Origin of the sequence: Deinococcus humi, from assembly GCF_014201875.1 — a bacterium.
Taxonomy (GTDB): Bacteria; Deinococcota; Deinococci; order Deinococcales; family Deinococcaceae; genus Deinococcus; species Deinococcus humi.
Genome location: NZ_JACHFL010000007.1, coordinates 1 through 57671, shown reverse-complemented (window position 1 = coordinate 57671; position 57671 = coordinate 1). Strand labels below are relative to the sequence as shown.

Below are 57671 nucleotides of genomic sequence, written 5' to 3'. Positions count from 1 at the left end.
TCGTCCGGCTGAGGTTGTCCGTTCAGGAAGAAGGTGACTGGACCCCAGTCCGAGATCAGCAATGCCTGATGGGTGGACAGCGGACTGACCCCCAGTACACCCAACCGTTCATTTTTGACCTCGTAGCCGTGACAGTACGGGCAGTGGAGGGCGGTGACGCCCCAACGCTCCGCCAGGCCGGAAATGTCCGGAAGAAGATCCACCACGCCATAGGCCAGCAGCAGCTTCCTGGCGTGTAGCGGCCCGCCCGTTTCCGTGGTCACGCTAAAGCCGCCGTCCTCCCGGCTGGCCGTGATGGCCCGCGTGTCCCGGAAAGTGACATTTGGGTACCGGGTGAGGTCCGCGCGAGCCTGCGCGATCATCTGGCGCGGGGGTTGACCGTCCTGCCCGAAGAAGCCATGCGAGTGAGCGGCGAAGCGATTCCGCGGCCGGTTGCTGTCAATGATGCAGACTGGGCGGCCACTGCGGGCGATCTGCATCGCACCGGACAACCCCGCATAGCTTCCGCCGATGACTATGGCGTCAAAGTGAGTTTCAAATGACATGAGGATTTCCCTTATGGGTGCTGGCATGAACCTTGAGGCGGTGACTGAAGTCGGTGGAGAGGGCGGCAAGGGTGAGGGTGTCAAGCTGCGCGGTAATCAGAGCTTCGGCCTCCTGAAAGGCGTCGTTCAGGGCCAGATTGACAGCCTGCTCGATCAGGCAGGTGGGCGTCTCGCAACGGTTGCCCACCGCAAACAGCCGGGGAGAGCCGAGCGCCCGGTACACGTCCAGGACCGTGGTCTGCGTGGGATCACAACTCAGCCGCCATCCACCCCCGTGACCTTTCTCGGAAGTCACCAGTTCAGCGTCGCGCAGTCCGGCCATCGTCCGGCGTACGACGACAGGATTGGAATTCATGGCGATGGCCAGCTTCTCGGAGGGTATGGCGTCCTTGGCGTCCATCAGGTGGAGGAGCAGGTGAAGCACACTTGATAATCGGCTGTCTAAATTCATGACACATCAACAGTTGCATGATGTGGCCGGGTGTGTCAAGTAGGGCCTTGCTCTTCTGGCTTGATGCAAATGCAAAGGCGACGACGAGTTTAAAGAGGCTGGGGTAGGCCCAAGTGTGGCTGAACTGCGAAGGACTATCCTCTCCGCATCCAGAGGCAGACCTGGAAATATTGAGCCGTTAAGCGCCATATGGCTGGCCCTCCAGGCAAGCCATGGGCCGCAGGCGGCCATATTCCTGCCTCGTGCGCCTTTATAAAAAGATGAGGTGCTGCCGGATATTTGCACCGATTCGCTCGGCACCTCTTGGGAGACGCTCCCGATACGCCCCGTGCTTGACATCCACGATGACGTTTAAAAGATGACATGGTTCTCTGCTACAGGCGGGTGGTGCAATGTCATTAACGTGCCCGGCAGCAGGAGCGCAGGCAACTCAGCTTCAGGCGACGTTGATGGCTGGAACACATAGGAAAGAGGCCAGGAACAAAGAATGCGTCCTGACCTCTTGAAACTGTGGTGGTGGGTGGTGGGACTCGAACCCTCCAGTGGCCGACAGGAACCCACTCGCGCGCCCATTGATAGAGGGGTGGGCAGCTCTCCCCTGATCTGCTGAACATACTGTTCATGCTGGGAGGGGTCCTGAACCCCGCACCTGCCAGATCGCGTCAGATGATGCCCCATCACTGTCAGCTCTTGGTGTGCTGCATGTAAAGGAGAAATGACGGCTCGATACCTCACTGCTTCAGGGTTTCCATTGGTGCTGGCTCGTCGAGGGACTGGTGTGCTGTCACGCAAGGCCGGACAGCAGGTGCCTCTTGGGGAGATGACGGCATCCCCGTCTCCTGGTGGAGTTCCACCAATTGCGCTCAGGTTTATATTGCTTTGCGCGCGTCAGGGAGGGCTGGCTCACCCTGATCGATCTGAAGCCCTCCCACCATCGCTGTCGGGTCACCAATCTCGAGTACATTCGGACAACTGCGCCACCGCTTTCCATTGAGTGTCGGGATGTTCAAGAACCAATGCACTTGCACGTCCCAAAGGACGATCACGAAATTCTGCGCGAACAGTGCTTCAAAACTCGACTTCCCATTTTAAAACTCCGCCGGAATTTCCGCTGCTGGCAGCCTTAGGACTGACATAGACTTTCCGGGTTCTCAATCATCCTCAATCTGATCTCTGGCCCTGGCCTGACGGCGGGGACGAACACCAGCGAAACCTCGGCCTGCCAGACGCTTCCCAAAGGAAAGGACAAATGAACGAAACCCCTGATCGCCCTGAGGCAGACGAAGAGAAACGAGAGACCAAACGGACTTCTCCAGAAATTTGTGACGAGGTGAGTGTCACCAGACACACCCTGAGCGTCAACGGCAGAACCCTGAACTACACGGCCACGGCTGGCACGATGGTGCTCCTTGAAGAAAAGCACGCCAAGGAGGGTGAATTTGAAGGGAACAGGAACCGGGCCCGCATCTTCTTCGTGGCCTACGCTCTGGACCATGAGGAAGCAGCCACCCGCCCGGTTACTTTTGCCTATAACGGGGGGCCGGGAAGCCCGTCTCTGTGGCTGCATCTCGGCCTGCTGGGGCCGCGCCGGGTGGTGATGGGTGACGCGGGTCAACTGACCGGGCCGCCCTATGGGCTCACCGACAACGAATTCACCCTGCTGACCGACACCGACCTTGTCTTCATCGATCCGGTCAGTACCGGGTACTCCCGCGTGATTGAAGGGGAGAACCCGGGTGACTTTCATGGCTTCCAGAAAGACATTGAGTCGGTGGGTGACTTCATCCGCCTGTGGACGACGCGCGCGGGACGCTGGCTCAGCCCTAAATTCCTGATCGGCGAGAGTTACGGCACGCTGCGTTCTGCCGGTCTAAGCGGTTACCTGCAGGAGCGTCACGGCATGTTCCTGAGTGGTTTGATGCTGATCAGCGCCATTCTGGACTACGCCACAGTGGACACCACCCCAGGTCACGACCTGGCTTACGTGACCCATCTGCCCACCCAGACGGCCACAGCCTGGTACCACGACAAACTCGAGGAGCGCAGACCCCTGGAGACGGCGCTGCGAGAGGCGGAGGCGTTCGCGGACAACGAGTATGCTTCCGCCCTGCATCTGGGTGCCCGTCTGGCACCTGACGCCCGTCGCCGGATCGCCCAGCAGTACGCCCGGCTGACTGGCCTGAGCGAGGAATTCGTCCTGAGTCATGACCTGCGCGTTCCGCTGGCACGCTTCTGCAAGGAGTTGTTGCGGGACCGCGGGCGGACCGTTGGCCGTCTCGACAGCCGTTTCACCGGTATTGATCGGGAGAGGGGCGGTAGCAGCACGGATTACGATCCCAGTTACGCGGCCATCGTGGGCCCCTACACGGCAGCCCTGAACCATTACGTCCGTCAGGAACTGGGCTTTGAATCTGATCTGGCGTACGAGGTCCTGTCAGGGCGCACGCATCCCTGGAGCAACAAGGAGTTCGAGAACCGTCATGTGCGGGTGTCGGACACCATGCGGAGCGCCATGCATCAGAATCCCCACCTGAAAGTGATGGTGGCTGCCGGCTACTATGACTTCGCCACGCCGTACTGGGCGATGCGGCACACTTTTGACCACCTCCAGCTTGATCCCGGTCTCCAGAGCAACATCCGGGAGGCATTCTACGAAGCGGGCCACATGATGTACGTCCATCTCCCGAGCCTGGAACAGCAGCACCAGGATTTGAGTGCCTTCATCGACTGGGCGAAGGCCTGAGCCCGACCCAGCATCCACCGCTGGCGAACACGGTTGAAAGACCTGGTCAGTTCACACGGTCATGGTGGTCCGCAGGGGAGACGGTGGCGACACGGTTTCCCCTAGAGCACTGACGCCCACACCTGGGACGGCCTCACCGTTTTCGGCTCACGGTCCTGAAGGGAGTTGAAGAGACTCGAGCGACACTCCTCAGCGCTCAGGGGCGTCGTGCCAGCTCAACGGCAGCCTCCAGGGACATGGCCCGGCCAAGGCGCCTGCTGTCTTCGGCCTCCGTCTCTCGCAAACTGGCCCTGGCCTCGTGCGCCCATCCATCGAGCCCCAGACTGTGCACGGAAATGTGGAGGGTTTCGAGCAAGACTTCCGCAGCCGCGTTGAGTTGCACGCATTTTGCGGGCTGCCCTTCGGCCAGGGCCAATTTCCCAAACTCGATCAACGCAGCGGCAATGGTTCGCCTGCGTCCGAGTTGCCAGTACAATTCCAGCGCTTCGGTCAGCAGCGTCCGCCCGGTTGAAAGTTCACCGCGGCCGATGTGGAGGTCCGCAAGATTGAACAGCGAATTGGCAATGCCCTGGCGGTCTCCCAGTTCGCGTTTGATGACCAGGCTCTGCTCGGTCAGCCGCTGGTAGTCGGCAAGATCATCCATCGTATTGCCGAGATTGGACAGGGCGTAGGCGATGCCCTGCCGGTCCCCCAGCTGCTCCTTGAGCGCCAGGCTCTCGGTGAACAGCTGTCGCGCGCGGGCCATGTCGCCGTTCCTGGCCCAGACGATGCCCAGATCATTGAGGGTGGTGGACAGGCCCCACAGCGCTCCGCTGTCACGCTGGAGGGCTTGTGCCTCTTCCAAGAGGACCTGTGCCCGCTCCGTTTCGCCAAGTTCCCGGTGGGTCAGCCCCAGACCGTGAAGGGCCTGCGCCTGGAGCGGCCCGAACCCGGCATCTTGCGCCAGCGTCAGGGCTTGTGTCAGCCAGCTCAGGCTCTGGGCGTAGAGCCCCAACTCGCGGCCCAGTGCGCCCGCGCCATGCAGGGCCAAGAGGCGTGGCTCCACGCTTCCTCCCCTCCGCTCCAGTGCCGCCGTAAGCCAGCGTAGCCCCTCGTTGTGGTAGCCGCGGACATACCAGAACCAGTGCAGGGCCGCACTCAGGCGCAGCGCGTCGTCGGTGTCCCCCCGCTCAGCCGTCCAGACTAGCGCGGCGCGCAGATTGTCGTGTTCGGTGTCGAGACGACTGAGCCACGCGGCCTGTTCCGGGCCGTGCAGCTGGGGGGCAGCTTCAGTCGCCAGCGCCCTGTACTGCGCGGCATGCAGTGAGCGCGTTTCGGCTTCCTCCACACGGTCATTGCACAGCGCCTCCCCGGCATAAGCCCGGATCACGGCATGCAGGTGGTAGCGCCCCGCCCAGTCTCGCCGGATCAGGGAATGGTCTGCCAGCGTCAGCAGGGTGCGCAGTCCCGCCCCCGTCACGGCCAGGGCCGCCGGGCGATCGAAGCCGCCCCGGAACACCGAGAGCCGGGCCAGGACACACCGCTCGGCGTCGCTCAGCAGCTGCCAGGAATGATCGAAGGCCGCCCGTAGGCTGCGGTGGCGCCCGGGCCGGTCTGGGGCGTCGGTCTCGATCAGGTCCAGGCCAGCGCTCAGCCCGGCCACGATGTCCAGCGGCTCAAAGGTGGACATCGTGGCCGCGCTGAGCTCCAGGGCCAGCGGCAGGCCGCCGGTCAGCTCGCAGATCTGGATCAGGGCCTGGGCATTGTCCGCCTTGAGCGCAAAGTCCGCACGGACCCGGCTGGCTCGCTCGACCAGGAGTCGCACGGCACTGGACCGGGCAGCCAGTTTCAGATCCGGTGTCGCCGGGTAATCCAGCCCCTCCAGAGACAGAACGCGCTCATCTTGCAGGCCCAGTCGGATGCGCGAGGTGACGAGCAACTGCGCTTGCGGGGCCTGGTCCAGCACCTCGTGCACCCATGCCAGCAGGGGGGCGCGCTCAGACGACGCCAGCAGATGTTCGAGGTTGTCCAGCACCAGCAGGTGACGCCCGGCCGTGAGGGCCAGGAGCAGCTGTTGCTGCGGGGGTTGCGCTCCGCCAGGGGCCAGGCCCAGGGCCGCACAGATGGCCACAATCACGCCTCCGGCCGTGTCCACACTTTCCAGCGGCACAAACGAAGGCGTGACCCCCATGGCCTGCCCGGCCCAGGCCAGCACGTCCAGTGAGAGTCGCGTCTTGCCCGACCCGCCCGGCCCGATCAGGGCCAGCAGACGCCCGTTCTGATCGGCGAGCTGCTCGTGGAGCCAGCGCGTCTCGTCCTCGCGGCCAAAGAGCGGGGTCATGGTCCGGGGTAGGGAGCGGTGGACAGACGGGAGGGGCCGAAGATGCCGGGCCGCCTCGTGAAGCTGGGTGGTGATGCCCTCGGGTTCCAGCCCCAACTCGCGGCGCAGATGCGTGCGGAAGCGTTCGTAGAGCCGCGTTCCCCGCTCACCATCTCCCAGCCCGGCGGCGCAGCGCAGCGCAGCTTGCACGGCCTCTTCAGCGTAGGGACTGTCGTCGAGGATCTGCTCGAGAATGAGGAGCGCCCCACCCAGCTGCCCGCTGCCTTCCAATTCGCCCGCGTGGCTGAGCGCGGCATCCAGCCACGCGGCATGCAGGTCCTCCCGTTCGCCGTCCAGCCACGCCCCAAAAGTAGGAAAGCCAGTGGGCCGCTGTCCGTCCAGCAATGGCCCACGGTACAGCGCGAGGGCCTGGGACCAGCGTCCGGCCTGACACGCCTGCCGGAAGAGACGCACGTCCACTCGCCCCGTCCACTGGACCGCGTCGCCGCTGGCGCCCAGCCCCTCGGCCCAGCCGAGCTGCCGCGCGCGGTGCAGCAATTGCCGCAGCCGGTTGCGGGCGGCGCCGGGCGGCACCTCGGGATACAGCAGTTCCAGCACCTCCGGGCGGGACACGGGTTCCTGCTGGCTGGCCACGAAGGCGGCCAGCCACAGTGGAACTTCCGGCGGCAGAGGCTGTAGATCGCCGCCCGACTCCAGGGCCGCAGAGCCCAGCAGGAGCAGGGTCTGTGGCGCGGCTCCATCAGGCGCGGCGGGCGTGAACGACGACATGAACTCCTTCAGCATAGCAGCCTCATTAGCGTTGAAGGACCGCTCAGACGCCTCCAAACCGCTCTGGAGGTGCGTGGCTGAGGGGCTGGGCAAGGCGGGGAGCGGGACACCTTGCCGCCATGCCAGGGCCGGGAAGGCCGCTCGACACGGCCCGTCTTGTGGATGTAACGGCAGCTAACGCCCTCTGGTCAAGCTGAGGGCACTTCAAGCCAGGAGGAAACAGATGACGAGGACAGAACCGACACCGCCTGCCCAGCTCCCCAACACCGACTCGCCCCCTCTGCCTGAGGCGTTTCTCACGGACACGTTTGAGGAAGACAGAGACCAGTTCGTGGCCAGATGTCCGCTACAAGCGTGGTACCCGCCGAGCGATCTGGGTGAGCCCCGGTTCGTCCCCTCTCCGAGAGAGGCAGAGCCACGGGATTCATCTGACCCCCCTGCAGACCCCTGCTGATCCTTTCCCCGCCGGTTCACTCCACGCCTCGCTCTGGCCCTGACACTGCGCTCCCCCTTCAGGGCCAACCCCCATCCGGAGAACACCATGAACAGAAACGTGCTGACCACCCTGCTGACCGCCACCCTGAGCCTGGGTCTGCTGGGCGCCTGTTCGTCGCCCTCGGTGGTTCCACCCAAGGACACGGGTAGCCCGAGCGGACCGGATCAGCCCGGCACCGTCAGCGCCCCCGTCAATTTCAAGGTCCAGGCGGCCGACGCCAGCAGCGTGACCCTGGGGTGGGACGCCGTGCGCGGCGCGACCGGTTACGTGCTGGAACGCAAGGCCGCCCAGGAGTATGCGGCGATTGCCACGCCTGGCGCAGCGGACACCAGTTACACCGATACCGGACTGACGCCTGGCGTGACCTACACCTACCGCCTCAAGGCCAGGACGGCGGCGGGCGAGAGCACTTACAGCGCCGAGATCAAGGGCGTGGCCAGCGTGGCCGGGACCGACAGCGACAGCGACGGGATCTCGGACGCCGACGAACAGACGGGCTACGACGTGACCATCAAGGAGGCGGGCACCGAGAAGAGGACGTATCATGTCACCAGCGATCCCTCCAAGGCGGACACCGACGGCGACGGACTGACAGACGCGCAGGAACGCGCCCTGTTCACCGATCCTGGCAAGAGGGATACCGACGACGACGGTTTGAACGACGCCGATGAGGTCAACGTCTGGGCCAGTAAACCGGCGGACCGGGACTCCGACAGCGACGCCCAGGGCAATCCGCTGCTGTTCGACGGCTCCGAGGTCAATACCTACGGCACCTCGCCGACCCTGGCCGATACCGACGGCGACAAGTACAGCGATTACACCGAGATCATCGACCGGGGCGGACGGTACAACCCGCTGATCGCCAACACGCCGCGTCTGGAACTGTCACAGGTCACGGCTCCCAGCATCGAACTCAATGTGGTGCGGACCTCCGACAACACGGTGGTAAAGAGCCATACTGCCTCATTGCAACTGGGCCAGCAGGACAGTCGCAGTGCCACCGACGCCCAGACCCAGCGGGTGACGGCCGATGTCAGCGCCACGGTGGGCGCCGAAATCAGCGGCGGCACCGACGGATTCAACGCAAAAGCGAGCGCCTCGGTCACGGTGTCTGCCGGATACGGCTACGAGAAGTCCGCCAGCTACACCACCGGCTCGGTCAGGAGCAGTCAGCAGACCTCTGAAGAAGCGCTGTCCGAGAGTGCCTCGCAGGGAACCACGCTGTCGGGTGGCAAGTTGAACGTGGGCTTCAAGGTCAAGAACACCGGCGACATCAGCTTCAATTTCAAGGACCTCACGGTCACCGCCCTGCGCCGCGATCCGGCCAATCCAGCCAACTACCTTGTGGTGGGCAACATGACGCCTGCACTGGGCGCGGGCGGCGTGGTGCTGAGCAACGGGGGCAGCACCGGGACGCTGGCTGCCTCGCTCGATCTGCCCGCCGACCTGGCCCTGAGCCTGATGCAGCGCCCCCAAGACCTGCTGTTCGAGTTCAGCAGTTACAGCCTGCTTGACGACGCCGGGCGCAACTTCGAATTCCTCAAGGAAACCACCAACGCCCAGACCGCCCTGGTCGTCATCGACTACGGCAACGGTGACATCGTGCGTGAGCGGGTGGCGACCAACGTGCAGCGCGCGGGGGGCAACATCGTGGGGGTCAGACTGTCCAAGGTGCTCAAAGACGTCCTCAAGCTTCCCTACGCCACCGGCACGTCGGGCGGGGTTCAGGTGCTCAAGACCCTGCGCGACAATGGCAGTTCCTTCCAGGGCGACGTAACGAGCGGTGTGGCAGATCATTCGCTGTGGGCCGCCGTCGGCTCGAACAACCTGAATATCGCGCCGAACACCAACTTCGATGACATCGTGCTGACCCAGAACAGCGAGATCCGGCTGGTTCGCGTGCAGGACCAGGATCAGGACCGGCTGCTCTCCAACGACGAGTACCTGTACGGGACCTCCGACAGCAAAGCAGACAGCGACGGGGATGGTCTCAGCGACCACGACGAGGCCAAGGTCGGCTGGGACGTGGTGACCGCTGCACTGGTCAAGGGCTATCCCCGACGCGTCTACTCCAATCCCGCGCTGCCGGACGCCGACAGCGACGGTCTGAACGATGCCCAGGAAAAGGGACAGGGCACCGATCCACTGAACGCCGATACGGACCGGGACGGCGACAGTGACGCGAGTGACCCCAAGCCGCTCGATCCGGGTGTGACGGCCAACGTCGCGCCGGTCCTCAGCAGCGCCACGGCAAGTGTCGGCGTGCCCGGCGCGCCGGAACGGGTGACGCTCACCGGCACGGCCAGCGATCAGAACAGCAATCTCGCCAACATCACGGTGAACTGGGGGGACGGACAGACCAGCCAGGTGAGCAGCACGCCAGCCGCGTTCACCCTCAGCCACGATTATGCTGCCAGCGGCCGCTACACCGTGAGTGTCATTGCCACCGACACTAAGGGGCTGAACAGTGCTGCCAGCACCCTGGGCGTCAACGTGACCAACTTCAAGACCGGCCTGCGGGCGTTCTACCCCCTGGCGGGTAGCGGCAGTGACGAGAGTGGCAACAATCTCAGCGCTTCCTTGAACGGTTCAGGTTGCGTCAAGGCTGGGACCGACCGCTGGAACGCGAACAACCAGGCCCTGCTGTTCAACGTGGATTATGGCAACGCGGGCTGTGGCGGTGACGCTTCAGGCGGCCTGTCTACCCCGAACCTGAGCTTGAAAACGCCGTTTTCGGTCAGCTTCTGGCTCAAGCCCAACCCGGGCCAGAATCAGGGCGACAGCTGGCTGGTGGGCCAGCAGGGAGACGCGGCGGTGGCTTACCTCGGCTCCGTTCACGGTCATAGTGGCCAGCCGGGACGGGTGAGCTTCGCAGTGGCAGGCAGTGCAGGTGATCTCCGGGTCACGGACGCTCAGGAAGCTCCGACGAACAGCTGGACCCATTACGTTGCCGTGGTGGATGTGACGGGCAACACCTCGACCCTGACGCTCTACCGCAATGGAGTGACGGTCAACTCGGCCAGCAAATCCGGGACCTACGCCCTGTCGGCCACCAGAGGCTGGACTGTCGCGGACGGGGCCGGCGGCTCGAACAACAATAGCGGCGACAGCCTGTATTACGGCGGCCTTGACGATCTGCGCTTCTATGCCCGCCCCCTGGCCCCGTATGAGGCCGACGCCCTGAGCAAATTCGACCGCTTTCCCAAGCCCTGAGTGATGTGCTGACCCGGCTGTTTGCCACAGCCCCCTGATTTTGGTGGACCCTCACGAGGTGGAGGCTAACGAGTTCAGCCTCCGCCTTGCGGATTGTGTGGCCCGGCAGCGTTGCCCAGGTGTCGGGCCCCCCTGGAAAAGCTTTCACGACCGTTGTTGGCGGAGGTTTCAGCGCTTGTGCGGGGGCAATGTGGCGGTTTGCTCGGCTCCAATTACTGGTGCGTCAGTTCGATGGGGGTGCCACAACCGCCAGGACGGTACGGGAGCACCCTTCACGCAGACCTTGTCCAGCAACCGCTGGGAACCCTGCGTCACAGGACACAGCCGTGGAAGTGGCCGTCTGAATCTAGACGGCCACTGACCAGGTTCGGTTTTTCGGTGATCCAATGGCCAGAACGCTACACTGCGCCAGCAGGGTCACGCCTACTCGGGTTTGGTGTACTCGACCTTGATATCGATGTTCTGTGCCGGCGGTGTCACGACCGCTTCCGTCTTGCCGTCCGTGGTGTAGACGCCGATCAGGTCGCCCACGTCTGGCTGCTTATTGTCGTTCAGATCGTTCCAGGCATACACCTTGTACGGTTCGGCGGGCACGTTTTTGATCTCGAAGGTGGCCGTGGTGCTGCCTGTGGTGAATTGCGTGAAGCGCCACTTTGCTTCATTGCGGCATCCACCGTCAATCGGGCATGCCATGACGACAATCTCCCCCAACTCGTCGCCAGAATCCTCGGCGAGCGTGAGACGCCCGGAAATCGAGCCGCCCTCGTTGCCTGGATTGGTCGTGCCCCGTGGGCGGTTGTACAGATCATTGATGGTGGGGTCGTTCGGTTTGCCAAGGGCCAGAACGGCCTGCGCGCCGCTACCGGTCACTTTCCAGGTGTTCACGGAATTGGTGGGCGAGCGGTTTTCGAACGAGTGGCTCGGAGAGCACTGATAGCCCTTTGCATAGGACGTCTTTGGAATGAGGGTCAGGATGTTGCCTTCCAGATCCACGGTGCCAGACTCGTTCAGCAGGATTTTGCTGGTGCAATTCCCGGTGGTGATGACCGTGATGCCGCTACGCTCGAAGGTTCCGTTTGCACCGAGCTTGAGAATCATGCTGGTGCCGCTGGCCTCGGCGTATTGGTTGCTGGTGGAATCGTAATATTGGATGGGAGAGATATAGCCGTAATGCCACTCGCCGCGCAGTTCGGCGGGAAGCGCGTCGCCCACCGGGCCATCGGGGTTCCCGCCGCCTGGGCCTGGACCAGGGCCTGGGGTGACGCCGCCGCAAGCCGCCAGGATGGCCGAGAGTATGAGTGCAGCAAGTCCGAGAGTCGCTTTTTGCATTGTTGTTGGCTCCTTTCGCTCGTCGGTTGAGCGTGAGGGAAGTCTAGGAAGGCGTGGATGGCATCTCGATGGCACGGCGGCCGAGCCGCTGGCGTTGTCGTGTGGTGTTAATCGCCTGCTGCCCTCAGCTCAGGCAGGCCAGCTCGGCGTGACGCCCAGACAAGTTCAGGAATGTCGAGGGCACAGCGGTGCTGGCCTGCTGCGCGCCAGCAATCACGCTGGACACCGTTTCCTGTGATGCAGACTTCAGGCAGGAGCCAGCGGGAATCTCGCCGTGGTGGCGCACTGGGGCAGGCCATCCTCAAGCAGGGCACCAAATGTACGGCCCCTTTTTCGGAGGGGCTCATGATGGCGTGACCATGTGGCGGCAGGCTGTGCGGGCATGGCTCAAAAGTGATTCATTCTCAGGTGAAGCACACAACGCAGAACTGTCCCGCCACCTTACATCTGACACTGCACACGATGACTGCCACCTATGGCCTGTCATCCAGCTGTCACCGACCTTTATTTAGGGTGACCGTCAGCGGCTGGGTATCTGGCCCAAGGAGCGGATCATGAACATCAGGCTATGCTTCACCCTTCTTCCCATTCTCTCGTGTGGTCTGGCTTCTGCGGCCGTCGTGCCTGCGGCGCTTCAGGGCCAGTGGGAATATGGCTCGGTGTCACCCATCGAGTATTACGACACCACTACCGGCAAGTACGCGGAGAGCAGCGGCACCAGCGAGATCATCCGCATCAAGGCTGACGGCAGTTACGAACGTAATGGCATTATCGTGGTGACGACCTACGGTTGCACGTCCAAACTGCTCACCAGCAGCAAGGGAAACGTCAGCCTGAAAGGCAATCTCCTGACGCTGACGCCAGTGACCGCCTACAACAAGGGTTACACCTGCTCCCCCAGCCAGAGCTATGAAACGCGCAAATTGATTCCGTCCGCATTCACCTGGAAACTCGCCGGCGACGTCCTGGTGCTGGGCGACCCCACGGGTAAGACGCTGGACAGCCGCTACAATCGTCCGCGGACCCTGACGGCCAGTCCCGCCGGGCAGGAGCCCCGCCGCGTGAGCGGCATGGTCAGCGCTCCTCAGGGGCACAGCCTGAACGGCGCTGCGGTGATCGCCTGCCGGGTGGACCGGGGTTGTGGTGCAGAGGACGGCAGCGTGCGCTTCGTCACGCTGTCTGGCGCGGGACATCAGCAGCCCTTTACCCTGGACAATCTGGACCCCACCCCCTACGAACTCCTGGCCTGGGAAGACACCAACGGCAACGGCACCCCAGATGAGGGTGACTGGGTGGACGCCGCCTCGGCCAAGGGGGCCGCTGGTCTGACCCTGACGCCGCCCATGACCAACGTTTCATTGAATCTCGAACAGTGGCGCTAAGGCTTAGAAAGATTGAGGTGACGGTGCGCCTCAAAGAAACGGTGCTGAGCAGTTCGAGATTGTCAGGGCGTCAGCCCGAACCTCCACAAGAGCGCCTGTCTGCTGACCCTGTCATCATGGCTGCTGGCACAGAGGCGCCAGGAAACGTTGGCCCACACAGTTCGTCCACACAGTTCGTCATCCATGGAGGAAGAGTGATGTCACGAAGAAACTGGCTCATTTGGGCACTGATGGCGGCCTTGCAGACAGGCGCACAGGCTGGGGGTGGTGAGGGTCTGCTTGACCCGCTGGCACTGTTGCGCCAGGACAGCCGGGTCACGCGGGTGGAGGTGCTGGCGACGCATGCCACGGTCCAGCGCTGGCGTGTTCTATGGAACGATGCCGCCGCGCAGATGGACGTCATGTTCTCCAACGAGGCGGTCACAGCGGCCCAGGCCCAGACTGTTCGCCGGATCACGGTAGCGCTCCAGGTGCCGGCGGACAGGGATCTGACCCTTCCGCAGGTGCGTGCTCTGGATCAGGTGACCCGCAAGCTGGCCGTGGCCTGCCTGGGCCAGGAGGTGCCAGTGCTGACTGATGTGCTGCGCGGCCGTCTGGGGCGCCCCCTGCCTTCGCCCGGACCACTTCTGCATTTTCCAACCGGCCTGCAGATTGATGTGGAACAGGGAGACGCCGGGGCACTGAGCGGCCCCTGGCTGCAAGTCACCGTGCCGCTGGGCCAACACCTGGCGCGCTGTCAGATGACCGTGTCGTGAAATTGAATGTTCGCACAGTACAGGGAACCGCTGAACCCAGCCGCCAGCCCGCGCAAAGGGTGAGGAGCCGGCGGCAAATTCGTCCATTCCTCGGCGCTGCCAGACGGCACCCCAGTGTTCAATGACCGTCCTATCCGACGCTATCCGCGCTGGTTGTTGATCCGGACGTAAAGTCGTCAGCGCCCCATTAGAGGTCTCGACGGAAGGGGCGTGTCTGCGCGGTTCATGTCCCAAATCAATACGCGGATTAGCAGGCTCCCACGCAGAAGAGATGAAGCTGTGCATACTGCAACAGCATGATGGTCTTTCCATCCATGATCTCGCCGCTCTCGATCATGTGCAGGGCGACGTCAATCGGTATCTCAAGCACCTCGATGTCCTCCCCTTCGGAAGCCAAACCTCCCCCATTGCTCATCCTGATGCCCGGGTCATACTCTGCAACAAAAAAGTAGAGCTTTTCCGTGACCGAGCCTGGACTCATGTACGCCTCGAAAATTTTCTGAACCTGCCTGACCCGGTAGCCAGTCTCCTCCTCGACTTCGGCGCGGATGCGCTCTTCCGGGTCTGCCGCGTCGAGCAGCCCGGCAGGGGCTTCCAGCAGAAAGCCAGCATGTCCATTGACGAAGGCCGGGAAACGGAATTGCCGGGTCAGGATGACCGTTCTGTTCAACAGGTGATAGAGAAGAATAACCGCGCCGTTGCCCCGGTCGTAGGTTTCCCGGCTCTGTCGCTGCCAGGTTCCGTCGCTGCGCAGGTAGTCAAAGGTCGTCTTCTTGAGCACGTACCAGTCATTCGACAGAAGCTGGACATCATAAATGCGAACACGGTTCTGGGCAGACATAGCGTGAATCCTCCTCTCTGGCCTGAGATCGGTCATGGATGCTGAGCACCCACACAACGTCGAATACGGCCCCCGCATGGCCCAGCAGTTCACACAATCATGCCCGGGAGCTTAAACGCGAGGCACAGCACAGTCCGTTCAGGGCCAAGGATCAGCCCGAAGCCAGGCCCTGTCTTATTCCATTCCTGTAACGGCCCTGAGGCCCGTGTCCCCCACCTGCTGCGCTTCGCCTGTGTGCCGATCCAGCGTGAGCAGCTCTCCCCCACTCGTGATGCCGTAAAGGATTTCCCCGCGAAAGGTCAGGCCGTAGACCTGCGTATACCCGGTCGGTCCTAGGGTGGTCACCACACCTGAATCGACATGGATGCTCACCAGCACATCTGAACCAGGGGCCGTGATCGTCCCGTAGAGTGTCCCGTCAGGCGCCGCAGCCAGATCGCCACTAACGGCACCCAGTCTTGAAGTCAAGGGCACCGGAGACGCTGCTCCGGTGTTCATATCAAGTTGGTACAGGTGTCCGCTGGCACTTCCCGCGAACAGTCGTCCAGATCGGTCAAATGCCAGGGCAGTCAGATCATGGACACCCGACGACCCAACCCAGGCCTCGGCACCAGTAGACACATTCAGAGCGTGAAGCGACGAGTTGGTGATGCCGTAGACGGGCCCCGAGTCTCCGTCCCTGGCCATGTCAACAAAGCTGGTTCTGGGCACGGGTGAGGGAAGCAGCACCACGTCATTGACCGCACTCAGGTTCACCGCGAACAGACGTTGTTCAGTGCTGATCAGAGAATGGGTGATGGGCACAGGAACTGGAGGCGTGTGGAAGGAGCCATCATTGCATGACATGAGCAAAACGCTGGCCAACAAGGCAGTCGGAAGGATTCCTGGGCGACGGCAGCTGTGAAGTCGGGCGAATGTGGGCTTGGACAAGCGCATAGCGGCCTCCTGTGAGCTCAGATCGAGCCTGCTGACAGTAGCCGGCGAACGATGACAACCCGGTGACAGTGTCTTCAGGCCGTGCACACGTCGTATCTGAGAACTGGTTGGTGCACTTCACCTTGCAGGGCGCCGTGGTTCCAGTAGCGGCAGGATGGTGGTCCAAAGCCACGTCTGACAAGGGTCACATTCCATGGCCCGATTGAACCCTGACGGATGATAAGAAAGAGCGGAGCCAGGCGCTTCAAACCAGAGCAGGACGACCAATCTGCCAGGTCTGTCTTGCTAAGCTGACCGGCATGGCCCATGCGCGGCACTGGACATTCTTCATGTTGGGACGGCCCCGTCTGATCAATCCTGATGGCGTCGAACTCCGCTGCGACCGAAAGCCCCTGGCGGCCCTGGCCTACCTCGCGCTTGAGGGACCGACAACGCGTTCAAGGCTTGCCGGGCTGCTCTGGCCTGAGACCCTGGAAGGCTCGGCCCGCAACAACCTCGTCCAGCTCATCCGTCGGATGAACCGTATGCTCGGTGCCGATTTAATTCTTGCCGAGCAGACCGTTCACCTTCATCCGGACGTGCAGGTTGATTTCACGTCGGCAGCCCACCTTGAACCCCAGGGCGACCTGTCCCGGACCACCCTCCTCGAAGGGGTGGAGTTCGACGACATGCCTGATTTTGCCGACTGGTTGGCGGCGCAACGCGAACAGCTGGACACCCGCCGCGCGGCCTCGCTGTTAAATCTGGCGCAACAGCAGGAGGCCGAGGGAAGCTGGGCTGCGGCAATCGCTACAGCCCAGGCCCTCCTGACGCTCAATCAACTGTCCGAAGACCACCACCGCCGTTTGATGCGGCTGTACTACCTCAACAATGACCGCGCCGCAGCGCTCTCGGCGTATCAGCGTTGTCGCGAACTTCTTGAGCAGGAACTCGGCGTTGAGCCGATGCCTGAAACCCAGCACCTTGCCAAGGAAATTGAGCAGGGCCAGGTGGAACTGACGGTGATTCCCCAGCCTCCTCAACTTCCCCTGGCCCTCCGGCACCCCACCGTTCTGGCGGGACGCAGCGCTGCCTGGGCGGCGCTTGAAGCAGCCTGGGCCAGAGGGCAATTTATTATTCTGAGTGGCGAACCAGGCGTTGGCAAATCTCGTCTGATGCATGACTTTGTGGCCCGGAAAGGCCCTGTCCTGCGGGTCGAAGCGCGCCCGGGAGATGCCCACGTCCCCTATGCCACGACGGCCCGTAACCTGCGGGGCATTCTTGCGACGCATCCTGAAGTCAGGCTGAAGGCCTGGCAGCGCTCGGCTCTGGCGCCTCTGCTTCCTGAACTCCTGCAAGACGGCGATCCGCCAGCTCCAGTCCCAGCACAGGCTGCTTTGCATGCAGCCATCCAGGACCTTTTCCAGATTGGCGCGCGCGGCGCCGTGGCGGTGGTGTATGAGGACCTGCATTACGCGGATCCAGCGGCCATCGAAGCTGGCCTGGTCCTTATTTCAAGTGCGTTCCCCCTTGGTCAGCCTGACGGCGTTCCCCATATGCTGTGCACGGTGCGCCACGAGGAACTCAGCCCGCAGACTGCTGCTGTCTACGATGAAATGATTGCTCATGGCCTGGCGGTCCAGATCGCGCTTGCTCCGCTGACTGAGGCTGAGGCTCACACCGTCCTGGAGCACGTGGGCCTGCCCGTTCCGCCCGAGTTGCGAACGCAACTCGCGCACTTCTCGGGTGGCAATCCACTGTTTCTGCTGGAAATGGTGCGCCACCTCGTGGAGCGTGGGCAGTTGTCTTCCGGCAATGCCCTCCCCGATCGGTTTCCGGTGCCAGAAAAGGTCCAGCGCATTATTGAGCGTCGTCTGGCCCGGCTCTCTCCGGGAGCGCTGAATACTGCGCGGGCTGCCAGCGTTTTGCAAAGTGATTTCCACATCGAACTGATCGCACAGGTGCTCGGAGCACCCATACTCGACGTCGCGCAGCATTGGGAGGAGCTGGAGAACGCACAGCTTATGACTGGCAGCGGTTTTGCCCATGACGTGGTGTACGAGTCGATTCTCAGCAGCATGCCCTTGCCGGTGCGTCGCCTCTTGCATCGCAGCGCGGCCAGAGCCCTCTCCCATGCCGGCGCTCCCCCCGCGAGGATTGCTGCCCAGTGGCAACTGGGGGGAAATCTACAGGCGGCTGCCGCGCTCCTGGAGCAGGCGACGGTTGACGCACGGCAGGTGCTTCAGCCGGAAGCTGTCCGCCAGTTTCTGGCCACCGCGATTGAACTCTACGGACAACTTGGTGCAGACGATCAGGCCGCTCGCCTGCGAAGTGTCCTTGATGGGACGCATTAATGCATCCATAGCGCAGTGGTGGTCAACAGCTGACACCTTGCAGCGGCGATGAGTTGTGGGAGACAGAAGCCTTTCGAAATGAATCTGATCAGTGACCCCATGGTGAATCAGGGGAGCGTGACGCGATGGGCGAGGCAGTGAACGGCGGGATCGGCCCCATCTACTCACAGGCGACTCGCAATCATCTAAAACGCGAGGTCAATGACGAGATGTGGTGAACACAACCTGAACGTGCTCCAAAGCTTGGCGTACAGGAAGTTTCCCAGGAGCGCCAGCGTCAGTCCAAGGCTACTTCATATGGATGGGGGCTAAACGCCATCTTCAGTCAGTGGTGACAGGAGGAAGGTTGTCGCTGCATGGGAACCGCAGTGAAGTTTGAGCAGGATGTTCAGCACGGCACCGAATTGTCGATTGACAGCCACAAGCACTGTTTTCAGCCCTGACCTTGATGCATCTTTGAGATTTTACCGGTGGGACGTTTCGTTCCTGTCCATAGTGCTGCTCTGCTGGAATTTCCAAGAAGCACGCTCATGGCGCGCAAAGCGGTGAGACAGTTCAATGCTGCTGGTCGGGAGGCCTGATGGCAGTCACGGATGATCTGCCTTGGTTCACTTGCCGGAATTGCCTGAAGAAAGCCGAATCAGACCAATGAATCGAGTACGGTGGAGAGGGCCCGCAACTGGGCAACGGGCACGTGCCCAACGAGGTCTTCGCTCGTCTGAACGGCGGATTCCAGGGCGACTTTGAGCAGATCACCTCCGGCGGAGGTCAGGGCGGCGTAGCCCACTCGGGCGTCCCGGGCATCCGGCAGGCGGGCGACCAGGCCGATCTTCTCCAGTGGAAGAAGGAGGCGCGTGACTGCAGAAGCCGTCAGGCCCAGGTGGGCGGCAAGGTCGCTGCGGCGCGCTTTGCCGTGGGGGGCCAAATGGAGGTACTGAAGCACAGTGAGGTCATTGAGACTCAGGCCGTGCAGGGCACCCAGGCGATTGTCGATGTGGCGGGTCAGGACAGCAGTGGCCCGGTTGAGGTTGAGGCAGAACCGCAAGGCTTCATTTCCGGCCGGGGCAATTTCAGGCATGGGTTGATGTTACGTGGTAGGCCTGAGCCAGCTCTTCCGGGCTGGGAGGCTGGAAGACCGATTCCATCATGTCGAACATGGCGGGTGTCACAACGAGGGCGAAGGTCTCCCCTTGAGTTTCATTGCGACTGAGCACGCGTGAGCGACGTATTGCTGCGGGCGCATCAACAAAATGGAATTTGGTGGTCGCCCCGTATTGATCGGCCCACTGTTGGGCAAGCTGGCGATCGGCGGTGGTCATGAAACCCAGGTCAAGGATGACGGGGGTGTTGAGGGCGACAAGCTGCCCGACGACGGTCCAGATGTGTGTCTGGCAGCGGGCAACACGTGTCATGACCCAGGTCAGCGCGGGGGGCTGCGGGAGATCGGGACCGTACAGGGCAACCATCCATTCGTCAATGGAAATTCGGAGCCCCTGAGTCTTGGTGGCGAGAGTGCGGGCATAGGTGGTCTTGCCGGCGCCCTGGGGGCCGTAGATGAGGTGGATGACGGGCGGGGTCTTCATAAGGGCTCCTTGCAAGATAGTTGATATGTATTTGAAATATCAACTATCTTGCAACAGTATCCTCTTCTCCTGACGCCTGTCTACCGTACTGGCCATTGTGCGTAGGTCATGCGGGTTGAGGCTGGTTGAATCACCGTCTTGGAAAGCTGGGAGGACACCAGATGACCCACACTCTGAACTTCTAACCCAACTGCCGTTGGAACTGCTCCTGCCAGCTGGTCGACGCCTTGCCTGAGTGGAATGGCGCCCGCTTGACGGGCTTCCCATAGTCTTCCGTACCGGCGCGGCTATAAGTGGTTCGCGGGGCATTGACGCCTCGTTGTGGCACGTGGCCGTGGATACCGGCACGCAATGCTGACCATTCCAGCCGTTGAGCCGGAGCGAGCGCCGGTCAAAGCCCTGTGCCTGGGCAGCGGAAGCTACGACTCAGATGGCTGTGCATACGTCTGCTGCCCAGCGCGGACCACTGCCCGGTTGTTGACGCTGCCCGCGAACAGAGCAGCGAACAAGAGGCCCAGACCACCGGCTATCGCAAAAGTCTCGCGCAAGCCCAGGGCCCGGCCGACCACCCCTCCCAGAAACGCGCCGAGCGGAGCGGCGCAGGAGACCACAAAGCGGTACGCCCCGCGCATCTCCGGCGGCACGAGGTGTCGCTGCGTCAACACCTTCACAACTCCGGACAGGCCCAGGTTGAGTCCGTCGAGCACCAGCAGCGCGGCCAGGAGCAGGGGCGCGTGGAAAAGGCTCAAGCCGAGGTACATGAACCCCAGGACGAACACGGACCCGAGCACGGTCCGCCCAGCTCCGAGGCGCCGCGAGACAGAAGGTGACAGCGGGCTGCCGAGGATGTGGCCCAGCGCACCTGCCGTGAGCAGCAGGCCGTAGCCCACCGAACCGACGCCAGGGAGAGCGGTCGCAAAGAGCACGAATAGCGCAAACACGGCTCGCGTCGAGCAGCGTCGTGAGGGACATGAGCAGCGCCACAGAGCGCAGCAATGGACGGGCTCACAGCCACTTCAAACCGCCCACCACCTCTCGCCACCACACCTCGCGAAGCGTGGCGCGCAGGTTGGGTGGGCAGGGTCAAGATCAGCGCCGTACTCCCAGGAAACCTCAGGGCGTTCACGAGAAACGGCAGTCCAGGGAGGGTGGCCAACAGCAGCCCTCCGACCGGTGGACCCACGAACTCGTTGTTCGTCACGCTCGTGGCCTACAGCGCCCCGTTGGCATCCTCAAGATGCTCGTTCTCGACGAGCGACGGCACGACAGTCTCGGCGGTCCCGTCCGCGAGTGTCTCCGCCGTGCCGAGGACGAAGGCGAGCCCATACAGCAGAGCAATGTGGAGGTGCCCGGGGAAGACCGCAGGGGCGAGCAGCACTGCTCGGGCCGCGTGTGCGACGACCAGCAGGGTGCGGCGGGCGAGACGGTGAATCAGGGCACCGAACGGCAGAGTGAACATTAGCCCCGGCAGCGAGGCGAAGACGGCGACACCAGTGACGATGATGGGGTCACGGCAGATTGAGGCGACGAGCAATGGCAGGGCCGTTTTGCCGATGCCGTCCCCGATATTCGCGCTTGTACTCGCCAGCCATAACCGACGGAAGGTCGGACCCGTCCACCAAGCGTTCATGACTGAGCCCGGTGTGTCATGGCATGGGAGGCAGGTGAGCCAAGGGTTATCAGTAGGAAGGGAAGCAGTGGGCCGTTCTCTGGGCAACCTGGAAGAAAGCGCTGAGAGCGATGCGCTGTGGCGAGAACTCAGGGCGCTGGCAAGAGACGGGACCAGGATGTGAAAGGTGTTGTCGTTGATGTCGCCAGGGGCACGTCACCTCACAGGACTGCCTGCTCTAAATAGAGTCCTCCCCTGCAATGAAGAGGGAACATTTCCCGATGTATTTCGATTCAACGGCTGATGCGCAGCACCAATGGATCAGAAGAGAAGAAATGTTCGAAGAAGGGCAGGCAGATTGGGCGTTTTCAAAGCATCAGGCGAAACACCGATGAACAGTCCACTCGAAGTCTGTGCCTGGCCAATGCCGCCCCGGCCAAGCACAATGGAGCCAGTCGAGATGACGTTCCGCTGATCCTGCACCGGCGCAGTCATCCAACTTCGCACCGACTTGTGTTCTAAAGCTTTGAAGGCCACACGAACACTATTTCCGCCGGACGCTTCGATCCTTCCAAATGGGGTCACCGGTGTTCCTGCAACAGGTGTCAACATATAGCTGTCGCGCGCATAGTAACCGTGATATCCGCTGACCCCGAAGACGTTTTTAAGAAAATCCTTCTGTTGTGTTAGCAACTGGTTGTCCTGAGGATCTTTTTCCGTTGTCTGAAATACGTTCCCTGCCCCTGCCATATTCAGAACCATGGCGGGAGAGAACATAACAAGTCGGCGCGAATCCTCGTCTAGGAAGGATCTTAAGTTTGCATAATCCTGCTCGATAGGGACTTGATAGTCCTGATTACCGGTGTACCAGACGACACCTGAGTATTTGCGCAGCGTACCAATGGCAGGGCCTCCAATCGATGAAAGATCGGTGGTCATCGAACCCTGTTTCACGGCAAAGACATCGTAAATTCGTCCATTGAGGGCATTTTTCATTGCTGTGTCTAGCGCGGAATCCTTGGCCTTCGGATCGGGACGGTGACTCTCGGTAACATTGCGGTTATTCTCACTCCTATCCGCGTCAACCAGAAGCCACCGCTCCACTTTGACTCGAAGTGGAAGCGTCGTTGAGACAGTGCCGCTGGATGCTCGCACGGACAGAGAATATGTTCCAATCGGAACATCAGCGCCAACGTTGAGTTTGAGGGCACTTTCACTGGATTTCAGAGGACCAAATGCAGCACTGATTTTGTCTCGGCCCGCGCCGGCCAGAACGCCCTCCAGCGTAAAGCGAACGGGATCTGAGGCTGGGTCGAGGCCAGCGAGCCGCAAAGTCGTACTTGCGCTTTGAGTTGCGCCCAGCGTCCAGGCAGTTGCTTGAGCGCTCAAGGTAAATTCAGCAGGCGATGTTGTAGCAATTGCAGAGGTCCACAGGGTCATCGTCAGTCCCCATAAACTGATTTTGAAGATTGAATTCATAAGTCACTCCTTTGATGTCACTGTCAGGACTCTAGAAATCCCGCGATGACATCTCGATGACGCCGCAACGGCGTTGCATTCGCTTGCCTTGCTGGGACGATCAATCTCACCCGTGCCCTGCACCCTGACGTGTGGACTTCCCAGACGCGAAGGTCATCTGTACACTCTGTTGTCAGCGACGCCTGGCCTGAGGATCAGGAGGGCTGACCCCATCAATACATGGCACAAGGGGAGTCAGGGTCTCCTGGTACAGGGACGCTCCTCCTTGATCCGCTCAGTCTGATCTGGTGCATGGAGATCTGCGGCCACTGTGGGCCCCCACCACCGGGTACAGGGGCGAGTTCCAGTGGCACATTGCCGAGCTGTCCATGGACATCGGCGAGTTATGACGGGTCATTAACCGCCACGGAGCCACGCTGGCCGTCCTGCCGCAGGGCGGTGACATGCCACGGGTCCACTCCTATCGATAGGGTCTGGCGCGACTGCGCAAGCTTAGGGCACGTCTCGGGTTTTACGCTATGGAGCACGTCCCGGGCATAGTCACTGCGTCGTGGAATATTCCGATCACGGCGATGTACCCAAGGATGGTTGTCCTTCCTGCTCGGGTCACCAACCACCATCCGACTTGGTCAACCGCTCCTGCTCTTCAGCGCCTGTTGAACTGCACCACTGCTCCCAGCACGTTCTGCAGTCCCCATTTTTACCCTGAGGTCAACAACCTGCCACAACCGCTTTCAGAGCATCGTGCAATGCCGGCCACAACTCCCGCACGCGTTCCTGCGCCTCACGCTGAGCGGCGGCTTCACGGCCCAGGATAGCTTCCCGGTACTGCGGGACCCACCCCTCCTGACTCAGAAGGTCCTGCACCACCTGTGCATCCTGCATGCGGCCGAGTTGCTCGAGGACCTGCAAGACAGCGTTTGGCGCTTCTCCAACGAGTTCAGCTGTGTACCTGTAGCGCTTGAGATGTTTGCGCCATTCGTGCCACGGCTCCACCGCACTGGTCTGGAACACCTGATTGGCTTCCCTGATGAGTTCGTGGGCGTCACTGCACAGGGCTTCTTCAACGCGAGCTTTCCAGTGCTTCGGGCGGTTCACGGCGGAGGGCGGTTCCGGAAGTTCGACCTCGGCAAAGGTGCGTTGACGGGCCGCTTCCCAGTCGGTTTGAAACTGGTCCAGGGTTTCCTGGGGGACCTTCAGGTCTTTCAGGACCGTGAGCAGAAGCTCACCTGAAGCGTCCCGATCCCGGACGGGCGCGACGGCGCGCCGCACGTCCCGCCAGGCCCGTTTGGTTCGTTTCGGCGCGCTGGCAATCCGGAGTTGGGCCTGTGCCTTGCGGGTGAGTTTACGGGCCTCGTGAATGGCTTTGACATCACCCTCTTCCAGGGCAGGCCAGAGCTTTTTTAAGGTTTTGGCCGTCTTCCCGAAGCTGGTCATGCTGCTAGCTTGCGTTGCCTGCATGTGTGAAGCACTGTGCTGCTCAACCGATGGGTTTAACGATTGGTCATCCGGCTCGGGCCAGGACGGCCTTGCCAGAGGATCCAGACCAAATCAATGATAATAGGAGCTGCGAAAGTCACGATCGGGTGCAGGTATTTCCGACCTTGCATGCCCGTCTCAACAACCTTGACCAGTATCGCCGGGCCAGCACTTCGTCAACGACTCCAGCGGGTCCGGGGGTGCCGCTCCCGCCCCGGCATGTTCATGGACCTGGCGGGGACGGGCAACTGCAGGCCGCGGACCTAATGCAAAACGGTGAATGAATAGGAAGATACGTGCCCTTCCTTGTCGCCAAGATTGCCGAGTAAAAACGGAAAAAGCGGCCCACAGGCCGCCTTGATTTCTTTAATATAGGGCAGTATTCAGCTCCTGTCAAACCTATGCACCCGGTGGTCGTGGATTTTTGAGCATGACAGGTATTCAATGGAGCATGAACGGTCTGGAGTGTCCGCAGTGCGGCGCCGTCCGCATCGTCAAAAACGGTCATGCCCATACGGGGAAGCAACGCTACCTCTGCTGCGCCTGTGGCCACCAGTTCACCTTGAGGCCGGTTTGGCATCGTATTTCAGCGGAGACCATCGCCCTGGTGGACCGGTTGTTGACTGAGCGGATCTCTCACCGGGGAATCTGTCGGGTCACCGGAGTCAGCCGCTCGTGGTTCCGTCTGCATCTCAAAGGGTTGAGTCGCAGCGTCTCACACGACTTGAACACCCCTGCGTCTTCTACAAAAAAAGCTTGAGCATTCCGGCACCCTCTCGAAGGGTGCTGGAATGCGACGAACTATGCACGTTCGTGAGAAGTCATCAACGACCGCTCTGGATCTGGCTGGCCATGGATCGGCACACCCGACGGATCGTCGGGTGCTTCCTCGGTCCCCGCGACACCTTGGGCGCATACGGGCTCTGGCACAGCCTGGAAACACCGTACCTGGACGCGGTCTGTCATACAGACCGCCTAGCGGCCGACAAGAGCGTGGTCTTCGGGAAGCTGCATCGCATCGGTGGAACCCAGCATATTGAGCGTTTCAACGCGACTTTGCGTGCTCGCCTCGCCCATCTGGTCCGCCGTTCCCTGGCCTTCAGTCGTCGTCAGTCGCATCTCGAAACCGTCGTCTGGCTCTTTCTCCATCACTACAACGCGTCATTACCTTGAACCCTCTACCCACCGGGTCTAAAAAGCGCAGGTTTAACAAGTTGTCGGACTCAAGGGTAGATGGTCGCTGTTGGCTTTGGAAGTCAGGAGGCAGGAGCAGGGCTCGACCGCCTCTTAGAGCGGCTGGGTGCTGGACAACACGGTGACTCAAACGCCATAAGCAAAGGCGTGATTAGGCGGCGTCTATGCTTCGGTCTCCAGTCACTGGCTCTCCTTTGCCAAGGAGTTTCGCGCTGTCGATGCGCCTGACACCGGATTACCGCCTTTGACGAAGCGGTATCGGTATGTCAATGGGCTTCTCCCGCCCTACGCCCCATTCATGTCCATTCAGCGCCCCACTCGGCCAGCGCATACACCACGTTGCCCAACGCGCGGCCCTTATCGGTCAGGGTGTATTCCACACGCGGCGGGATCTCTGGAAACACCACTCGGGTCACGACACCCTGCCGCTCCAGATCTCGCAGGCGATCCGTCAGGGTCTTGGGACTGATGCCAGTCAGGCTGGTTCGCAGTTCTCCAAAACGCCGTGTTCCGGCCAGCAGGTCACGCAGAATCAGGGTGGTCCATTTGCCATCAATGACCGCCAAGGCCCGTTCCACCGTACATTCGGGCCGCTCCTGGATTTGCTTATCAAAGTTCATTTCTAGAAACTATAGCAATTTTCGGAAACTTCTTCACAAAATGAAGTGTCGCTGCTAACGTGGTTTTCCGGATAAGGCAATGCTGAGTGCCAGCGAGGAAAGGAGACCATGAGTGAACTGATCTTGACTTACGGAGCGGGCGGGGCGCAGGGTGCGCCGGTCGCCCATGGATTGCTGGACGCTGGATACCGGGTGCGGGCCCTGGTTACCGATACGGCCAGGAATCGTTCCCTGGTAGATGCGGGCGCGGACGTGGTGGCAGGGAATCTGGCCGATATGGACAGCGTGCGCCGAGCCACACAGGGCGTGGACAAAGTTTTTCTGATGCTCCCATTCTCCGGCAGAGGCAATCCACTGGACTACGCCCGCAACGCGATTCAGGCAGCGAAAGAGGCCGGGGTGAAGTTGGTGGTTCTCAACACCAGCGGCCAGACTCCTGAGGAACCTACCGGCCTGCCGATGCTGGATTACCGCATTCATCTGGAGCAGCTCCTGCGTGAGAGTGGCGTGCCAGGCATCATCCTGCGCCCCACTGCGTATATGGAAAACTTTCTGGGACCGTGGGTGTTGCCGCGCCTCGGGGCCGAGAACGTGCTGGCCTATCCGGTCGAAGCCGGGCGCCCGACCTCGTGGATCGCCGCGCAGGATCTGGGACGCTTCGCAGTGGCGGCGCTGGGTCGGCCTGATCTAGCCGGGCTGTCGTTCAATCTGGGCGGTCCGCAGGCTCTCAGAGGGAAAGATATAGCCGCCGTATTCACTTCTGCACTGGGTCGCGAGATTGTTTACGAATCCCTCTCCCCCGAACAGTTCGGTGCCATCATGGGCCGTGTGGTGGGACCGGAGGCCGAGACAGCCATCGTCGCCGCTTACAAGGCGGGAGAGGCGGCCCCACTGGACGCCATGGTGGTGGCCATGGACCGTGTCCTGTCGCACTTGCCCGTGAAGCAGACCACCCTGGAACAATGGGTAAGGCAACATGCGGCTCTGTTCGCGCAAACCGCCCAGGCTTGAGGGGAAAAGATGATGCCAGTACCACGACCTATGCCACCCGGACAGCCATGAGGGCGGCCCGTTTTCACAGTTTCGGCGCTCCCTCGGTGTTGCAAGTCGAGGAGGTGGCCTGGCCCACCCCAAAAGGGGACGAAGTCCTGATCCGCGTGCACGGCTCCAGTGTCAACGGCACTGATCTCAACCTGCGCGGCGGCGGGCTGGGCCTGATCATGGCCGGACAATTGCCCTTCACGCCCGGCTTCGACGCTGCGGGAGAGATCGCGGGCTGCGGGCCGGAAGTGACCGCCTACCGTCCAGGCGACCGGGTCTATACCCTGTTGGGTCACGGTGGGGGTGGGGCCGCCGAGTACGTCACGGTCAGTCAGTCGCGCGTCGGGTTGGCCCCTGAAAGCATTGATCTGGTCACGGCAGCGGCGGTTCCCCTGTCTGGCCTGACTGCCCTGCAGGGCCTGCGCGGTGAGGGGCGACTGCAGGGTGGCCAGGCCAGGAAGCGGGTGCTGGTTTACGGCGCATCCGGTGGCATCGGCGCCTTTGGGGTTCAATTGGCCCGGATCATGGGCGCGCACGTGACCGGGGTGGCGCGCTCCTCAAAACTTGAGTACCTGCGCGAGTTGGGCGTGGACGAGGCGGTATCCACCGACGACATGAACTGGAATGACTTCGGCCAGCCCTGGGACGTGATCCTGGACACGCCCCCCGCCCTGAAGTTCAGTGAAGTTAAGCATGCCCTAGCCCCCCGTGGCGTGCTGGTCAGCACCCGTGGCCTACCTACCCGGCTCTCGGACGCGGCGGCCATGTTGCCGGGTGCGGAGCCGCGTTTTGCTGCTGTGCGAACGGCGGAGCGGGGGCTGGATCTGGCCTTCCTGACCCGGTTGATCGACAGCGGGGAGCTGATGGTCCCAGTGGATCAAACCTTTCCACTGGCTGACATCCGCGCCGCCCATGAATACGCTGAGGGGCCGGATGTGCGGGGTAAAGTGGTGGTTTCGCTGGAATGATTCAGTCCTGCCCTCAAGATCTGACGGAAGCAAGGGGCGCAGGGCAGACCGCTTCAGGGAACCTCCCGGCAACATTCTGGATCATCGGCGGGTCCACTCGACTTCTTGCATCATCGGATCGGTAGCTGGTGCAAGACAAACGAGGCCTTGAGTGCAGAGAGGTGTCATCAGACCTTCCAAGTGGTGCACGAATCGGTTGGGCTGCTGTGTTGCAAATACCCAGTTCGGAAACGATTACTGCTTGGCTGACTGGATTTGTCTCGGTCCCAGTAGAGGCCAGGAGATCCCTGATGAGTGCTGGCTTTCGAAGCGTTTGGAGCCGGCTCGTTGCTCGTGTCGTGTCCATCACGCTCTACGACGGACGCATTCAGCACCAGGAGGACAGGCAGCTCGGCTTCAAGCGGCAACGGTGAACTCAAGAGTTCCTTACCCTATACGCCCAAGTCTTGAATATTCGCCGCCGCACCCACATCACCATCCCTATCACTGAGAGGAAGCAAACAATTCGCACAGGTTCTCTTATGGGTCTGGGGCAATGCTAGGTGCGACCTGACGTTCTGAACGCCTTCAGAACTCCTGTGCCTCGCTATGAATCAGTTGACGAGGATACATACCAGGCAGCTTAAGGCACTACAGACGAGGTCCGACTGTCGGTAGCCGTCCGAGCTTTCCAGAGGTGGGGCACTCCTTCTAGGCCCGCGCCTCAGGTCACTGTGAGGAGCCGTTGTACCGCTTTGCTGTCCCGACAACAATCTTGATCGGGTTTCCAGTCCAGGTGCAATTTGCGGAAGATCTCAGCGCTTGAGAATCTTGACCTTCAAAGCCACCGATCGGGTAACCGTGCACCACGAGCGCAACATCAAATGGGTTCAGGTCGCTCGCCGACACCACCGGCCCCAGCAAGTTGTGCTGATCGGGACAACCAGGCCGCATCGCGTGACCAGAAGCGTCGAGGCCTTCATGCGGCGGAGAGAAAATTCGGGGCGGACCACGCTCCGGGCGTGACGTTCTGCCTGGTGGTTTTCTATAGGCCGGTCTAGTTGAATCCACCCCGGACAGTCCGCAATGGCGACGAATGTCATATCGTGAGCGGATGACGTGTCATCTCGGCTGTTTTTGACTTGATACGCGGACCAGCGTTCCCGACGACAAAAGCGTTCTACTGATGGAGGTTCGTCCCATGAAAAGACTGACACTGGCCCTGGCCTGCTTCACATTCCCTGTTTCACTCGCCGGCGCGCAGTCCGGCACCGTCACGATCGCCACGACGAATGACGCGCCCACGCTTGATCCCAACATGACCTTCAGCGGTCTGGCCTTCGGAATCACCAACCACATCTACGACAGTCTGCTTGCCCGGGAAGAGGACGGCTCCATCAAACCGCGTCTGGCCACCAGCTGGAAACGCATCAATGCGACCACCTGGCGCTTTGAGCTGCGCAAGAACGTGAAGTTCCAAGATGGGACGCCGTTCAATGCCGCCGCTGTGAAATTCAGCGTGGAGCGGCTGATCGCTCCGGAGAGCAAGGCCCCCGGCGGCTACGTCCTGAACATGATCAAGACCATCAAGGTCATCGACGATGACACCATCGAGTTTGTGACCGCCGATCCGTTTGCCCCCCTGCTGGCCCACCTGACGCACCCGGTCACGGCCATCGTGTCTCCGGGGGCCGTGAAAGCTGGCGGTAAGGATTTCGCCCGCAACCCGGTCGGCACTGGTCCATTCAAGTTCAGCAAGTGGAATACCGGCAACCAGATCGAACTCGTCGCCAACCCTAATTATTGGGGCGGCAAGGTCGGCATTCAAAAGCTGGTGTTCCGCATCATCCCAGACGTGAGTACCCAGGTCGTCGAACTGAAGACCGGACGGGTGGACCTGATCACCACCGTTCCGCCCGAGAGCTACAAAGAACTGGACGCCGACAAGAACCTCAGCGTATTCAAGAAGCTCGGCTGGGGCACCACCTATCTGGGCTTCAACACCCAGAGTGGAATCACCAAGAACGCCCGCGTCCGGCAAGCCATCTCCCAGGCCATCGACCGTGACATGATCGTGAACGTGTTGCGTCAGGGCCTCGCCGTCAAGGCCACTGCCCCGATTCCACCCACCGTGTACGGCGCCGGCAAGAACTTGCCTGGGGTCAGTTACAACCTGAACGCAGCCAAGGCCCTGCTCGCGCAGGCGGGCGTGAAGCCCGGCACAAAGATTACCCTCGCCACCTACGAGAACGCCGAGAACCGCCAGTTGGCTGAAGCCATCCAGTTCTCATTGCAGCAGCTCGGCTTCAACGCGGCCGTGCAGATCACCGACTACGGGACCTACAGCACCAACATGCAGAAACCCAATCATGCCGAACTGTTCATCAGCGGCTGGGGCACGGTGACCCTGGATGCCGACTACGCGCTGTACGCCCTGTTCAGCAGCAAGGAGATCCCGGTTAACAACTGGTCGTTCTATAAGAACGTCAAGGTAGACAAACTGCTGCTCGATGCCCGTCGCAGCAGTGATCAGCCCAAGCGGCTGGCCCTGTACCAGGATGCCCAGGAGCAGATCCACAAGGACATGCCCTGGCTGACGCTGTACTACCCCCTGACCGCCTATGCCAAGACCAACCGGCTGCAGGGCGAGGACTGGCGCTACTCCTGGATCAATCTCGACCTCAGCAAGGCCACGGTCAAATAGGGCAACGGGGCAGCGACGCGGGGGTCACATTCCCCTTCTAAAGGCTGCCCCTGTCTCCCCTCTCTATCCATTCCATTCGTCGTTCCAAGGCCCTGCCTCTGAACGCGCTTCGTCTTTCCCGATCGGAAGTGCCACATGATTCAGTACGTGCTGGGGCGGTTGGTGGGCACGGTTCCCGTCTTGCTCGGGGTCACGGTGCTGGTGTTCTTGCTGTTGAAGTTTGTACCAGGCGATCCGGTGGTGGCGCTGCTGGGCGAGGAGGCCCAGGGCATGTCCGCCCAGCAACTCGACAAACTGCGCGAGGCGTACGGCTTCACCGATCCCTGGGTGGTGCAGTACGGGCGCTTCCTGCAGGAGTTCGTGACTGGAAAGCTGCTGTCGCTCAGGACGGAAACGCCGGTCCTGACCGAGATCCTGCAGCGTTTTCCCTACACCTTGCAGCTCACGGCAGTCGCCCTGGGGCTGTCTGTCCTGGTGGCCATCCCGCTGGGCATTGCCGCAGCTGTCCGGCGTGATACCCGCTGGGACCATCTCATTACCACGATCTCCCTGCTGGGCATCTCTATTCCCAGCTTTTGGTTCGCGATCATGATCATGCTGCTGTTCGCGCTGCAACTCCGCTGGTTGCCGCCCAGCGGCAGCGGCACCCCGGCCCATTTGGTCATGCCGGCCCTGACGCTGGCCTTCGGCACGCTCGCCATCCAGATTCGCATGATGCGCGCCAGCCTGCTCGAGACCCTGCCGCAGGATTATGTCCGGACCGCGCGTGCCAAGGGACTGGCGCCTCGGCAGGTGCTGCGGCACGCGCTGCGTAACGCCCTAATTCCGGTGGTCACCGTGATCGGCCTGGAATTTGGCAGCCTGCTGGGCGGTGCGGCCATTACTGAGTCCATCTTCGCGTGGCCGGGTCTGGGCCGCCTTACATTGGACGCCGTGATCAGCCGGGACATTCCACTGGTGCAGGGCGTGGTCGTGTTCGCCGCCGTTGTTTTCACGCTGGTGAATCTGACGGTGGATCTCCTGTACGGCTTGCTGAATCCCAGGGTGCAGTATGGCTGAGGTCGTGGCCGCTGCACCTGGACAGACCGCACGTCCGTTGGGCAACCAGGGCTTCTGGGGCCGTCTGTTGTCGCGTCCGGCGGCTCGGTTCGGCGTGGGCCTACTGACCTTGCTGATCCTGGCTGCGCTGCTGGCTCCGATCCTCGCGCCGGACGCGCCGAATGCCCAGAACTGGCTGGACCGCCTGAAACCTCCCAGCGCGCAGCACCCCTTCGGGACCGACGCTTTCGGGCGCAGTGTGCTGACCCGGGTGCTGTACGGCGCGCGGGTATCTCTGCTGGCCGGCATCCTGCCGGTGGTGCTGGGGCTGACTGTCGGAACCACCATCGGCATCCTGGCCGGGTACTTCGGCAAGACCACAGACCGCCTGTTCATGCGGCTGATGGACATCCTGTTGGCGTTCCCAGGTCTGCTGCTGGCGCTGGCGATTATCGGGACGCTTGGCCCCGGCTTCACCAACGCCGTGGTTGCCATTGGCGTCGGCATGATCCCGGTCTTCGCGCGGCTGAGCCGGGCCGAGGTGATCAACGTCAAGACCAACGATTTCGTCGAGGCTGCCGGAGCACTTGGTGCCGGTCACACCCGCATCATCTTCCGTCACCTGCTTCCCAGCATGACCAGTCCCCTGGTCGTGCAGGCCACCATCAGCGTTGGAAGCGCCATCCTCAGTACAGCCGGGTTGAGCTTCCTGGGCCTTGGCGTGCAGCCGCCGACCAGCGATTGGGGCGAGATGCTCAGCAGCGCCCGGCGTTATCTGCCGGGAGCGTGGTGGCTGACCGTCTTTCCCGGCATCATGATTGCCCTGACCGTGCTGAGCTTCAACCTGATCGGCGACGGCCTGCGCGACGCCCTTGATCCCCGCACTCGCCTGAGGAAAATACAGAAATGACCCAGCCCACCCAGAAGTCCATGACCATTCATCACGCCGGACAGCAGCGCTACACGGCGCACAACACCGCCGGACAGCAGATCATCATTGACATGACGCCAGATCACCCCCTGGGCGTCGGGCCGATGGACGCTGTCTTCGCCGCCCTGGCTGCCTGCAGCATGAGCGACGTGGTGGAGATCTTGCGCAAACGCCGCACACCTGTTCAGAAGTACCGTGTGGAACTCACTGGACTGCGCGACGGCGAGCATCAGCCTCCCCGGTACTACCACTACCTGATGCGTCACGTCGTTTCCGGCGAGGGCATCACACAAGAAGACGTGGAGAAGGCCGCACACCTGAGTCACGAAAAATACTGCACCGTGGGGGCCAGTCTGAATGCCGAGGTGGAGATTGAGGTCGTGCTGGAGGAAGGCTAAGTTCTGAGCGCGCGATCAGGGACAAGGAGCCGGCGCTGGGCGGGCGCTGGCTAATGATTCTGGGCGACGAGGCACACGTCAGTGCGGATACGGTCATTCATCGTCTATTCGCGAAACGTACGCCTATTCCATGCCGCACAGCGCGGGGACACGCCTCCGCTCCCCGCTGCCTCCTCTCCTCTGGATTGAGCTCTACCCGGTAGACCTGCCATTCTCTATCCATCCTCAGACGCAACCCAATAAAGCGTGAGGTTGCGCAGCTCTTCTCTGAGCTGGGCGGCTGCGTCCTGTTCAGCCCTTTCCTGGCTTGTTGAGAGCAGCCATTCCCGTTCATCGTAAAGCGCGGAGCGCTGCGGGTGAGAGCGGGTGGGCCGCGCCCTGGTGGACCCACAGCGTCACGTCTGGAGGTTCGCCCGCGCCGAACAGCACCACCCCGCTGAGGCGGGTGCGCACCCGCTCGAAAGCGCGGGCCTTCTCGGGTGGGACGCCGGGCAGCGCCTCCCCCTGTGCCGCTCGGGCCAGCCGTCGCAACACGACGGGCAAAAGCTCAGTGGCAGGGACAGCGGTGGGCAGCACGGCAGCCAGGACGCAAGGCGCCCCCGGCGGTAGCTGCCCAGCCTTCTCCGAGAGGACCCGCGCCAGCCTGTCCACTGGCGGCAGGTCACCGCCGCGCAGCCGGGCCACCTCGGCATACACATCACTTCCATTTGTCAGTCTCAGGGCGAAGTCTGGCCCACGGCCACCCCCCGCCTTAAGGGGCTCATAGGTCAGGACGCCGCTGCCGGAGCGCAGCAGCCAAGCCGCGACCAGCAGTTCCGCGCGCAGATCGGCCTGCTGGCCCTCTGCCACCGCCTCACGGACCTTCTTGCGAAGTTTGGAGACGTTCGCCTCGGCGAAGGCCAGGAAGGGTCGCGACTCGGCACACCAGGCCCTGAGCGGAGGCGCCAGCGGATGACCGGGCGTGCCGCACACTTGTTGCACAAGTCGGTCTGTGGCGGTCACCGGCTGAGCCCAAGGAGTGCAGGCCGTACAGGACAGCGCTCGTAAAATTCCCAGGTTCTCAAGGTCGCGCCTTCTGGGCTAGACCCAGGGTGGAGTTGACCCAGACGTTCTCATCACGCGGCGGGTGCACAAGTGCCGGGACGGCGTCCAGGGTGATCAGACTCGGAGATCGGTCCTGGGGGCGAGACACCTGGACCTGCCACTCCCCGTGAAGCGCCGGCGGTACCCGGGCGCCCAGCATCTTGCTGCGGCCATTGGCGGCCTGCGCGGTGCCCTGCCTCTCCCCTACCCCCGGTGCAGGGCGAGGAGTTAGGCAGGCCGCGATTTTCAGGTCCATCAGACACACTGTGCTCCCTCCATGTTGGTCATGTTTTGCTCGATAACGGCCATATCGTCTGCTCATTATTGAGGCGCGGGGAGTCTGGTCTTGACGTTCCGGAACAGCACGGCGGAAAAACGGTGACCAGCTGAGCAGGCATCTCAGCAGTCTGTGTCGCGTCGACAACACTCCTGCACTCTACATTCGCCAGAAGCAGCAGGAAGTTTGAGGCCTCGGGCACCTCATGCAATTTATTGCTCTCCAGACCTTGCCGGACGTTAACGGCCAGGGTGGTGAGGTCATCGGACCATTTTCCACGCCTGGCGGGTCTTCTGTGGCTTTCCCGACCACGCCAGCAGCTTCATGCTGATGTCCACAGCGGCATGGCATTCAGGTCCCCAGGCGTTCTGTCACGGTTTACCCGTGCGCCAGAACGCACTTTGCTACGATGCAATGCGATGAGCGCATCTCCGACCTGGCAGCTCACACTCTTTGGCACGCCGGGCTTGCGCAGGCTGGGCGGATCAGAGGCGCGCTGTGAGCGAAAGACGCTCGCGTTGCTGGCGTACCTCGCAGTCGAAGGCCCGACGTCGCGAGCGCACATCGCGGCGCTGTTATGGCCAGACACCGTGACGAGTGCAGCGAGAAACAATCTCGTGCATCTGCTGCGCCGGATCACGAAAACGTACGAGGCGGCGCTCGTCGTCGGTCAGGAAACCCTGGCACTCGGAAGCGTGGTCACCACGGACCTGGGCGCGTGGCAGCATGAGGGCACATTCACCGACAATGCTGACAGTGTGCCCGTCGGAATCTTCCTGAAAGGCGTGAACTTCGATGACGCGCCGCACATCGAGGAATGGCTGCTCGCATGGCGCGAGCGCTTCCACGCGGCACGGGTGACCCAACTTCTGCGCGCTTCAGAGGCCCACGAAGAGGCAGGACAGTTGCTTGACGCGATTCACGTCACGGAGCAACTGGTCGCTCTTGACGTGCTGTCCGAGGAGGGTTACCGGCGGCTGATGCGTCTGTACTATCTGCACGGTGATCGCCCCGCCGCGCTGCGCGCCTACGAGCGTTGTCGGCAACTTCTCGCACGTGAGCTCGGACTCGAACCCATGCCCGAGACATTGCGACTTGCGGGTGAAATCGATCGGGGTGCGCTCGTCGAACGCGCCGTGGAAGCGCCGCCGCGCCTTCCGCTCGCCGTGCTGCGTCCGCCCACCTTCGTTGGCCGCGATGACGCGCTCAGACGCCTGGACCGCGCGTGGCACGACGGGCTCGTCGTGCTGCTGAGCGGTGAGGCCGGTGTGGGCAAATCGCGCCTCATCCAGGAGTTTGCAGCCGGTAGGGGACGCACGGCGTGGATGGAAGCCCGTCCGGGAGACAGCCTTGTCCCGTATGCGACGCTTGGGCGCGCGCTGCGTGCGTGGTGTCGCGCGCAGCCAGCGGTGCATCTCGAGGGATGGGCGCGCCGGGCCCTTGGGCGAATGGTGCCGGACGTGTTTCCCGACGAAATAGAGGACCTCGAGCCCATGGAGGCCCACCTGCACGCCGCCATTCGCGCTCTGTTTGACCAGGTGACGCGTGACGTGAGGCTCGTGGTGCTTGAGGACCTGCATTTTGCCGATGCCGCTTCCTTGGACGCGGTCTTCATCCTGTTTGCGTCCCTCTCACCGGTCGAGCGTGAGGACCTGCCGCGCCTGGCCTGTACGGTGCGCAGCGGAGAACTTCCGGAGGCATTGAGGGCTCACGTACAACGCCTTGAAGACGCTGGACGTACCTCCCGGATCGCCCTTAAACCGCTGAGAGTGGCCGAGGCAATCGCGCTGCTGCAGCAAGTGGATGTCCCTGCCTCGCTGGAAAAGCGCGTCGTGCACTTTGCAGGTGGCAATCCCCTGTTTCTGCTGGAGATGGTGCGGCACCTGCTTGAAGCGCGCGTAGACCTGACGCGTGAGGTCGGCACCTTGCCGATTCCAGAAAAAGTGGGGCAGATCATCGAGCGCCGCCTGTCACGCCTGTCGCCGGGCGCCCTGCAGGTTGCGCGCGCGGCGAGCGTGCTGCAACGCGACGTTCACCTCGAACTGGTGGCGGATGTGCTAAATGCGCCGCTCCTGTCTGTCGCCGAATACTGGGAAGAACTGGAAGCCGCGCAGATCATGTCGGGTGAGCGATTCGCACACGATTTGATCTTCGAGTCGGTGCAGCGTGGTCTTCCGGCAGCCGTCGGCCGCCTGCTTCATCGCAGCGCGGCGCGTGTCCTGAGCCGTCAGGCGGAGAGCGCCGCGCGCGTCGCCCATCACTGGCAGCTTGGCGGAGACCTGAAAGAAGCGGCACTGGCGTATCTTCGCGCGGCACGTGAGGCCCTGGCGGCGTTGCGGTCACGTGAGGCCGTGGGCTTCTTCGAGGAAGCGGCTCGCGCCTACGACGCGCTCGATGAGACAGACGCTGCGTTTAACGCGCGCGCGACCGCCCTGGAAGGCACGTGGCGCTTCGAGCATATCGCCCTTGTCGAGGACCTTGCACGGCGCCTGTCTGACGCTGCGCGTACAAACGCACAACGTGCGCGTGCCCTCGCCGTGAGCGCCACCCGCCTCAATGCCCACCATCAGGGTCCACAGGCCGAAGAGGCTGCGCTTGCCGGACTGCGCCTTTTCGACGACGGACCTGGGGATAGGCACGTGCGCGCCACCCTGCTGCGTGAACTGATGCTCGCGCGGGCATCGCAGTTCAAGACCGACGAGACGCTTGAACTCACCGAACAAGTCTTGACTGCGCACGATGCGCTGCCCGCCGAGCCACGCGCACAGGGTGTGCTCGCCGTCGCGTTCGCTTTAATGCGCGTTGAGCAACACGCGCTTGCAGGGCCACTCCTTGAGCGCGCCCTCTCCGCCTTTGAAGCGGAGGGCGCGTCGTACCAGGCGGCCTGGACCACCCACAGCCTCGCCAGTTACTTCGAGACCGTCCAGCACTTCGACCGTGCGCTGACGCTGCGCTGTGGGCTTGACGAGCGCCTGGCCCATGACGCGGTCTCGCCCTCGCTGCGTACCGTGAACAGGGTGCGGCAGGGAACGCTGCTCACGCGGCTGCGCGCGTACGGGGCGGCCCTTGAGGCGCTCATGCATGCACTTGACCTCGCACGTGGCTCAGGCGAACCCACCGGACCCCTGCACCGCGCGTTCGCCGACGTGTACTGGGCACTCGGTGCCTTCGATGCATGTGAGGCTTCCCTCGACACGGCGCTCGCGGAGCCCAACTCAACCGATCCGGGGCAGCAAGTTCCCTGGTTGTTCAAAGGGCTGCTGGCCGCCCATGCGGGAAACGTCGAGCAGGCCCGGGCGTGTTTTGCACGGGCTTCCAAAGCGCTCGATCACACCAACTTGACCTACTCGCGCGGCCGTCTCCTGCTCGCACGCGCCGAGCTGGGAGGGTCCGACGCTGTGGAGCTGGCACGCAAGGGCGTGGAACTGGCGCGTCGGCACGACCACGCGGATCTCCTGACACTCGCGCTCACCATACTGGCCGAACGCCTGCTTGAGCAGGAGGGCGCCCATGCAGCCCTTCCACACAGCACCTCGGCGGTTCAGCGACTGCCTGAACATGCCTCGCGCGAAGATTATGCGCGGCCTCTGCTGGCACATCACCGGGTGCTCAGTGCCCTCTGCGACCCGAACGCGGCAGCACCCCTGATCGCCGCGGCCGCTTGGATAGAGGAGGCCGTGAACCGCGTGCCCGAAGAGCATCGGCAGGCCTTCCTGCAGGATCACCCAACGCATGGGCGTGTGCGGAGCTTGCTGGGCGCCCTGCCAGGCCTGCCCCGAAGCGTGCCCGGTTGATCGTCCACGCTTCTGTTCGACCTGGGGGCCGCGCGTCCACAATGCGCGCGCTGGAAGTCCCCCGGGAACCAATCCACAAGTTTCGCCCAGGCGCGTCGCATGGAAGAAAACCCACGCGTAGCCGCCTTGTGGCTGCGGCTGGCGGCGCAGCATTGAGGCGGACGTGATGGCCTTGAGCGCTCTGTCTTAGCCTTACATATAGGCTGGAAGGCCGCTCAGCCGTTCGTGGTGAGTCTGCACACTCGCCTGGAACCCGAGCGTCACACACCCGGTGGGCGGCTTCCGCGCCTATTCGGAGACACGAGCATGGCGGCTTCGATCAGACCGTGCGCGGAAGTGACGAAGCTCTCGCCGCTCGTGGACAGGTGCTCGCGGTCCAACTTTGGCCAGCTTCCTGACGACCGTTTTGGAGTTTGGGAGGCGTATACGGCGTCAGACGTCACCCGGCCGCGTTTCATGCCTCAAAATCGCCATCGGGTCCGAGGCACTGACACGGGCCCGATGGCCACGCCTGGATTCGTGAGCCGCACGGGCCCAAGCGCCGAGTTCCACGCGGGCACGCGCGGTCCCCTGGCCTGTGGCCTTCACGAGGAGATCTGCAAACGCCAGAACGGGTGCGTTGACCTGCCATGGTCTTGCCACGGGGGTGCCTCTACCGTATTGGCATGAAACGACTGTCAATGCTGCTCGGAATTGCCCTCGCCTGCTCCTCCTTGACGAACGCTCAACCCGTGGGCGATCCATCCAAGCTTCCACTGCCGGATGCAACCCTCGTGAGCGTGAACGGTGCGAACCTCGCCGTGCGCTGTGACGGGGCGGCGCACACCGGACAACCGATCGTCGTGCTGGTGGCCGGTCAGGGCGTCCCCGCCGTGTCCTGGGTGGCGCCGCCACCTGAGGAGATGCAGGCGGCGGTGATGTGGCGTCCGCCGTTCGGCGCGAGACAGCCCGTCCAGCCTGCCCTCGCTGCCATCACACGCACGTGCGTGTATGACCGCCCGGGACTCGGCAGCAGCGGTGACCTACCCGATGCCACTCCCCGTACCCTCACCGACGCCGTGAACGACTTGCACACCTTGCTGAGCACGCTCAGCCCTGATCAGCCCGTCGTGCTCGTCGGGCATTCTGTCGGCGGATTGATCGCGTTCGAGTACGCGCGTGCCCATGGCTCACGTGTGGCCGGGCTGGTGCTCGTGGACGCCACACATCCCGACGAACGTCAACGCCTCGCGTGGCTCTTTCCCCCGAACGCCGAGCGTGAAGCGCGCTTGATCGCGCAGCACCCCGAGCACCTTGACGTGCGGGCGGCGACATCGCGAGGCTCAGATGCTGTCCCCACCGGGACGCTGGGCGCCCTGCCAATAGCGGTTCTGACGCGCACCAACGGCATGGACGCTGCCACGGCCCGGCAATTCGGCGTGGACGGTTCTCCCGCGATGCTGGCCCGCTGGCGGCGGGACCACTGGTCCCTGGCCGTCGAGTACGCGGCTGCATCTTCACGCGGCACCCTCGTCAGCGCGAACGACAGCGGGCACTTTATTGGCTTCGATCAGCCCGACCTTATCGTCGCGGCGGTCCAGCGCCTCCTGGAAGACCGCCGCACCTTGCCTTGATCCAGAGACATTGGGTGCGTCAGACGCCCGCGGCCGGAGGGGAGCAGAATTGTCCGCCGGCCCGCAGGCTTTGCGTGAGTCGTTGACCGCTCGCGGGCACGGACCACCTGCAGTCTGTCCTGCGCGTGACGTAGTGGTCTGAGCGCACCCACCTCGCGCTTCTCTCAGAGCGCGGGTTCGTGTTGTCGCCGTGCCGAAGGGCGCGCCCTCGCCTCGACATAGCCCCACGTGGCGAGGGCGCAGCCCATCAGGCAGAGGCGATCCCTTCTAAAATGCAGATTGTCGACTGTCATGTGCACGTTGTGCCCGGCTGGCAGAGACTCGGGGCACGTCGCAAGGTGCCGGCGCCCAGGGGCACACCACGTCGACTGCAAGCGGGCGCAGGAATGGGGTGTCTGGAGTCTCTGTCAACTTCTACATGCCGAGCCAGATTCGTGACCGACGTGAACGGTGTGGAGGCCCTTACGGATCTGGGAGTCATCACGCACAGCCAGCCCAAATTGAGCGCCCAGGTCTTCAAGCCTTGGTAAGCAAAATTATTTCGTGAACACTGTTGCCGGTCCACCTGGACCGCGATCCCTCACGTCTCACGCTGTGTTACGCGCCGCGAAAGGAGACGAGGGATCAGTTAATAAGGACTGATCCCTCGTCCTGGATCGCTTCAGGGCATTTTGGGCGTCTCGAACTGGACCCCCGATGCCACCCCGATCGAGATGCCCGCGCGGGTGCCGACCTCCAGCGTTGAGGCCTCCGTCGTATCGCCCTTCGCGTTCTTCCCAAGGACGAAGGTCAGACCTGCTTTGAGGCCGACAGACGCCTGCCACGCCACGTCTTGGATGCCGTCGCGTCCGACCATAAGGGCAATGCCAGTGCGGGCATCGAGGGTCGCAAGGTTCAGGGGAGCCTTTTTCTTTGCTTCTACCCCGACGAACAGAGTGAGGGGTGCGTTGTACAGGAACGGCGCGGACATCGTCACAATGGCACCGGTCGGCGAACTGCCCTTGAGTTCGAACTTGCTGCAACTGATCCCGACGTCGAGAATTTCGAGCTTGAGGACAAACTTGGCTCCGCCGAGCATCGCCCTACACGTCGTCTCATGCGGCACCTCATCGAAAACTGGCTCGGGGAGCGGTTCGGCCTCACGGCGCGGCTGGCCCTCGAAGCAGTGCTTTACTCCGTCGGCCGTCTGAGAAACGCGATAGGCCTTGTACGACAGGTTATAGAACAGGCCCTTGAGATACTCCTGTTCTCGGTGCGCCCATACGCGCCGCAGCTCGGGATCTCCCTCGTTGGCGATCAGGGCGGAAACGATCTTCGCGTGTGCATCCGCGAACCGCGCCGTCGCGTTGTCGAAGGTCACGAGCGCAGGATGCACCCCGAGGATCCACGCGTCGAAGCGGCGGCGGCATTCAGCGAGGCGCGCCTCCTCACCCTCGATGTCGAAATCCTCGAACGGCTCGCCACGCGTCCACTGCCGGTCCACTGCTCTCGCGGTGTCGGTCAGGGCATTGAACAGTGGCCGAAGTCCGGGCTCAAACACCGCGCTCCCGATCGCCTCAAGAATCTGGGCGCGTCGCCGCTTCGTCACGGGCGCGTCGTCCGCATCACTCGGAGGGTTCGGTCCGCTCGCTCCCCTTTGCCTGTCGATCTGTATGAACTTGTCGTACGTCGGACCCCATGCCATCGCCTCGTGCCACGAGGTCGGCATCTTGAGGCGCGGCAGGTCCCAGCCGTGCCCGCCGCTCATGTCAAACGGCTGCCCCGCCTCGCGGCGGTACGGCATCTCCTCGGGAGACAGGTCGGGCTTGGCGGGATCTCGACCGGTCGGAACGTCCCTGACCCCCGCCGACGCGTCGGGCGTGCGGCGCAGGCTGGCGCGCTGTGCTTTGATTGCCCCTTCCACATCACCCCGGCACCAAAGCGACACCACAAGGTTCGAATTCGCCTCCGACAGGTACGGCGCCGTCTTTAAGGCAGCACGCAGCTTGCTTTCGGCGTCAGCGTAGCGCCCCAGCAGGTTCAGGGCGTGCGCACGGTTGTTGAGGGCAATGGCCGACATGGGCACGCCCATCGGTGCATTCTCGAACTTGAGCTTCTCCGCGAGATTCAGCAGGGTCAGCGCCTCGTTTGGCAGTCGCAGTGAGTTCAGGACACCTGCCGCATTCACGAGGTGGTCTGGATTGGTCGGCTCGAGGCGCGCCGCCGTGAGGAACGCGAGGGCCGCTTTCGGAAGTTCGCGAGTCGCCACGGCAGTGGCGGCGACTGCTTTCGCAGCGTCGGGGTCGCGCCATGAGGGCAGATTTCCGAGTTCGTTCACGACCGCTGCGCCGAGCCGCTGTTTCACGAAGTCGCGCACGTTTCGCTCGGCCACCGCGAGATCGGGAACGCTCGCGGCGGGGATGGTCGCGCACGCGATCCGTCTGAAGCCAGACAGGGTTTCACGCTCGTTCTTGCTCGGAGGCAGCACTTCCCCGTCACTGAATGCCTTAAAGGCGATGGCGGAGTTCAGATCGCCGGGCGGGGAACCACTCGGCGCACCTGGCGCTGAGGAGGGACCACCTGAGGCGCCGCCACTGGGGCCTCCGGGTGCGCCGCCGCCACTGGAGGTTTCCGGCAGGGTGATTGCGAAGACCTCGAGGGCCAGCGGCGTTCCGTCCACATACGTCTGCACGCGGTAGCCGTAGGTCCGACCTGGCTGCAGACCCGTGTCGGTGAAGGTGCGGGCGGAGCTTTGCAGGGCGGCGAGATGGGTGTATGGCTGACCGCCCTCCGCAATACGCTCGACCGCGAATCCGGCGGCCGTTCCTCCCAGGGACCAGGACAGGGTAATACTGCGGCTGCTTGCGGCGGCGGCCTTGACGGTGAAGTCGCCACGCGTCGCCACAGCGCTTTTCGGTGACGCGGTCCCCTGCGCGCTCGCCAGCGTGCCGAAGCCGCACAACGCGAGACTCAGCAGGCCGATTTTGAACATTCCTCGCTCAGTCATTCGGTTTCTCCTTGTCGGCAGGTGAACACGCCATATTCAGCGCCTTGACATCGTGAGGGTGCCGTGCCCAACCGCTTTCCCGTCGTGCAGCCACACCCCCTCGCCCACGTACTTGTCACCGTCGAAGCGCCCCTGAGCCTTCAACTCGAACGTGCCTTCCTCTAGCTCCAGCCCAATATTCATGCTGCCTGCGGCACTATCGCCGAGCGCAAACTTCACCGGGCCACTGCCGAAGCCGAGAATGCGCGGCGAATCGTCCTCAAGCGTCACGCCCACGCGGTGCGTCACGCCCTCAACCAGGACCACCGCGTCCCAGGTCCCGCTCGCCGTCCATTTCGCGAGCGGGCGCGGGGAGGAGAGCGACGGCGCGGAGGATGGTGTCGGACCATTCAGTCCGGAGGTTGCAGTCCCCGATGTCATTTCCGCAGGACGCGAAAAATACAAATTCTCGCCGCCCGCCGTGAGCATCAGGGCCTGATTCCCAACGACACCGATGCGAACCTCATACGATTCCTGGTACGGCTTGACATCGTTTCTGGTGGTTGTCGTCCTGCGACTTTCGCATCCGAGTTTCACCATCGTGCTTGACGTAGGCGTGAAGGTCAGCACGCGGTTCTTCTCGGCAACCTTGCCCTTCTCGGTCACCAGGCGTTTCGGGTTGCAGCCGTATGCCCGCTCCACAACGAGGCTCGTGCGCTCGTAGGTGAAATTCGCGTTCAGTTTGACGATGACGCTCGTCCTGTCCGCCTCGGTCCAGTTGGTCTTCGCGGGATCATAGTCCTCCGGCCTCAAAATCTGTCCAAGGTGCCACTCCCCCCGAATCGAGGAGTCGAGCCCCGTGTCGATTGGTGTGGGCTTCGGAGAGGGGGCGCGGCGCACATAGTTCACGGCCTCCTGTCCGGACGAGAGGGTGAGCACGCCTGCGCCGACCGTCCAGGGCACCGTCTCCACCTCCCCACCGGAACTTGTTTTCTTCGTGGCCGAATACCGCTGGCAGCCCTGATTGAGATTCGAGGGCGAGTATGCGATGTGTTTCTCGGTGCTTGACGGCTTGAACGTGAGCCTGCCTCCCTGCACCGTGAAGCGGCCACGTTCAATCAATGCGTCCATCATCTGACACGTGATTGGATAGCCGCTGAACCCGAAGGAGGACGCGACCTGAGTGGAAGAGAAGCGCGTGAAAACGTAAGAGCTGTCCGGATTAAGCAGGAGGCGCGTCGAATTCGAGCTGGCCTGAGCGAAATTCGTGGTGTAGACGGCGGCGTCGTACTGACGGCCGGTGAACCATTCGCCGACGAGATTTGAGGGCACAGCCGCAGCGGAGGCGCCCCCAGAATTGAGGGCGACTAGGAGGGCGGGTAACAGGAAGGATCGAGCTTGAATCATAGGGGTTGTCCTTTCGAGAGTGGAGGAGCGCGACAATCGAAAGGTAGTTGGGGCGGCGTGGCACGACCATGGCAACTTCAGTGAATCCCGTCTCGAACGCGCTGCCGCGTGATTCATGCTCGCATCGGAGCTTGTCCGGCCAACCGTCCTGCGAAGGCCGTTCGGTGGGGAGAGAGCTGCCCTGAAAGCTGATGCTCGAAGCGGTCCAGACCTCTGCATGTTGCTGAGGTCTCATCAGCTCCTTGCAAGTTGGACGGCGCTGGGGAGTTGGGCGCAGCACGTGTGCCCCGTTCCTTCTGAGGTTCGCTGGGCTCCATCAACTTGACTTCGGCAAGCCAAGCGCTCCAGCAGACAGACTGTGAAGCAGCGTGTCTGCTGGATGGCCTCATGCGGCTCGTGAAGCGCAGCAAAGGTGGCAACAGTTGAACAGGGTATGGTCAAGATTCGGGATTTAGGCAGACAAAGCGAGCCACTCCCGAGCTTACGGTCATTGTTTGAAGCCCAATGGACAGTGCTCCCGCCGGCTTTGGAAACGGAGGGGCAGTTCTGCTGAGATCTTGCGCTGACCGTCCAGGGTCAGCAGGGATATGTCCAGCACGGCACCTTCCTCATCGACGGCCGGCCACACTCGGTGGGTAACCCCACTGACCCTAACGCACCTTTCGTTGGAACCACATCAGACTCTGACTGTGTTTCTGATAGGGGAAATCTTGCAAAGCCGCCATAAATCACATATAGAGGCGCCACGTCTTCATGGACTCGCGCAGGAATGTGTCCGTTCACGACCATAGGTGACGGCGAGAATCCTGCTTTGACAGGAGTCCTTCGCCGTTCTGGGAGCCCAGCATATACAGGTGGTCAGGTCGGGCAGCATGAGAGTTAGGCAACAGGCAATCAGATGTCAGGGTGCTGCCGGAGCGTCAGGCACATCCACAGCCCCTCGCTATAAGCCCACTCAGTGGGCGGTGGCCACCTCGACCAGCGAGTGAATGCCGTTGATCTTGGCCACCAGGGAGTCTGGCAGTTGATGCCGGTAGCCCAGGTACGCTGGATCGTCATACGTCACCCACGACTGTTGCTGGTCATCCTGCCACGCAACGATCCTGAGAGGCAGGTCGAGCGCGGCCGTCGTCGACGCCTGCATCAAGGCTGTTCCGCTGCGAGGGTCGCCGAATAACAACAGGATGGTCGGACGAAGGATCAATCCGACCTGCGCGGCTTCCAGTGCTTGATCAATTCGTGCGAATATCCTGAATTGCTTGCTGTGCAGCAAAGCTTCAAGACGGTCCACAGTTACCGTGGGGGGATGTGAGCTGCGCACGACAACCACCCCGTGCTTGTCCGCTGGGGCAGGCATCACGCGTCTCGTCCATCGTGGATTCTGTCCGGACGGTCTCCCCTACCCTGGCACTGTGCCTGGTTTCTGCTCATCGCTGGACCTCCTCGCCGAAGCCTCGGCCTGCCCTATCTTCTTGGGCCGGTGGGTCAAAGTTCAATTCTCCACAAGGAACGTGGTGGGGCGCTGGGTTTCATTGGTTTTCACGCTGGGCCAGTGCATCGGCCGTACTCTCCACGGTCATTGTGTCGCACGCCCAAATTTTGGTGAGCTGTCTGGCAGGATGTGGCGGAGCAGTCGTCCGATCATACAGCTGTCCGCCGCTGGCACTGACATTCGCAAGCCCGCTCCCTTACTCGCCTGTTATGTCCCCTCATTGAGCGTGAAGCTGTATACTGGCGTCTTTACAGGCGAGCCTACGACTTGCGTGCCGTTGTCAGCGTGTCGTTCATGCGCTGGAAAAAGGCGGCGTATTCGCCGCTCTTTTCCGCAAAACGCTGCGGTTGAACCCGTTCTACGAGCACTTCCTCAGCCTCCGGCTGTTGGCGCAGAAGTTTCATCGTCTCAGCAACATACTCGTCCAGCGGCATGGCGTGGGGGTCATTGGCCTGCCGCTCTCCCTGTAAACCTGTCCGCACATAGGGGGGCACCAGTTCGATGACCTGAACAGGGGTGTCTGCCAGTTGGTAGCGCATGGCCTGGGTATAGGCATGGATGGCTGCCTTGGTGGCGCTGTACGTTGGATTGAGCGACAGCGGCACGAAGGCAAGCCCCGAGGACACAGTCAAAATGGTGGCGTTCGGCTGCTTGAGTAAATGAGGCAGCAAGGCTGAATTGAACAGAATGGGGCCGAGGAGATTGGTGGTGATCTGCAAAACAGCCGCAGCAGTTTCACCCGATTTCAGATCTTCTTCCTGCATGATGCCCGCGTTGTGAATCACGGTATTGAGCGCTGGATACTCCTCCATGAGTCGGGCCGCCACACGACGTACATCGGTCTCGTTATTAACGTCAAGCGCCACCGCTTTCATGCCGGGGTGGGCGGCCACGGTTTCATCTAGCGTCTTTTGATTGCGGCCTGTGATGATGACCGTATTGCCGAGTTCCTTGAACGCTGTCGCCAGTGCTCGCCCGATGCCCGAATTGCCGCCTGTAATCACCATGGTGTTGCCTGTCATTTGCATGGGGTTCTCCTTGACGTGATGGTAGGCTCATCTCGGTTGATTGGGAAGTAAGCACCTTAAAGTGCTATACGTACCCAAAGGAGAGTGTCTTGTGACAAACGAAAAAGTAGGCTCTGCGGGCGACCATGTCGCTCCATCCGACCAGACAGACCCCGAGTTGGACGTCCTGGTGCGCGAGATCATCGGGCGGGTGGCCGACAAATGGACCATGCTGATTCTGGAAACGTTGGAGGAGGGTGGTCGCCTTCGGTTTACCCAACTGGGCGAACTGGTGGGCGGCATCAGCCAGAAGATGCTAACCAAGACCCTGCGTCAGATGGAAGCTGACGGCCTGTTGACGCGCACGGTCTACCCGGTCATTCCTCCAAAAGTGGATTACGAATTAACCGAGCTGGGGCGCAATCTGAGCTCGGCCTTTTGCGGGGTGTGGCTCTGGGCTGAGCGTTATCGAGAGGATATCGCGCGTGCGCGGCAAAGCTTTACGCAACGTGCAGAACACGCCAGAGACAAACCAGCTTAGGACGCGCCCGTGCTGCGCGTCGTTATTGAAGGCTTAGTCACCGATCCGGCCCAATTGGATTTTGATACTTGCGGACACACCAACTGCCGGGTTTTCCGCATTGTAATTGCAGCGCGGTGATTGTCGAAACTGTTCTTTACGTCAACCACCGTGACGCCCATGTTGAAGGTTCGCCCTGGGAAACGGCAGACAGGCGGCGCATCCACACTAGGAGATATCCTCGCCCGGTTGATCGGCGGCAGGCTACAGACGAGACATTCCGTCTCCTGCTTTCCAACGGAGAGCCCACGGGCGATCAGTCATTCAATTTGCTCAACACTTCTGATCTCCTACAGGATAGGAAAAGTTCAGATCTGTGGTTCCTGAGCCTGAAGACAACACATGTCACCGTATCATGTGCTCTGGCGCCCAGTTCTACAAGATAGAGGGATGAACAAGACTCCACGAAACGAAGTGCGCCCCGGTTCCTTGAAGGACGGCACGGGTGACGGGAAGTCATGGCATGCGTGATCTCAACCTCACGCTCGTCGTCTTGGGCGGAAGCGTCCTGCTCCTGGGATTTTTTTCAGCCTACATCAAGAACCGCTCGTTGCTGTCCATGCCGCTGCTGGCTCTGACGCTCGGTATTCTGCTTGGTCCATCAGGCTTGGACGTCCTTGATCCAGCAGAGTGGGGATAACAGGAAACCATACTGGAGGAAGCCTCGCGTCTGACCCTCGCAATTGGGCTGATGACCGTGGCCTTGCGGCTTCCTCGGGCGTACACTGCGCGTTCGTGGCGTCCATTGGCCGTATTGCTTGGCATCGTGATGTCCTTGATGTGGCTCACGAGTAGCCTGCTCGCTTTCTTGATGCTGAACGTCCCCATTCTCGTGGCTCTGCTCATCGGTGCGATTGTCACGCCCACCGATCCAGTCGTTGCGTCTTCGCTCGTGACAGGTGAAGCGGCCAAGTCTACCCTTCCCGAAGACGCCCGGCATCTGTTGTCTGCCGAGTCCAGCATCAATGATAGACTGGCGTTCCTGCTGGTGTACCTGCCGATCCTGTTGCTGCTCAACCCCACGGGATCGGCCCTGGAGCACTGGCTGACGACATCGCTCCTGAGAGAAATCGTGGGTGGGATCCTGATCGGCGTCCTTCTTGGACATGGCGCTGGCCGACTGCTGCTGTGGTGCGAGCGCAGACAGCTCATTGAGCAACCATCGTTTCTATCCACGACGATCGCGCTGGCCTTGCTGGTTCTTGGCGGCGTGAAGTTGCTCGGCATGAACGGTGTCCTGGCTGTATTCGTGGCGGGTGTAGCGTTTGATCGGATTGTCGGCGGCTCCCGACGAGCAAAGGAGCATAAGGTGCAGGAGGCTGTGAACCAGTTCTTCTCCATTCCGATCTTCGTGCTGTTCGGCCTGCTGGCACCTGTCGCGGAGTGGCTCGCCCTATGATGGACAGGGCTCCTTCTGGTGCTGGCGATCCTGGTGCTGCGCCGCCTCCCGTGGGTGTTTGCGCTTCGGCGTGCCCTGCCCCAGCAGAGGAAATCGCGTGACGTGGTGTTTCTTGGCTGGTTCGGTCCGGTGGGCGTTTCCGCCCTGTTCTACGCGATGGTTGCTTTGCGATATACCCAGGAACCCACGGTGTGGGTGGTGGGCAGCTTGGTGGTGTGCGCGTCCATTGCGTTACACGGTATGACCGCAACACCCTTCGTCAAGTGGTACCGCCGCCAACCGCAGTGAGCTTTAAGAATTGTGTCCGCGATTCAAAGATCGAATTGACAAGGTAGCTCAAGGCTATGAATGCCAAGGGGCAGCCGATCAGCAGGAACGGACATTTTGTGTGCATCGCGGTAGGGACAGAGACTGGCGCTTCGTTCACGGCTCGGCGAATCGTAGGAGTAACGGCCTGCAGGGGCAGTGAAGACCTCTGGGTCGGCAAATCGAAAGTATTGAGCTGGACGTCGAGATGACTAAGGCATCCTTTTCCTGAGATGGCGGGGAGCTGAATGCGAGAGGCGGTCATGATGGGCGTATGACCCCGAGAATTCGTGCCTACCGCCCTGAGGACCGCGCCGCCTGCCTGGTTCTTTTTGATGCCAATACCCCTGAGTCTTTCCTGCCGCATGAACGCTCGGAATTCGAGGCGTGGCTGGATGGTGAAGATGGCCCTGGTGAGTATCTGGTGGTGGAAGGCTCCTGCGGCGTGGAGGCTTGCGGAGGGGTGTGGTTCAGTCAGGAGATGCAGCGTCCAGCAGGTTTTGCATGGGGGATGGTTCACCCAGAGCGACAGCGGCAAGGAATCGGGACGTTGCTGGCCAGAGCGCGTCTGGCGCGGTTGCGCGCTTTGGATTACACACAGGCCGCGCTGGACACGAGCCAGAGCACGGCGCCGTTCTATGCGCGGTTGGGATTCAGGGAAGTGCGGCGCACCCCGGACGGCTGCGGTCCAGGGGTGGATCGCGTGGACATGATTGCTGAGCTTTGATCCTTAGCGGTGATCACGCCGCGGGGGTGTACCCCACTAGGCTGATGGTGAATTGAATGCCGCGCCTCTGTGCTGTCTTGGGCGTCGTTATTTCAGGTGGAACTACCAATGTCGAAGGATGTCCAGGCACCATCCTGTGGTGCTCTCTCTGGTGAAAGCACAGCGATTGCTGTCCTGTAGCTTACGGGCTCCCCGGTCAGGTGGGATCTGAAGCCGCTGTTCATACCGGTATGAACGCCTGGACACGCTACCCTGAAGGTCGATGAAAACCGCAACCCTCTTTAACCACGCTGGCGGTGCTGGAAAGACCAGTATCACCCTGAATGCGGGGTACGAGCTGGCCCATTCAGGCCTGCGCGTGCTGCTCATCGACCTCGATCCGCAGGCGAATCTGACCACCTGGTTGGGCGTCGAGGACGCTGAGCTCAGCGAAACGGTCCATCCTGTCGCAACGGAGGGACGTCCGCTTCCGCAGCCCCGCCACGTTCATGGCCTGGATTTGATTCCCTCGCGGGTCGATCTGGCACTGGCCGAGGCCATCATGCCCGGAAGAATTGCGGCCGAACTCTCCCTTCACCAAGTCCTCCAACCCATTCAGGACCGCTATGACGTTGTGCTGATCGACAGCCCACCCAGCGTTGGAAAATTGGCCGCGCTCGGTGCCCTGGCCTCGGATACATTGATCGTCCCCATTCCTACACGCAATAAAGGCATCAATGCTCTGCCTGGATTGAGCGCGGTCATGAACATGTATCACGGCTTACGCCCCAACCTGCACGTGGCCCTGTATGTGCCTACCATGTATGACGCCCGGCGTGGCCATGACCGGGACATGCTTGAGTTGATTCGCACTCAGCTGTCTCCAGTTGCCGACCCCTTGCCGCAACGTGAATCGATCTGGATGGACAGCGGACTCGCTGGAATTCCCGTCAGCGCTTTCGCGCCCAAAAGCAAGGTGGCCGAGGACGTCCGTCAGCTGACTCGGCAGATAGCCGAGGTCCTCGACCTGCCCTACGTGGAGACCACCGTATGACCCGTCCCAAACGTGATGTCAGTAAGTTGGCAGGTCTCCTCACGCTGGCCGCAGAGGCAGGGCGGCCAGCCACAAGGGAAGTGACGTCTCTGCCAGTCACACTGCTGAGTCCTGGCGCCGGCCAGCCCAGACGCGCCTTTGATCCTGTCAGGCTTGAGCAGCTGACCATCAGCATTCGTGAACGGGGTGTGCTTCAACCTCTACTCGTGCGGCCCGTCGGCGAGAGTTACGAGATCGTGGCGGGAGAGCGGCGGTGGCGCGCTGCGCAGCAGGCTGGTCTTCAAGAGGTGCCTGTCCTGGTCCGGGAGCTTACGCTGGAGGAAGCGCAGCAGCTGGCCCTGATTGAAAACCTGCAGCGCGAAGACCTTAACGCAGTCGATGAGGTGGATGCCAAGCTGGCGTTGGTGGCCCTGACGCTGGGCGTCACGCCTGGCGAGGCCCGCTCCCGTCTGCTGCAAATGCTTCGGGAGCCGCCGGGTGACGATCACGCGCAAATTGAAGGTCTTTTTCAGGTGCTTGGCGAAACGTGGACCTACTTTGCCAAGAACAAGCTCAGGATCCTCAACTGGCCTCCTGCCATCCTCACTGCCGTCCGGACAGGTCTCCCTTTCACGGTCGCTGGCGTCATCGTCACAGCCCCACCTGAAGCCCAAGCGGACCTGCTCGAACAAGCTAAGAATGGCTCAAGCCGTGAGGAGCTTCGTCAGGCCATTAAAACACTGAAGGCTCAGACCGCCTCTTCCCATCAGTTTAGGATCAGGCAGATAGCCCGGGCGCTCAGCTCCACGCGCTGGATCGGACAGCTCGACGTCAGGCAGCAAAAAGCACTGGACCGCTGGTTGGAACAAATGCCCGAAACATTGAAAGAAGCCCTCAAGCCCTAAAGCTTTTAATTCGGAGTCAGTTCGAGTTGCTTCGGTCCTGCCAAAGGTGAAGGCTTGCGGCGGCATCCTGAGCTGTGGTCAGTGTGACTACCCTTATCTGCAAAGAATCTGTCTGCGATCCCAGTGCTTCCTGCTTCGGAGCGTGTTGGTCTCTTCAAGATGGCGTTTGAGGTCAATTCTTCGCCTCAGCTGGCCCTAATTTGAGTATTTGGGGCTGCAGGCCGATCAGGCCCGCAACCCCAATGGTCTCAGACGTTATGGGGTAGCTCAGCATGCTCACCAACAGTCTGCTGAGGCTTCGAACTTCTAGCCTATCCTTCTGGAGGCGATTGATTCGTCAATGATTTCTAAGTAGAGGAGACGCTTAGCTTCTCAAATCCGGAAATTGTAAGGGGTCCGAACTGCACGACGGCGACGCATCTTTCTCAGTCTTTTGTGAAGTCATCTCCCCATGCTGAGGCAGTTGTGATCTGCTGTTCATACCGGTATGAACAGCAGACGAGCTTGTCCTGAAATTCAACTCTCCTTCAAAGAAACTTCGTGCCGTACAGGATTTCGTCCAGCACCGCCGGATACAGATCTATCGTATGAATGCAGGTCATATGAACAGTGGTTGCCGCCTCTCACGGCAATAAAGCACCAACCTATCAGGACGGGAAAATGCGGTGGACAGCTGGTACTCTATTGCTGACCTTCCGAGGACGGTTGCCTCGGAGGACCTCTCTCATCGGCTGTTTTCCTTGGGCTATACGTACTGACTCATTCGTGCGCTGGTTGCGCTCCCCCGTGGGGTGTCTCCTGAGAGTTTATGGGAAAGTCCGCTTGGACCTTTCGGCGTCAGTGCCATTCAGACGCGCAACATGAGGCTGTACAAGAATTCCATACAGTCGTCAATGCTTGTGAAATGTCGTGGTTCAGCTCTCGTGCTCTCCCGCAACGTTGCACGCCACGGTGATGTAACCTTGTCTCCATCGCGCCAGACACGCAGGATATATACCCGTCCGTGGTCTCGCGCCAACTGAACTGTTTGACATTCTGTCATAGCGAACTCCTTTAGACCGGACGTAGCCAAGGTCCGTTTCGAAAATGTCGTGCATGCTGGATGGTATTTGCATGATGCCGTGCCTACAGGGTTTGCGCTGACGCCCACCTATCAGGTCCGTTATTCTGGAGACACATGACGTCTCGTCCCTCCTGGCGGCTGAATCTGCTTGGCGCGCCGCTCCTCCACCGCCCGGATGGTCCATCAATCCATCCAGAAAAGAACCTGCTGGCCCTGCTGACCTATGTGGCCCTCGAAGGCCCCACCACCCGGTCGCGTCTGGCGGGCTTGCTGTGGCCCGAGACCTTGGAAAGTGCCGCGCGTAATAACCTCGTTCATCTTCTAAGGCGTATGGTGCGGGCCCACGGTGGGGAACTAATTTCCTCGTCTGACATCGTTCGACTTCACGATACAGTTCAGGTTGACGTCCACGAGTTCATGGAGACTGCCGGGTCCAGTCTGGACGCGGCAATCTCCATGCCAAATTTGCTAGAAGGTGTGGAGTTCGATGGGCGCCCTGAACTGGCCGACTGGCTGCTGGCATGGCGCGAGCGGCTTGCGGCGACGTATACCGATGCCCTCGAGCGTTTGGCTGGGCATCACGAGGCGGCAGGCGACTACCCCCTGGCACTCACAGTAACGCAAAGGCTCGTCGACGCTGTGCCAGTTTCCGAAGAAGGCTACCGTCGCCTGATCCGGCTGCACTACCTTTCCGGCGACCGGGGTGCCGCCCTAGCCGCATTCGAGCGGTGTCGCGTAGTGCTGTGGCGCGAATTCAGAGCCGAGCCCACACCAGAGACGCTGGAGGTTGCGCGAGAGGTGGAGCGCGGCGGGAAGATCGCGACAATTGGACGGCGCCGAACTCGCCTACCGCTAAGCGTGCTCCGTCCGCCGACGCTGGTCGGCCGTGAACGTGAATGGGCCGTCATGGAAGATGCGTGGGCGCGTGGGCGCGGCATCATCCTGAGCGGTGAGCCGGGCGTCGGCAAGACCAGACTCGCCCTGGATTTCCTCGATGCGCATGGGGGCGGGATGCGCTTCGAAGGTCGGCCAGGAGATACAGGGCTGCCGTACGCGACGCACGCCCGGACGTTCCGGCAGGTCATCGAAGCGTACCCGGACCTTGAGCTCAAGCCGTGGGTGCGCGACGAGCTCTCGCGGCTCCTGCCCGAATTGAATGGTGACCCTGCGCCTCTTGAATCGCAAGAACAGAAATTGCGCTTCTGGAATGCGAAGGTGGAGATGATTGGCAGCGCAGTGCGGCGGGGCCTGAGCGCCATGGTCTTTGATGATCTGCAGTTCATGGACGAAGCCTCTATCGAGGCTGGCGGCTTCGTCTTTGCCAATCTGGGGTGGGGGAGCCTGGATGCGGCTTACCGGACCATCCATATTTTCCGCAAGGGGGAGCTTAAGGAGACGCAGGCGCGCATGCTTGACACGCTGCTCGGCGCTGGATTGGTGACCTTGGTGGAAGTCGCGCCGCTTGACGGCGGGAACGTCGAGCGCCTTGTTGAACAGCTCGACCTGCCTGGATCGGCTACTCTCGCCTCGGAGATGGGGCGAGTGACGGGGGGCAATCCCCTGCTGATCTTGGAGGCGGCTCGGGGCCTTCACGAAGCCTATGCTCAGGGGGAGGAGATGCCCATGTCCCTGCCCATGCCTGCCACGGCAAACGCCGTGATTTCCTCACGGTTCGCGCGGCTGTCTGCCACGGCGCTCCAGGTGGCGCGGGCCGCCGCGGTCCTGGAGAGTGACTTCGACCTCGAGCTGGTGTCGGAGATGCTCCGCGCGCCACTGCTGGATGTCGCCGCTGCCTGGCAGGAACTGGAGGAAGCGCAGGTGATGGCTGGAGAGCGTTTCACGCATGACTTGATTCAAGAGGCGGTGGTGGCGTCGATTCCTGCGTCGCTGCGAAAACTCCTCAGCCGCAGCGCAGCACGAGCGCTTGCACAACAAGACGTTGCCCCAGCGCGTGTGGCACGCTTCTGGCAGGCCGGTGGAAATTTCAAGGAGGCCGCCCCTCTGCTCGAGCAGGCTGCAAACGCCGCGCTCGCCAGATTACGCCCCATCGAGTCGGTGGCGTTCTACGAGCAGGCCGCCGACATGTACGAAGCGAGCGGTGAGGTTGAGACGGCCTTCGAGACACTCATCCGGGCTGCGGAGAGCCCGTGGCGGTCTGAGCACGTTGAGGCCCTTGGTCCCATTCTGGACCGGCTTGATCGTCTGGCGCGGACAAGCACGCAGCAGGCCCGGCTGCAAGCGAGGCGCGCGGCACACGCCCTGGGCGTTGGGCGTCCAGACGATGCCCAGCGGGCCGCCACACGCGGCCTTGCGCTGCTCAGCAATCTACCCTCCGATGTTGTGCAGGCCGCGCTCTACCGTGAGCTCCTCCTGGCACAGGCTCTCCTGGGCCGACGGGAAGAAATGGAAAACACGATTGAGCAGCTCACACATCGTCGCGGCGCAACTGAGATGGAACTGGCGCTTGACGACGCTGCGATTGGTGGTGCCTGGCTGAGGCTGAACCAGTTTGCTCTGGCTGAGGCGCCGATCCGCCGCGCCATTACCAGGTTCGATCACTTGGGCGACGCCTACCGCACCGTATGGACAATGCATGGGCTGGCGTACGCACTCGATTATGGCAGGGGAGACCTCGGCGGCGCCCTGAGCCTGCGCCTGGACCTTCACCGCCGTTTGGAACAGGCATACGCGCCGACACTTCACCGTGCCAATCTGACAGAGCTGGGCTTCACCTGTATGCGGCTGCGCCAGTACGATGATGCGCTGAAATGGCTCATGCAGGCCAGGGCGTACGAGGTACAGAGTGGTGAGAATGCCTCATCCACACACCGGACGATGGCCGAACTGTACTGGACCATGGGGGCTTACGGTGCCTGCGAAGTGGCGGCGCAACAGGCGCTAAGTCATCCGGACTCGAGAGACCGTGGGGCCTCCTGGGCATGGTTGCACGTAGGCCGACTGCGGGCAATGCGCGGAGATCAGAAAGGAGCAGGTGAGGCGTACGCGCACCTCTCAGAAGCCCTTGTCGAGTTTGATGAACCGAACGTCCGGGTGTTGCTCCTGCTCGCACAGGCCGAGCTCCAAACGCCTGAAGCGGCACATGACCTCACAGTGCAGGCTTTGGAGATTGCCCGGAGTGAAGGCACTGCGGAGCTCCAAACGGGTGCTCTCGCCGCATCCGCGCAGACATTGCTGACCCTTGGACGAATCGAAGAAGCGCAGATTCGAAGCAGAGAGGCGGCAATGCGAATGCCACATCTGGCGCCCTTTGACGATCCCGCCCGCCCGTGGCTGGTGCTCTACCGCGTTCTGCTCGCATGTGGGAACCCGGAAACTCAAAGCGTTCTGAGGCAAGCCACGGATTGGCTCGACGATACCGTGAGACGTGTCCCCGTCGAGTTTCAGCAGGTCTTTCTGGATGAACATGTCACCAACGGGCAACTGCGTCGGCTTGCGTCTGCGTCAACGCCGAACTGACCAACGTTTCGTGGAGCTTCTGTCAGAGCGTGGCATTGACGGCTCGCAGAATTAGGTTGCGTTTGGCTTGGTCCTCCTTGAGCCTACACATCAACATCGAAATGTCACGGCGAATCCCATTTAAACTTTTGCCAGACTATAGAGGTTGAGGAACAATGCAGCCCTTTTTTCGGTCTGCTCGTAAAGAGATAAAGCGGCTTCGGGAGCTTCTTGTGGTCCACTGTGTAGGATACATCCAAGTGGCTCCTCTCAATCTCCAACCCCTCCCCGTACACATGCCGAACCAGGATGGACCGTGGCTTCATCCCTTGGCAGGACCACTCCACTCCGGTGATCTGTACTTCAGGCCAGCCGACCGTGACCGGCGTGAATCCAATTGCAAGTTGTCAAATCCATACGCAGGTTAAGAATATTCATCCCTGCAAATGGGCTTGAACAACCATTCCCTGTCTCTGAGAAAAGGCTTTAGGCCATAAGTCGATCTGCGTCGGATCTACTCCAGAGCAGCGAAGTACTGCCGCCGTGCATCAGGCCCGGGTGGTGGGAGATGGGTCTCCTCCCGTCTGAAGCAAATAATCCATGTACCTCTGCGAGAGTCCCTGGATGAGCATCTGGGCCACATGCATAATGTCGGGTTCTAGAGGATGGACAAAAGATTCAGGCACATTGAACTCATTGATCTGGGCGCCGTGCACCCGCAGTTCCCGCCCATGGGTTACGGCCAGTGGGAGCTGGACTTTGAAGACTGGGCTCTGGAGACCGTCCAGCGGCAGACGCATCAAGATCAGCAGCATGACGCTTCCGGCCACGTCAGGCGTGGCCGAGGAACCCTCAAGTGGCTGCAGGCTGATGTCCTGATAGCCCTGCTGTTCCAGCACCACCTGGATCTGGGTTTGCAGTTGGGCCAGATATGTTTGAGCTCCTTGCCTCACCTTCTGCCGGGCGTGAAGGAGGCGGGCGAAATCCAGAGCACAGGGGGCGGCGGTCGATGAGGACGAGGAAGATTGCCCTCCTTGACCGCCGGGTGTAGAGGACGTTGGCATGGTTCCTTCAGCATGGCAAGGTCAAGAGAGACTGGGATGCTGCCAAGATAAAGAGAGATTGATGGATTTTAAGGCATGTTCCGAGACTGTCTCAATTTCATTACACAAAAGCCGCTGAGGAAGGGAGATTACTGCGTCAGGGCGTTGCCCCAGTACCGGAGGAAGGTCTAGATCCAAGTTGTCAAGCAGAAACTCAACGTCATGCCATTGACTTGAGATCATTGCCATTGCGTTCAGTTCTGAAGGGCAAGGACTGTGAATAACCTCTCAGCTGAACAACCAACCAGCACTTAAGTAGATCGCGAATAGTTTTTAGATAAATTGAGCGTCCAGAACCGTTAAGGCCGCGTAGAGGGCCTTGCGCAATTCGGCGACAGTGTCATAGC

41 protein-coding genes and 1 pseudogene (1 of these 42 running past the window's edge) are annotated in these 57671 nt (G+C 61.7%); 22 read left to right on the top strand and 20 right to left on the bottom strand.

Annotated features, from left to right (window positions below; genetic code table 11):
* A protein-coding gene (locus HNQ08_RS14070) for an NAD(P)/FAD-dependent oxidoreductase (RefSeq protein ID WP_184133335.1) crosses the window boundary here: on the bottom strand, positions 1-545 show its 5' portion. It extends 412 nt beyond the left edge of the window; 545 of the gene's 957 nt are visible here — the first part of the coding sequence; its start codon is at positions 543-545; its stop codon lies beyond the left edge, outside the window.
* Positions 535-996, bottom strand: coding sequence for an Rrf2 family transcriptional regulator (locus tag HNQ08_RS14065; protein WP_184133333.1), 462 nt, complete (start codon positions 994-996; stop codon positions 535-537). The genes HNQ08_RS14070 and HNQ08_RS14065 overlap by 11 nt, the downstream gene beginning before the upstream one ends.
* Positions 997-2326: 1330 nt before the next feature.
* Here HNQ08_RS14065 and HNQ08_RS14060 point away from each other — a divergent pair.
* Positions 2327-3739, top strand: coding sequence for a S10 family serine carboxypeptidase-like protein (locus HNQ08_RS14060; protein ID WP_229790068.1), 1413 nt, complete (start codon positions 2327-2329; stop codon positions 3737-3739).
* 196 nt (positions 3740-3935) lie between these two features.
* On the opposite strand, the gene HNQ08_RS14055 is transcribed toward HNQ08_RS14060, so the two are convergent.
* A complete protein-coding gene (locus tag HNQ08_RS14055; RefSeq protein WP_184133329.1) occupies positions 3936-6842 on the bottom strand; it encodes an ATP-binding protein in 2907 nt (968 codons plus the stop codon).
* Positions 6843-7368: 526 nt separating this feature from the next.
* Between HNQ08_RS14055 and HNQ08_RS14050 the strand changes: the two genes are divergently transcribed.
* Positions 7369-10536, top strand: coding sequence for a LamG-like jellyroll fold domain-containing protein (locus tag HNQ08_RS14050; RefSeq protein WP_184133327.1), 3168 nt, complete (start codon positions 7369-7371; stop codon positions 10534-10536).
* Between the two features lie 423 nt (positions 10537-10959).
* On the opposite strand, the gene HNQ08_RS14045 is transcribed toward HNQ08_RS14050, so the two are convergent.
* Positions 10960-11865 (bottom strand): hypothetical protein, encoded by a 906-nt coding sequence (locus tag HNQ08_RS14045; protein WP_184133324.1) that lies wholly within the window; start codon positions 11863-11865, stop codon positions 10960-10962.
* 554 nt (positions 11866-12419) lie between these two features.
* Between HNQ08_RS14045 and HNQ08_RS14040 the strand changes: the two genes are divergently transcribed.
* Together HNQ08_RS14040 and HNQ08_RS14035 are read left to right on the top strand one after the other, a co-directional pair.
* Positions 12420-13247 carry a hypothetical protein gene (locus tag HNQ08_RS14040; RefSeq protein WP_184133323.1) on the top strand — a complete coding sequence of 276 codons (828 nt, stop codon included), beginning with the start codon at positions 12420-12422 and terminating at the stop codon, positions 13245-13247.
* 197 nt (positions 13248-13444) lie between these two features.
* Entirely contained in the window at positions 13445-14002 is a 558-nt protein-coding gene (locus tag HNQ08_RS14035; protein ID WP_184133321.1) for a hypothetical protein, read from the top strand.
* A 247-nt stretch (positions 14003-14249) separates the two neighbouring features.
* On the opposite strand, the gene HNQ08_RS14030 is transcribed toward HNQ08_RS14035, so the two are convergent.
* Both HNQ08_RS14030 and HNQ08_RS14025 read right to left on the bottom strand, forming a co-directional pair.
* A complete protein-coding gene (locus HNQ08_RS14030) occupies positions 14250-14843 on the bottom strand; it encodes an NUDIX hydrolase (RefSeq protein ID WP_184133318.1) in 594 nt (197 codons plus the stop codon).
* 174 nt (positions 14844-15017) lie between these two features.
* Complete coding sequence (locus tag HNQ08_RS14025; RefSeq protein ID WP_184133316.1) at positions 15018-15689, bottom strand: NHL repeat-containing protein; 672 nt, start codon at positions 15687-15689, stop codon at positions 15018-15020.
* A gap of 389 nt (positions 15690-16078) precedes the next feature.
* Between HNQ08_RS14025 and HNQ08_RS14020 the strand changes: the two genes are divergently transcribed.
* Entirely contained in the window at positions 16079-18112 is a 2034-nt protein-coding gene (locus HNQ08_RS14020) for an ATP-binding protein (protein ID WP_184133314.1), read from the top strand.
* Positions 18113-18752: 640 nt separating this feature from the next.
* Here the strand turns inward: HNQ08_RS14020 and HNQ08_RS14015 are convergent.
* The 6 genes from HNQ08_RS14015 to HNQ08_RS13990 all read right to left on the bottom strand — a co-directional run bounded on the left by HNQ08_RS14015 (position 18753) and on the right by HNQ08_RS13990 (position 24220).
* A complete protein-coding gene (locus HNQ08_RS14015) occupies positions 18753-19190 on the bottom strand; it encodes a MarR family winged helix-turn-helix transcriptional regulator (protein ID WP_184133312.1) in 438 nt (145 codons plus the stop codon).
* Positions 19183-19695 carry a P-loop nucleotide/nucleoside kinase family protein gene (locus HNQ08_RS14010; RefSeq protein ID WP_184133310.1) on the bottom strand — a complete coding sequence of 171 codons (513 nt, stop codon included), beginning with the start codon at positions 19693-19695 and terminating at the stop codon, positions 19183-19185. Before HNQ08_RS14010 ends, HNQ08_RS14015 begins: the two co-directional genes overlap by 8 nt.
* Positions 19696-20114: 419 nt before the next feature.
* Complete coding sequence (locus HNQ08_RS14005; protein WP_268240015.1) at positions 20115-20636, bottom strand: MFS transporter; 522 nt, start codon at positions 20634-20636, stop codon at positions 20115-20117.
* Positions 20637-20905: 269 nt separating this feature from the next.
* A complete protein-coding gene (locus HNQ08_RS14000; RefSeq protein WP_184133305.1) occupies positions 20906-21325 on the bottom strand; it encodes an MFS transporter in 420 nt (139 codons plus the stop codon).
* A 300-nt stretch (positions 21326-21625) separates the two neighbouring features.
* Positions 21626-22783, bottom strand: a complete 1158-nt coding sequence (locus tag HNQ08_RS13995) for a COG1470 family protein (protein WP_184133303.1) — start codon at positions 22781-22783, stop codon at positions 21626-21628.
* 711 nt (positions 22784-23494) lie between these two features.
* Positions 23495-24220 (bottom strand): CHAD domain-containing protein, encoded by a 726-nt coding sequence (locus HNQ08_RS13990; protein ID WP_184133301.1) that lies wholly within the window; start codon positions 24218-24220, stop codon positions 23495-23497.
* A 472-nt stretch (positions 24221-24692) separates the two neighbouring features.
* Here HNQ08_RS13990 and HNQ08_RS28255 point away from each other — a divergent pair, with 472 nt between their 5' ends.
* Together HNQ08_RS28255 and HNQ08_RS28250 are read left to right on the top strand one after the other, a co-directional pair.
* Positions 24693-25022 (top strand): IS1/IS1595 family N-terminal zinc-binding domain-containing protein, encoded by a 330-nt coding sequence (locus HNQ08_RS28255; RefSeq protein WP_425321349.1) that lies wholly within the window; start codon positions 24693-24695, stop codon positions 25020-25022.
* Positions 24938-25435, top strand: coding sequence for an IS1 family transposase (locus HNQ08_RS28250; RefSeq protein ID WP_425321348.1), 498 nt, complete (start codon positions 24938-24940; stop codon positions 25433-25435). Before HNQ08_RS28255 ends, HNQ08_RS28250 begins: the two co-directional genes overlap by 85 nt.
* A gap of 317 nt (positions 25436-25752) precedes the next feature.
* On the opposite strand, the gene HNQ08_RS13980 is transcribed toward HNQ08_RS28250, so the two are convergent.
* Entirely contained in the window at positions 25753-26076 is a 324-nt protein-coding gene (locus tag HNQ08_RS13980) for a winged helix-turn-helix transcriptional regulator (protein WP_184133296.1), read from the bottom strand.
* Positions 26077-26184: 108 nt separating this feature from the next.
* On the opposite strand from HNQ08_RS13980, the gene HNQ08_RS13975 reads away from it, so the two are divergent.
* From HNQ08_RS13975 to HNQ08_RS13950, 6 genes are all read left to right on the top strand, one after another.
* Complete coding sequence (locus HNQ08_RS13975; RefSeq protein WP_184133293.1) at positions 26185-27087, top strand: SDR family oxidoreductase; 903 nt, start codon at positions 26185-26187, stop codon at positions 27085-27087.
* A gap of 47 nt (positions 27088-27134) precedes the next feature.
* Positions 27135-28085, top strand: coding sequence for an NADP-dependent oxidoreductase (locus HNQ08_RS13970; RefSeq protein WP_184133290.1), 951 nt, complete (start codon positions 27135-27137; stop codon positions 28083-28085).
* Positions 28086-29265: 1180 nt separating this feature from the next.
* Positions 29266-30768, top strand: a complete 1503-nt coding sequence (locus HNQ08_RS13965; RefSeq protein ID WP_184133286.1) for a glutathione ABC transporter substrate-binding protein — start codon at positions 29266-29268, stop codon at positions 30766-30768.
* Between the two features lie 135 nt (positions 30769-30903).
* Positions 30904-31827, top strand: a complete 924-nt coding sequence (locus HNQ08_RS13960) for an ABC transporter permease (RefSeq protein WP_184133283.1) — start codon at positions 30904-30906, stop codon at positions 31825-31827.
* Entirely contained in the window at positions 31820-32716 is an 897-nt protein-coding gene (locus HNQ08_RS13955; RefSeq protein ID WP_184133279.1) for an ABC transporter permease, read from the top strand. The genes HNQ08_RS13960 and HNQ08_RS13955 overlap by 8 nt, the downstream gene beginning before the upstream one ends.
* Positions 32713-33135 carry an OsmC family protein gene (locus HNQ08_RS13950; RefSeq protein ID WP_184133276.1) on the top strand — a complete coding sequence of 141 codons (423 nt, stop codon included), beginning with the start codon at positions 32713-32715 and terminating at the stop codon, positions 33133-33135. The genes HNQ08_RS13955 and HNQ08_RS13950 overlap by 4 nt, the downstream gene beginning before the upstream one ends.
* 330 nt (positions 33136-33465) lie before the next feature.
* Here HNQ08_RS13950 and HNQ08_RS13945 read toward each other — a convergent pair whose 3' ends face one another.
* Positions 33466-34137: a hypothetical protein gene (locus HNQ08_RS13945; protein WP_184133273.1), complete on the bottom strand. Its 672-nt coding sequence runs from the start codon at positions 34135-34137 to the stop codon at positions 33466-33468.
* Positions 34138-34195: 58 nt separating this feature from the next.
* Positions 34196-34474, bottom strand: coding sequence for a hypothetical protein (locus tag HNQ08_RS13940; RefSeq protein WP_184133270.1), 279 nt, complete (start codon positions 34472-34474; stop codon positions 34196-34198).
* A 440-nt stretch (positions 34475-34914) separates the two neighbouring features.
* Between HNQ08_RS13940 and HNQ08_RS13935 the strand changes: the two genes are divergently transcribed.
* Together HNQ08_RS13935 and HNQ08_RS13930 are read left to right on the top strand one after the other, a co-directional pair.
* Entirely contained in the window at positions 34915-38289 is a 3375-nt protein-coding gene (locus HNQ08_RS13935; protein WP_184133267.1) for an ATP-binding protein, read from the top strand.
* A 665-nt stretch (positions 38290-38954) separates the two neighbouring features.
* Complete coding sequence (locus HNQ08_RS13930) at positions 38955-39902, top strand: alpha/beta fold hydrolase (protein ID WP_184133264.1); 948 nt, start codon at positions 38955-38957, stop codon at positions 39900-39902.
* 661 nt (positions 39903-40563) lie between these two features.
* Here the strand turns inward: HNQ08_RS13930 and HNQ08_RS13925 are convergent.
* The 4 genes from HNQ08_RS13925 to HNQ08_RS13910 all read right to left on the bottom strand — a co-directional run bounded on the left by HNQ08_RS13925 (position 40564) and on the right by HNQ08_RS13910 (position 46794).
* A complete protein-coding gene (locus HNQ08_RS13925; RefSeq protein WP_184133261.1) occupies positions 40564-42888 on the bottom strand; it encodes a fibronectin type III domain-containing protein in 2325 nt (774 codons plus the stop codon).
* A 36-nt stretch (positions 42889-42924) separates the two neighbouring features.
* The gene (locus HNQ08_RS13920) at positions 42925-44199 is read right to left on the bottom strand and encodes a hypothetical protein (RefSeq protein ID WP_184133258.1); all 1275 of its coding nucleotides are present in this window, start codon (positions 44197-44199) and stop codon (positions 42925-42927) included.
* A 1030-nt stretch (positions 44200-45229) separates the two neighbouring features.
* Entirely contained in the window at positions 45230-45631 is a 402-nt protein-coding gene (locus tag HNQ08_RS13915) for a DUF302 domain-containing protein (RefSeq protein ID WP_229790071.1), read from the bottom strand.
* A gap of 395 nt (positions 45632-46026) precedes the next feature.
* Positions 46027-46794, bottom strand: coding sequence for an SDR family oxidoreductase (locus HNQ08_RS13910; RefSeq protein WP_184133251.1), 768 nt, complete (start codon positions 46792-46794; stop codon positions 46027-46029).
* Positions 46795-46885: 91 nt separating this feature from the next.
* Here HNQ08_RS13910 and HNQ08_RS13905 point away from each other — a divergent pair, with 91 nt between their 5' ends.
* The 7 genes and pseudogenes from HNQ08_RS13905 (at position 46886) to HNQ08_RS13880 (ending at position 56242) form a co-directional block, all read left to right on the top strand.
* Entirely contained in the window at positions 46886-47314 is a 429-nt protein-coding gene (locus tag HNQ08_RS13905; RefSeq protein ID WP_184133248.1) for a winged helix-turn-helix transcriptional regulator, read from the top strand.
* 502 nt (positions 47315-47816) lie between these two features.
* The gene (locus HNQ08_RS27140) at positions 47817-47993 is read left to right on the top strand and encodes a hypothetical protein (protein WP_221284200.1); all 177 of its coding nucleotides are present in this window, start codon (positions 47817-47819) and stop codon (positions 47991-47993) included.
* Between the two features lie 9 nt (positions 47994-48002).
* A pseudogene (locus HNQ08_RS27135) lies at positions 48003-49040 on the top strand (cation:proton antiporter domain-containing protein).
* A 292-nt stretch (positions 49041-49332) separates the two neighbouring features.
* A complete protein-coding gene (locus HNQ08_RS13895) occupies positions 49333-49785 on the top strand; it encodes a GNAT family N-acetyltransferase (protein ID WP_184133246.1) in 453 nt (150 codons plus the stop codon).
* A gap of 262 nt (positions 49786-50047) precedes the next feature.
* On the top strand, positions 50048-50818 hold the full coding sequence (locus HNQ08_RS13890) for a ParA family protein (RefSeq protein ID WP_184133243.1): 771 nt from the start codon (positions 50048-50050) through the stop codon (positions 50816-50818).
* A complete protein-coding gene (locus HNQ08_RS13885) occupies positions 50815-51702 on the top strand; it encodes a ParB/RepB/Spo0J family partition protein (protein WP_184133240.1) in 888 nt (295 codons plus the stop codon). Before HNQ08_RS13890 ends, HNQ08_RS13885 begins: the two co-directional genes overlap by 4 nt.
* Before the next feature lie 1177 nt (positions 51703-52879).
* Positions 52880-56242 carry an ATP-binding protein gene (locus HNQ08_RS13880; RefSeq protein WP_184133236.1) on the top strand — a complete coding sequence of 1121 codons (3363 nt, stop codon included), beginning with the start codon at positions 52880-52882 and terminating at the stop codon, positions 56240-56242.
* A 527-nt stretch (positions 56243-56769) separates the two neighbouring features.
* Here HNQ08_RS13880 and HNQ08_RS13875 read toward each other — a convergent pair.
* On the bottom strand, positions 56770-57285 hold the full coding sequence (locus tag HNQ08_RS13875; RefSeq protein ID WP_229790070.1) for a hypothetical protein: 516 nt from the start codon (positions 57283-57285) through the stop codon (positions 56770-56772).
* Positions 57286-57671: the final 386 nt, after the last annotated feature.

What these genes read in the sequence shown, in the direction of transcription:
- HNQ08_RS14065 (WP_184133333.1), bottom strand. Translation starts at nt 996, where the DNA reads ATGAATTTAGACAGCCGATTATCAAGTGTGCTTCACCTGCTCCTCCAC.
- HNQ08_RS14055 (WP_184133329.1), bottom strand. Translation starts at nt 6,842, where the DNA reads ATGCTGAAGGAGTTCATGTCGTCGTTCACGCCCGCCGCGCCTGATGGA.
- HNQ08_RS14050 (WP_184133327.1), top strand. Translation starts at nt 7,369, where the DNA reads ATGAACAGAAACGTGCTGACCACCCTGCTGACCGCCACCCTGAGCCTG.
- HNQ08_RS14045 (WP_184133324.1), bottom strand. Translation starts at nt 11,865, where the DNA reads ATGCAAAAAGCGACTCTCGGACTTGCTGCACTCATACTCTCGGCCATC.
- HNQ08_RS14040 (WP_184133323.1), top strand. Translation starts at nt 12,420, where the DNA reads ATGAACATCAGGCTATGCTTCACCCTTCTTCCCATTCTCTCGTGTGGT.
- HNQ08_RS14035 (WP_184133321.1), top strand. Translation starts at nt 13,445, where the DNA reads ATGTCACGAAGAAACTGGCTCATTTGGGCACTGATGGCGGCCTTGCAG.
- HNQ08_RS14030 (WP_184133318.1), bottom strand. Translation starts at nt 14,843, where the DNA reads ATGTCTGCCCAGAACCGTGTTCGCATTTATGATGTCCAGCTTCTGTCG.
- HNQ08_RS14025 (WP_184133316.1), bottom strand. Translation starts at nt 15,689, where the DNA reads ATGTCATGCAATGATGGCTCCTTCCACACGCCTCCAGTTCCTGTGCCC.
- HNQ08_RS14020 (WP_184133314.1), top strand. Translation starts at nt 16,079, where the DNA reads ATGGCCCATGCGCGGCACTGGACATTCTTCATGTTGGGACGGCCCCGT.
- HNQ08_RS14015 (WP_184133312.1), bottom strand. Translation starts at nt 19,190, where the DNA reads ATGCCTGAAATTGCCCCGGCCGGAAATGAAGCCTTGCGGTTCTGCCTC.
- HNQ08_RS14010 (WP_184133310.1), bottom strand. Translation starts at nt 19,695, where the DNA reads ATGAAGACCCCGCCCGTCATCCACCTCATCTACGGCCCCCAGGGCGCC.
- HNQ08_RS14000 (WP_184133305.1), bottom strand. Translation starts at nt 21,325, where the DNA reads ATGAACGCTTGGTGGACGGGTCCGACCTTCCGTCGGTTATGGCTGGCG.
- HNQ08_RS13995 (WP_184133303.1), bottom strand. Translation starts at nt 22,783, where the DNA reads ATGAATTCAATCTTCAAAATCAGTTTATGGGGACTGACGATGACCCTG.
- HNQ08_RS13990 (WP_184133301.1), bottom strand. Translation starts at nt 24,220, where the DNA reads ATGACCAGCTTCGGGAAGACGGCCAAAACCTTAAAAAAGCTCTGGCCT.
- HNQ08_RS28255 (WP_425321349.1), top strand. Translation starts at nt 24,693, where the DNA reads ATGACAGGTATTCAATGGAGCATGAACGGTCTGGAGTGTCCGCAGTGC.
- HNQ08_RS13980 (WP_184133296.1), bottom strand. Translation starts at nt 26,076, where the DNA reads ATGAACTTTGATAAGCAAATCCAGGAGCGGCCCGAATGTACGGTGGAA.
- HNQ08_RS13975 (WP_184133293.1), top strand. Translation starts at nt 26,185, where the DNA reads ATGAGTGAACTGATCTTGACTTACGGAGCGGGCGGGGCGCAGGGTGCG.
- HNQ08_RS13970 (WP_184133290.1), top strand. Translation starts at nt 27,135, where the DNA reads ATGAGGGCGGCCCGTTTTCACAGTTTCGGCGCTCCCTCGGTGTTGCAA.
- HNQ08_RS13965 (WP_184133286.1), top strand. Translation starts at nt 29,266, where the DNA reads ATGAAAAGACTGACACTGGCCCTGGCCTGCTTCACATTCCCTGTTTCA.
- HNQ08_RS13960 (WP_184133283.1), top strand. Translation starts at nt 30,904, where the DNA reads ATGATTCAGTACGTGCTGGGGCGGTTGGTGGGCACGGTTCCCGTCTTG.
- HNQ08_RS13955 (WP_184133279.1), top strand. Translation starts at nt 31,820, where the DNA reads ATGGCTGAGGTCGTGGCCGCTGCACCTGGACAGACCGCACGTCCGTTG.
- HNQ08_RS13950 (WP_184133276.1), top strand. Translation starts at nt 32,713, where the DNA reads ATGACCCAGCCCACCCAGAAGTCCATGACCATTCATCACGCCGGACAG.
- HNQ08_RS13940 (WP_184133270.1), bottom strand. Translation starts at nt 34,474, where the DNA reads ATGGACCTGAAAATCGCGGCCTGCCTAACTCCTCGCCCTGCACCGGGG.
- HNQ08_RS13935 (WP_184133267.1), top strand. Translation starts at nt 34,915, where the DNA reads ATGAGCGCATCTCCGACCTGGCAGCTCACACTCTTTGGCACGCCGGGC.
- HNQ08_RS13930 (WP_184133264.1), top strand. Translation starts at nt 38,955, where the DNA reads ATGAAACGACTGTCAATGCTGCTCGGAATTGCCCTCGCCTGCTCCTCC.
- HNQ08_RS13925 (WP_184133261.1), bottom strand. Translation starts at nt 42,888, where the DNA reads ATGACTGAGCGAGGAATGTTCAAAATCGGCCTGCTGAGTCTCGCGTTG.
- HNQ08_RS13915 (WP_229790071.1), bottom strand. Translation starts at nt 45,631, where the DNA reads ATGCCTGCCCCAGCGGACAAGCACGGGGTGGTTGTCGTGCGCAGCTCA.
- HNQ08_RS13910 (WP_184133251.1), bottom strand. Translation starts at nt 46,794, where the DNA reads ATGCAAATGACAGGCAACACCATGGTGATTACAGGCGGCAATTCGGGC.
- HNQ08_RS27140 (WP_221284200.1), top strand. Translation starts at nt 47,817, where the DNA reads ATGCGTGATCTCAACCTCACGCTCGTCGTCTTGGGCGGAAGCGTCCTG.
- HNQ08_RS13895 (WP_184133246.1), top strand. Translation starts at nt 49,333, where the DNA reads ATGACCCCGAGAATTCGTGCCTACCGCCCTGAGGACCGCGCCGCCTGC.
- HNQ08_RS13890 (WP_184133243.1), top strand. Translation starts at nt 50,048, where the DNA reads ATGAAAACCGCAACCCTCTTTAACCACGCTGGCGGTGCTGGAAAGACC.
- HNQ08_RS13885 (WP_184133240.1), top strand. Translation starts at nt 50,815, where the DNA reads ATGACCCGTCCCAAACGTGATGTCAGTAAGTTGGCAGGTCTCCTCACG.
- HNQ08_RS13880 (WP_184133236.1), top strand. Translation starts at nt 52,880, where the DNA reads ATGACGTCTCGTCCCTCCTGGCGGCTGAATCTGCTTGGCGCGCCGCTC.
- HNQ08_RS13875 (WP_229790070.1), bottom strand. Translation starts at nt 57,285, where the DNA reads ATGCCAACGTCCTCTACACCCGGCGGTCAAGGAGGGCAATCTTCCTCG.